Below are 57,167 nucleotides of genomic sequence, written 5' to 3' on the forward strand. Positions count from 1 at the left end.
TCGGGTTCGGACTGGAGTTGTCCGGCCGCGCCGTGGACGCGACTTCACCCCGAGCCGGTCCCGGAATTCCGGGGTCGGCGTACTACCTGGGTCCCCCGCTCCTGCCACGCGTGGGTGGGTGCGAATTCCGACCGGTGGCAGGATTCGGCGGTCCGGCCGGATTGCCGTGACCGTAAGCGAGCCGGGTCGGAGTGAACAAGCCGCCGCATTCCCGTCCGCATTCTCCGTGGTGCGGCCGCCATGGAATTCCGGTCACCCTCCGTGGATTGCGGATCATGAATTCCCGTTGTGCGCACGGAGTTTATGAACGGCATCCCGCCACGGACGGTCACGGTTATGACGCTGCTCACGTGGCCGCACCCATCTCCCTTGCTACCAGGGCACGTTATATCCAATGCCCTAATACGGACAGAAGTGCTATTTCTTGGCGAGTGCGACGAGAAGCACTAATCCTCCCCTCGGGGCCGGCACCTCCCGGATGCCACACCCGAACACGACCAGACCGGGGCAAAATACTTGAAGCAGGCATCTCGCCATGCCGGGTACCGAGCGTGACAAGGGGCAACGGATGTGCGACGTGCACGGAGATTGATCGTCCGACGTACCGATGTCGTATCGTCGGACCGCGACATCGTCGGCGGCCGACGCCGACCGCAGACACGTCAGGAGCCCCCGTGACGCAGCCGCTGCCGCAGGTCCCGTCGATCGAGCCCGAGCTGACCGGGGTGCGCAACTTCCGCGACGTCGGCGGGCTCCCGACCGTGGACGGCCGACGGGTGCAGCACGGCAGGCTCTACCGCAGCGGGCACCTGGCGCACGCGACCGGCGAGGACGCCGCCTTCCTCGCGGGGCTCGGCCTGCACACGATCTTCGACTTCCGCAACGCCGCGGACCAGAAGCTGGAAGGCCCGGACGTCGAGCTGCCCGGCGTACGGAACGTGAACATCCCGCTGTCCGACCCGGCCGACGGCGCCGAGTTCTGGACCATGGTCCGTGACGGCGACCTCGACCAGCTCCGGTCGATACTGGCCGACGGCAAGGCGGCGGCCCGGATGACGGCCTCGTACCGCGTGATCATCAAGGAGCGCACCGCCGAGCACAGCCGGGTCCTCCACGCGCTCGCCGAGGACAGCGTCCCGGCCCTGATGCACTGCGCGGCCGGCAAGGACCGGGCGGGGCTGTCCATAGCCGTGTCCCTCCTGGCCGTCGGCGTCGAGCGGGAGGCCATCGAGGAGGACTACCTCAAGTCCAACGACCCGAGCCGCCGGTACCGGGTGCACCGCAGCGACAACTCCCCGGCCGGTATGTCGCCCCAGGTCATGGAGCTCCTCAGCCCGCTCTTCGAAGCCCGCCTGGAGTACCTGTCGGCGGCCTTCTCGACGATCGAGGAGACCTGGGGCTCGACCGAGCGCTACCTGACCGAGGGGCTGAAGCTCTCCCCCGAGACCCGCGAGCGGCTGCGCGAGCGCCTCCTCGACCAGGGCTGAGCCCTCATTCCGCCCCCAGGGCGAACAGCAGGTAGAGGAACGCGGCAAAGAGGTGGCCCGCCACCAGATAGGCGAAGAGCCGGACGACGAGTCCTAGCGGGAACGTCCGTTCCTGGGACATGGCGGATCTCTCCGATCGGGTCAGCGACGGTGGGCGTCCGCGCCGAGGCACAAATCGGCCGCGGCGCTCTGCATGAGGGTGTGGACGAACAGCAGCTCCGCCCCGCCGCGCGTGGCGGCACCGATCCGGTGCGGGGTGAGCGAGTCGAAGTGGGCGCTGTCCCCGGGGTCGAGGACGTGCACGGCCTCCCCGAGGGCGAGCCGCACCCGGCCGCCGAGGACGTACAGCCACTCCTCCCCCGGATGTACGCGCACGAGGTCGCCCTGGGTGGCGTACGGGACCTGGACGCGCAGCGCCTGCATGGCGCGACCGGGGCCGCCGGCCTGGTGGTAGACCCAGCCGTCCGCCCCGGCCGGCTCGGCCCGGCCGCCCCGGACGATCGGGTCGCGCTCCGGCGGCACCTCGCCCAGCAGCTCGGAAACGGTCGTACCGTAGACGCGGGCGAGACCGAGCAGCATGGGCAGCGACGGCTGGCGGCGGCCGGTCTCCAGCCGGGACAGGTGGGCCGGCGAGAGTCCGGCGCGGCGGGCGGCGGCCTCCAGGGTCAGCCCCCGGCGCCGCCGCAGCACCCGGAGCTGGGGCGCGACGTCCGGCAGCGCGCCGGGTGCCGCGGTGCCCGACGGCGCCTCGGAGGAAGTGCTCATGCCTCCATTGCGCCAGCGTCTTCCCTCTCGGGCAAATTTCTTGCCTCAGAGGCAAAAGGCAGGGGCCGGGAGCTCAGCGGTTGGCGATCGCCTGCTTCACCAGCGTCCGGCCGAAGTCCCAGATCAGACCGCCACCACTGTGCGCCTCGTCCATGACGGCGGTGAACGCCTCCACGAACCGGTCCACCTCCCGCTCCCCGATGATCAGCGGCGGGATCAGCTTGATCACCTCCAGCCGGTCGCCCGAGACCTGGGTGAGGATGCGGTGCCGTTGCAGCAGCGGCACCACGACCATCTGGGCGAACAGACCCTTGCGGGCGGCCTGGAGCATCGTCCAGCGGCTGCGCAGCCCGAGCGAGGACGGGCGGCCGAATTCGAGCCCGATCATCAGGCCCCGGCCGCGCACCTCGTGGAGCATCTCGTAGCGGTCGACGAGCGCGGTGAGCCGGGACCTCAGCAGCTCACCGGTCCGCCGGGCGTTCGCCACGATCTCCTCGTCGTCCAGGACGGACAGGACGGCCAGCCCCGCCGCCATGGCCTGGGCGTTCGCCCCGAAGCTGGCCGAGTGGACGAGCACCCGGTCCAGTGACGAGTAGACCTTCTTGAAGATCCAGTCGGTACCGAGGGTGGCCCCGACCGGCACGTAGCCGCCGGAGAGCGCCTTGGCGACGCACACCAGGTCCGGCTCGACGCCGTCCTCGTGCTGGTAGCCGTAGAAGGTGCCGGTGCGGCCGAGGCCGGTCTGGACCTCGTCGGCGATCAGCAGCGCCTTGTGCCGGTGGAGCAGGTCCTGTGCGGCGCGCAGGAAGCCGGGCGGCGTCTCGTGGACACCCTTGCCCTGGATGGGCTCGACGATGAAGGCGGCCACGTCGCCCCGCTTCAGCTCCCGCTCCAGCGCGGCCAGGTCGCCGAGCTCGATGGCGGTGTCGGGCAGGAGCGGGTCGAAGCCGTCGCGGAAGCAGCTCTCCCCGTTGACCGAGAGGGAGCCGGCGGTCAGCCCGTGGAAGGCGTGCGCGCAGTACAGGACGCGGGGCCTGCCGGTGGCGTACCGGGCGAACTTCAGCGCGGTCTCCACCGCCTCGGTACCGCTGTTGGAGAAGAACGCGCGGTCCAGGTGCGGCGAGTACGCCAAGAGCTTCTCGGCCAGCAGCCCCGGCAGGGGCGGGCAGTCGAAGCGGGTGAGGTCGGGGAGTTCGGCGTCGAGGACGTCGTGCAGGGCCTTGCGGACGACGGGGTGGTGCCGGCCCAGGCCCATGACGCCGAAGCCGGCGAGCATGTCGAGGTAGTCGTTGCCGTCGGCGTCCCAGAAGTAGGCGCCCTCGGCACGCTCGTAGACCTTGTCGAAGCCGATCGTGTGGAGCATGCGCGGCAACGTGGGGTTGAGGTGGCGGGCGTGCAGGTCGTAGCCCTCGCCGCGGCGGTCGGCGAGCAGTGCCGCCAGATCGAACTTCTTGCTCATGCTTCGTTCTCCTTGCCTGCCGACGTGCGTGCCAGCGCCGCGCTGACGCGTCCCGCGATCTCCACCGGGGTGAGCCCGATGTCGGCCAGCACCTCGCCGCGCTTGGCGTGTGCCAGGAACTGTTCCGGGATGCCGAAGGTCCGCAGCGGTACGTCCACCCCGGCGTCCCGCAGCGCCTGTCCGATCGCCCACCCGGTGCCGCCGCTGCGGCTGTTGTCCTCGACGACGGCGACCAGCCGGTGCGCGGCGGCCAGCGGGGCGAGCTGCTCGTCGACCGGCTTGACCCAGCGCGGGTCGACGACCGTGCAGCGGACGCCGCGCTCCGCGAGCAGCCCGGCCGCGCCGAGGCAGACGGGCGCCATGACCCCGACGGCCACGAGCAGCACGTCCGGGCCGGCGTCGTCCGGTCCGGTGACCGGGCCGGTGTCCGGCCGGTGCAGGACGTCCATGCCGCCGATCCGGCCGACGGCGGGCACCGCGGGGCCCACCGGCTCCTTCGGGAAGCGCAGCACGGTGGGCGCGTCGTCCACGTCGACCGCCTCGCGGAGCTGGGCGCGCAGCTCGTCGGCGTCGCGCGGGGCGGCGATCCGCAGCCCGGGCACGACCTGGAGCACGGACAGGTCCCACACGCCGTTGTGCGAGGGGCCGTCCACGCCGGTCACACCCGCCCGGTCCAGGACGAAGGTGACGCCGCACCGGTGCAGGGCCACGTCCATCAGGAGCTGGTCGAAGGCGCGGTTGAGGAAGGTGGCGTAGACGGCGACGACCGGGTGCAGGCCGCCGGTCGCGAGCCCGGCCGCGCAGACGGCGGCGTGCTGCTCGGCGATGCCGACGTCCCACACGCGGTCGGGGAACCGTTCGGCGAACCTCGTCAGTCCGACCGGGTGCAGCATCGCGGCCGTGAGGGCCACGACGTCCGGCCGCTCGGCGCCGATCTCGGTGATGGCGTCGCCGAACACGGACGTCCAGGACGGCCCGGCGGCCGGCGCGAGCGGCGCGCAGGTCAGCGGGTCCATGGCACCGACGGCGTGGAACCGGTCGGCCTCGTCCTCCAGGGCGGGCCCGTAGCCGTGGCCCTTCTGGGTCAGGCAGTGGACGAGCACGGGGCCGTGGAAGCGTCTGGCGCGGCGCAGTGCCGTTTCCACGGCCGCGACGTCGTGCCCGTCGATGGGGCCGACGTACTTCAGGCCGAGGTCCTCGAACATGCCCTGCGGGGCGATGAAGTCCTTGAAGCCCTTCTTGGCGCCGTGCAGCGACCCGTACAGCGGCGGCCCGATGACGGGCGTGTTGCGGAGGACGTCCTTGCCCCAGGAGAGGAAGCGCTCGTAGCCGTCGGTGGTACGGAGGGTGGAGAGGTGACCGGCGAGGCCGCCGATCGTCGGGGCGTAGGAGCGCTCGTTGTCGTTGACGACGACGATCAGCGGCCGGTCCTTGGCGGCGGCGATGTTGTTGAGCGCCTCCCACGCCATGCCGCCGGTGAGCGCGCCGTCGCCGATGACGGCGACGACGTGGTCGGCGCGCCCGCGCAGGTCGCGTGCCTTGGCCAGGCCGTCGGCCCAGCCCAGCACGGTGGAGGCGTGGGAGTTCTCGATGACGTCGTGCTCGGACTCCTCGCGGGAGGGATAGCCGGACAGGCCGCCCTTCCCGCGCAGCTTGGAGAAGTCCTGCCGGCCGGTGAGCAGTTTGTGCACGTAGCTCTGGTGGCCGGTGTCCCAGAGGATGCGGTCGACGGGCGAGTCGAAGACCCGGTGCAGGGCGATGGTGAGCTCCACGACGCCCAGGTTGGGGCCGAGGTGGCCGCCGGTCCGCGCCACGGCGTGGATGAGGAACTCGCGGATCTCCTCGGCCAGTTCGTCGAGCTGTGCGCTGTCAAGCGCCTTGAGGTCGCGCGGCCCTCGGATGGTCTCGAGAATCGTCACGGCTCGGGCCCCTCTCTGCTGCGGTCGGCTCGGCTTGGCTCGGGTCGGCTCGGCTCGGCTTGGCTCGCTTCGCTTGCTTCGGCCCGGCCCGGCCCGGTGCCGGGGCGGCGGGCCGGGCGGCCCGGCGCCCGCGGGCCGGGCATCACCTCACCCCCGGCTTCCGGAGACGGTCTCGCGGGCGGCACGCAGGGATTCCTTCAGCGAGCCCATGGTGGCGAGGACGGCGGTCGGTTCGTAGCCGCAGTGCGCCATGCAGTTGGCGCAGCGCTCGTCCTTGCCGCGGCCGTACTTGTCCCAGTCGGTCTCCTCGACGAGCTGGCGGTAGGACGGGACGTAGCCGTCGGCCATCAGGTAGCAGGGCCGCTGCCAGCCGAAGAGCGAGTAGTTGGGGATCGCCCAGGCGGTGCACGGGAAGTCGGCCTTGCCCTCCAGGAAGTCCAGGAAGAGCGGCGAGTGGTTCAGCCGCCAGCGCCGCCGGTTGCCGCCCGCGAAGGCCTTGCGGAACAGCTCGCGGGTCTGTTCCACGCCCAGGAAGTGCTCCTGGTCGGGCGCCTTCTCGTAGGCGTAGGCGGGCGAGATCATCATCTCGTCGACCTTCAGGTCGTCGTTGAGGAAGTTGAGCACCTCGATGACGGTCTGCGGGGTGTCGGTGTTGAAGAAGGTGGAGTTGGTGGTGACCCGGAAGCCACGCCGCTTGGCCTCCTTGATGGCCGCCACCGCCTCGTCGAACACGCCCTCCTTGGCCACCGACTCGTCATGCCGTTCGCGCAGGCCGTCGATGTGCACGGCGAAGGCGAAGTACGGCGACGGCGTGAAGTCCTGGATCTTCTTGCGCAGCAGCAGGGCGTTGGTGCAGAGGAAGACGTACTTCCGCTTGGCCACGAGCTGGCGCACGATCTCGTCGATCTGCGGGTGCATCAGCGGCTCGCCGCCCGCGATGGACACCATCGGCGCGCCGGACTCCATGACCGCCCCGACCGCCTGCGCGACCGGCATGCGCTGCTTCAGGACTCCGGCCGGGTGCTGGATCTTCCCGCAGCCCTCGCATTTGAGGTTGCACGCGTAGAGCGGCTCCAGTTCGACGATGAGCGGGAACTTCTGCCGCTTGCGCAGCTTCTGTTCGAAGAGATAGGTCCCTACCCGGATGGTCTGGCGAAGCGGCATGGCCATCTGGCTCACCTCCTGGGGAGCAGCAAAGAACGGTGCCATTCAAAGAAAGCGGGCAATACGGAACGGAGAACACGGAAGGCCGATATTCCCCCGCGCACCGTGCCGATCCGGACGAGCTCGTGCTCCGGAGCGTCCACGACCACTCGTACGGCCGCAACCGGGCGTGACTTCAGGCCCGTGCTCAGCGCGCTGCGCAGGGTGGCGGCGGACTCCATGTCGACCGCGATCGCCCCGGTGCCCCGGAGCTGGGCCCGCTCCTGGCCGCGCACGACGTGGTCGGAGCCGGTCAGCGGGCCGGTGTGGACGGTGCGGCCGGGCACCGCCCGCGCCAGCGCCTCGACCAGCAGCTCCGTGCCCGTGCACGGGGTGGAGCCGCCCGGACCGCGGGTCTCGTCGGCGACCACCAGGTCACCCGGGTGCATGCCCGGCTCCAGCCCGGCACAGAACCCGGACGCGACGACCGCGGCGCCGCGCAGCTCCCCGCCCTCCAGCGCCCTGGTGACGGCACGCTGGGCGTTCGCCGGGCCCATGCCCGTACGCAGCACGGTCACCGGGCCGGGCGACGCGGCACCGTGCCGCCTGCGGCCGCTGCGCAGCGCGAGCTGCTCGATGCCGAGCGCGCAGGCGATCAGCATCGGCGCGGCGACCGGCACCGGCGACGGCACCGGCACCGGCGCGGTGGGGAAAGCGGAACCGGAAGGCTCCGGTTCTGCCGCCATCAGGCCCCCTTGCCGAGCCGGCCGACCACCGGTTCGCCGTTGACGTACCGGCCGAGCGCGGTCAGCGGGAAGACCTGCCGGTACAGGTGGTAGTTGATGGAAAAGTCCCAGGGGAAGCCGGTGCCGGTGAAGTACGGCTCGTCCCAGGAGCCGTCCTCCCGCTGGGTCTCGGCGAGCCACAGCACGCCCCGCTCCACGGCCTTGGACTCCCGCTCCCCGGCCGCCAGCAGGGCCATCAGCGCCCACGCCGTCTGCGAGGCGGTGGAGGCGCCGTGGCCGATCCACTCCTGCTCCCGGTAGGAGCGCAGGTCCTCGCCCCAGCCCCCGTCGTCGTTCTGGACGGACTCCAGCCAGGCGACGGCGCGCCGGATGGCGGGGTGCGACGGGGGCAGCCCGGCCGCGGTGAGGGCGGGCACCACCGAGCCGGTGCCGTAGACGTAGTTGACGCCCCAGCGCCCGAACCAGGCGCCGCTCGCCTCCTGTTCGGCCAGCAGCCAGGCGATTCCCCGGCGGGTACGGGGGTGGTGCGCCTTGCCCTCGTGGGCCAGCATCTCCACCACGTGCGCGGTGACGTCGGCGGACGGCGGGTCGATGACCTCGCCGAAGTCGCAGAACGGCAGCCGGTTGGGGAAGGGGCTGGTGTTGTCGGCGTCGAAGGCGGCCCAGGCGCCGTCGCGCGACTGCATTCCGGCCGTCCAGGTGGCACCCCGCCGTACGGCCGCCTCGACCTGCTCCGGGTGCGGGTGCTTGACGCGGCGCAGCGCGAGGATCACCTCGGCGGTGTCGTCGATATCGGGGTAGGTGTCGTTGTGGAACTCGAACGCCCAGCCGCCGGGGGTGAGTCCGGGCCGGCGGACGGCCCAGTCACCGGGGCGGACGATCTCCTCGCCCAGCATCCAGTCGGCGGCCTTCACGAGCGCCGGGTGGTCGGGGCGCAGCCCGGCGTCGGCGAGCGCGATGGTGGCCAGGCAGGTGTCCCAGACGGGCGACTGGCAGGCCTCGATCATGCGGGCGCCGTCGTCGCGCCACACGGCGAACCGGTCGAGCGACTCCAGGCCGGCGCGCATCACGGGGTGCTCCAGGTCGTAGCCGAGCAGGTGGAGCGCGATGAGGGAGTAGACGGCGGGTGGCTGGATGCCGCCCCAGCAGCCGTCGTTCTCCTGCCGCTCGATGATCCAGCGGGCGGCGGTGTTCATGGCCGCATCGCGCAGCGGGCGCGGGGCGACCTTGTGGTACGCGTGCAGCGCCTTGTCCAGCCGCTGGAAGGTGCCCTCCCAAGTCCCCACGGGTGCCAGGGGCTTGGGCGGGTTGGGGACACGGGGGTCGGTGTGCAGCTCATCGAGGGCGAAGGGCGCGGGGCGGACGGGCCGTTTGGCGGAGACGACGGTGAGCGGCACGATGGTCTGGCGGGCCCAGCAGCCGAAGTCGTAGATGTTGAGCGGGAACCACTTCGGCAGGAAGATCAGCTCGGGTGGCAGCTCGGGCAGGTCCTCCCACCGCCACCAGCCGAACAGCGCCAGCCAGATGCGGGTGAAGACGCGGGCGGCGGCGATGCCGCCCCGGTCGCGGATCCAGGCGGCGGCGCGGGCCATGTGCGGCTCGTCGGGCCGGTCGCCGGCCAGGCGCAGCGCCACGTACGCCTCGACGGTGGCGGACAGCTCGCCGGGACCGCCGTAGAAGGTGGCCCAGGTACCGTCCTCGCGCTGCCTGCCGCGGATGTGGAGGGCGGCGGCGCGGGTGGTGGCCTCGTCCTGGACGCCGAGGAACTGCCGCAGCAGGAGGTCCTCTGCGTCCATGGTGACGTTGGTCTCCAGGTCGCCCTTCCACCAGCCCTCGTCGTCCTGGCGGGCGAGGAGGTGGTCGATGGAGCGTTGGGCGGCCCGCGCGGCGACTTCCCGTACGTCGCTCGGGGCGGTCGTGGTCGTCGTGGTGGTGGCGGTGGTCGTTCCGGTGGCCGAGGGGGCGCGGGGCTCCAGGGCCCCGGTGCTTCCGTCGGTCGTCGCTGTCATGGCTTCCCCTTCGTGCAGTTGGCGTTCTGCGGCTGCGGGTGGGCCGTCGGCCGGTGCGCGGTGCTGCACCGGCCGGCGACTAGCGATTCATATGGTGCGGGGCATGCTCCCGATGGCGGTCATCGCTTGCGTACGACGACGAAGTCCGCGAGCGCGGTGAGCTGGGCGCGGACCCGTTCGGGCATGTCGACGCGGTGCAGCGCCTCGATGGCGACGGCGTGCTGCCGGCGGGCCTCCTCGGAGGTCCAGGCGCGGCCGCCCGCCTCCTCGATGAGCGCCGCGCGCATGGCGAACTCCTCCTCGGAGAAGCTGTCGAGGTCGGGGTTCTTGGCGTCGGCCGCGAGCAGTTCGCCGAGGCGCTCGGAGGCCGGTCCGCCGGCGGCGAGGGCGGCGACGACCGGGAGGGACTTCTTGCGCTGGCGCAGGTCGCTCCAGGTCTGCTTGCCCGTGGCCTCGGGGTCGCCCCAGATGCCGAGCAGGTCGTCGACAGCCTGGAAGGCGAGGCCGAGGTGGTAGCCGTACGCCTCCAGGGTGTCGGCGGTGCGGTCGTCCGCGCCGCCGAGGACGGCGCCGATGGAGCAGGCGCAGGCGAGCAGGGCGCCGGTCTTGTTGCCCTCCATCACCAGGCACTCCTCGACGGTGACCCGCTCGCGGTGCTCGTAGGAGATGTCCTGGGCCTGGCCGTCGATGAGCTTGCGGGTGGCGGTGGTGAGCCGGCGGGTGGCGCGGCCGGCCTCGACGGTGCCGAGCTCCAGCAGCAGCTCGTTGGCGAGGGCGAAGAGCGCGTCGCCGACGAGGATGGCCTGCGCCGGGCCGTGGACCTTCCACACGGTGTCGCGGTGGCGGCGCTGCTCGTCGCCGTCCATCAGGTCGTCGTGGAGCAGGGAGAAGTTGTGCACGAGCTCCACGGCGACCGCGCCGGGGATGCCGACCTCGGGCGCCACGCCCGCCGCCTCGGCGGACAGCAGGGCGAGGGCGGGGCGTACGGCCTTGCCGCTGTCGCCGTCGGCGGGCAGCCCGTGGGCGTCGATCCAGCCGAAGTGGTAGGCGGCGACGGTGTCCATGGGCGGCGCGAGCCGCTTCACCGCCTCGCGCAGGACGGGCGTGGACATGGTCCGGCCCCGCTCCAGCAGTGCGGTGACGTCCGCGGTGTCGACGGCCGGGTTCACCGGGGGCACAGTCGGCACGGTCTCTCCTCTGGTTCCAGTACTCAGGCTCATGCCGCCTCCTCGAGCGGATGTACATGGGGGCGGCCGAGGGCCGTGAGGGCGGCGCCCGCGGCGGTGAAGCCGCTGCGTACGGCGCCCTCCATGGTCGCGGGCCAGCCGGTGGCGGTCCACGCGCCGGCCAGGTGGAGGCCGGGCGCGTTGGTGCGGGCGCCGGGCCGCAGCCGTCCGACGCCGGGGGCGGGGGCGAACGTCGCTGTCCGCTCCCGGGTGACGAAGAAGTCCCGGACCTTGGCGCCGCGCGTCGCGGGCAGCAGCTTTTCCAGTTCGGGCAGGTAGCGCTCGCGGAGCACGGAGACGGGCTCGTCGATCTCGTCCTCGGCGGCCGACTGGGACAGCGCCAGGTACTGGCCGTCGGTGTATCCGGAGGCGTCGGTGCGGTCGAAGACCCACTGGACCGGGGAGCCGAGCGCGGCGAAGAACGGCCGGCGCAGCACCTTGCGGTCGTACAGGACGTGGACGTTGAGGATCGGGGCGGTGCCGATGTCCAGCAGCCTGCCCGGGTCGTCCAGGGCGCCGTGCGGCAGCAGGTCGTGCGCCTCGCGCTGCGGTACGGCGAGGACGACGGTGTCGGCCTCCAGCCGTTCGCCGGGCACGTCGACGGACCAGCGGCCGTGCGCGCTGGGGAGGACGGCGGTGACCTTGGTGCGCAGTTCGGTGCGTACGCCGGCGGCGTCGAGCGCCTTGCGGGCGAGGGTGTCGTGCAGCTCGCCGAGGGGGACGTGCGCCCAGCCGATGTCGGCGGCGCCGGGGTCGGTCAGGAGGGCGGTCTTGAAGACCATCGCGGCCAGGCCCATGGAGGAGTGCGGGGCGGTGGCGTTGAGGGTGGCGACGCCGATCAGGTCCCACAGGGCTTCGACGGTGCGGGAGGACTGGCCCTGGCGGGCGAGCCAGGTGGCGAAGTCGATGCCGTCGAGGGCGGGGTCGGCCGGGTCGAGCTTCCGCAGGGCGAGGGCGGCGCGGCCGACGCTCGCGCGCTCGGTGAGCGACAGGTGCGGGTAACCGGCGAGGCTGGCGGCGAGGTGGAGCGGTACGGGCAGGTCGGTGCGGCGCAGCCGGCCGAGGCGGGGGCCGCGCGGGTGGGCGACGTCGAGGACGGGTACGTCGAGGCGGCGCTGGAGGGGCGCGAGGTGGGCGCCGCCGACGCGGTCGAGGAACCAGCGGTAGGCGGTGCAGCAGCGGAGGTAGACGTGCTGGCCGTTGTCGACGGCGAGGTCGCCGCGCTTGAAGGAGAAGGCGAGGCCGCCGAGGCGGGGGCGGCCTTCGAGGAGCGTGACGCGCAGTCCGGACTCGGCCAGGCGCAGGGCGGCGGTGATGCCGGCGAGGCCGCCGCCGACGACCACGGCGTGCCCGGGCGTGGCGTGGCCCGGTGTCAGCTCGTCGCTCATGCGGTCTCCCGTCGGGTCTTCGCGGTCAGGGACGCGAGGCGGTGGCGGAGGGTTGCCGAGCGCCGATTGTGCCGGTTCGCCGGCCCGGTCGCGGGCATCGTGGCCATCTAGGCGCGCCTCCTGAGCTGCCGGCGGGAGACGGTACGGGCGTCCAGGCCGGACAGGCCGCGCACGGCGACGTACGCCTTCTCGCGGCCGGGCAGGGTGACGCGGCCGCGCAGGACGGCCTCGGGGTCGCGCTCGATGCGGTCGAGGAGCCGGCGGTAGATGCCGGCCATGGCGGCGACGCAGGCGCCGCTGCGCCGGTCCAGCATGGGCAGCAGCCGGTAGCCCTCGGCGAACAGGGCGCGGGCGCGCCGGACTTCGTAGTGGACGAGGCCGGTGAAGTCGGCGCCGGGGGGCGGGGTGGCGGTGCGGAAGCCGTCGGAGCAGCCGAACTTGGCGAGGTCGTCGGCAGGGAGGTAGGTGCGTCCGGTGCCGGCGTCCTCGCGAAGGTCGCGGAGGATGTTGGTGAGTTGGAGGGCGAGACCGAGGGTATCGGCGTACTCGGGGGCGCGTTCCGCGCCGCGTGCGCCGGGAGTCGTGCCGAAGATGGCGAGCGAGAGCCTGCCGATGGCCCCGGCGACGCACCGGCAGTACACCTTGAGGTCGTCCCAGGTCTCGTACGTCTCGCCGCGCACGTCCATCAGGACGCCGTCGATGAGCTCGTCGAGGCCGCCGAGCGGGAGCGGGAAGCGTCGGGCGGTGTCGGCGAGCGCGACGGCCACCGGGTCGGTGTCGTCCTCGCCGACGGCGCCCTCGCGGACGCGGTCGAGCAGTTCGCGGGTGGCTTCGAGCCGGTCCGCCTTGGCCTCGGGGGCGAGGGTGCCGTCGCCGATGTCGTCGACCCGGCGGGAGAACGCGTACAGCGCCGACATGGCCTGCCGCTTCTCGGCCGGCAGGAGGCGGATGCCGTAGGCGAAGTTCCGGGCCTGCTGTCCGGTGACGGCCTCGCAGTAGCCGTAGGCGGCCGCGACCGGCGCGGGCATCTCGGTGTGTCCCTCCACGGTGGCGCTCACCCCTCTCCACGCGCTCTGCGCAGCACGGTGCCCACCGCGCGCAGCAGGCCGGCCCTGGTGGCCCTGGGCGGCCCGGGGAGTACGTCGTGTCCGGCGGCCGTGATCGCGTCGAGGGCGGCGTGCCCGCCGCCCACGAACCCGGCGAGGAGGAGCCGGAGCCTGCCCCGGACGCTGCCCACGAGGGGGGTGCCGTCGTTGAGGAGCCGGCGGGCGCGTTCGGCCTCGTACGCGATCAGGGAGCGCACCGGGGCGCCCGCGGTGGGGCGGGCCAGGTCGGCCTCGGTGACGTGGAACCGCTTCATGTCCTCGGCCGGGAGGTAGATCCGGTCGTGGGCGAGGTCCTCGGCGACGTCCTGGAGGTGCTCGACGATCTGGAGGGCGGTGCAGACGGCGTCCGAGTGGCGTACGCGTTCGGGGCTGGTGGTGCCGGTGATGTCCAGGACGAGGCGGCCGACGGGGTTGGCGGAGAGCTCGCAGTAGGCGGCGAGGCCGTCGTACGTCTCGTAGCGCCGGACGACCTGGTCCTGGCGGTTGGCCTCGATCAGGCCGAGGAACGGCTCGGGGGTGAGCGCGTGGCGCCGCACGGTGGGCCGCAGGGCGCGCAGCAGCGGGTGGGACGGGGTGCCGTCGAAGACGCGCCGCAGGTCCGCCTCGAAGGCGTCGAGGAGAGCGAGCCGGTCCGTCTCGCCCTCGGCGCCCAGGTGGCGGGCGTCGGCGCCGCCGGGGGCCAGGTCGCCGTCGCCGATGTCGTCGACCAGCCGGGCGTAGCCGTAGACGGCCATCAGGTCGTCGCGCCAGGCGCGGGGCAGGAAGAAGGGGGCCACGGGGAAGTTCTCGCGCGCGGCCTTGTCGAGTGTGGCGCGCGTGGCGGCGTCGGGGCGCACCTGCCGGGTACCTGTCACTTCGGACTGCCCGGCGCGGGGACGGCGGGACCCTTGCGGACGCGGGGCTGGGGATTCACCGTCATTGCCGTCACGTCTCCCGTTCTACACTGCCGACCCAATACATCCTATTTCGGACACGCCGCCGGTCCGGTGGAGTGGGGCGCTGCCCCGGCACGGCGGGAGGCCCGGGCAATATCGCCCCACTTGCCGCGAATAAGACCGGTACAGCTTACGTTGTACAACGTCCGCGACCGCGTCGGGGTGTTACACGCACGGGAACAGACGTGCCCCTGGCGTCAACCACCCGGCGGGCCATGGGACTTGACCGAAACATGGCATCCCGGTCGGTTGGTACGACAGGCGCACACCCACCGTGAGGGCCCCCGCCGCGCTCCGGCAGGGGCCCTTCCCGGTCGGTTCCGTCCGGCCCGGCCGGACTACCTGCCGGTCTCCTTCTCGTACGCCCTGAGCACCTCGGCCGTGGGGCCGTCCATCAGCAGCTCGCCCTTCTCCAGCCACAGGACGCGGTCGCAGGTGTCCCTGATCGACTTGTTGCTGTGGCTGACCAGGAAGACCGTGCCGGCCTCCTTGCGCAGCTCCCGGATGCGCTCCTCGGAGCGGATCTGGAACTTCCGGTCACCGGTGGCCAGCGCCTCGTCGATCATCAGGACGTCGTGGTTCTTGGCGGCCGCGATGGCGAACCGGAGCCGGGCACCCATGCCCGAGGAGTACGTCCGCATCGGCAGGGTGATGAAGTCGCCCTTCTCGTTGATGCCGGAGAAGTCGACGATGTCCTGGTAGCGCTCCTTGATCTCCTCGCGCGACATGCCCATCGCCAGGCCGCCGAGGATCACGTTGCGCTCACCGGTCAGGTCGCCCATCAGGGCCGCGTTCACGCCCAGCAGCGACGGCTGGCCGTCGGTGTAGACCTTGCCGCGCTCGCAGGGCAGCAGGCCCGCGATGGCCCGCAGCAGGGTCGACTTGCCGGAGCCGTTGGTGCCGATGAGACCGATGGCCTCGCCCCGGTACGCGGTGAAGGACACCCCGCGCACGGCGTGCACCTTGCGCACGCCACGGGACTCGCCCTTGTCGCGGCGGATTATCCGGCTGAGCGCGGCGGTCGCGCTCCCCTTGCCCCCGCCGCCGCCGTTGACCCGGTACACGATGTGCACGTCGTCGGCGATGACGGTGGGGATCCGCGCGCCGTCGGCGGCGGTCGCGGTCACGTCGTCGGTGTGGTCAGCCACGGCCGTACCGCTCCTCTGCCTTCCAGAAGTACACGAACCCGGCGACGCCGACCAGCACCGCCCACAGCAGGCCCGCGAACCAGACGTGCGAGGGCAGGTTCTCGGAGCCGTACCCGTCGATCAGCGCGAACCGGATGAGATCCATGTAGATCGCCGCCGGGTTGTACATCAGGACCTCGGCGATCCAGGCCGGCTTGTCCTGGAGCATGATCGGGATCGAGAACATCACGCCCGAGCCGTACATCCAGGTGCGCATGACGAACGGCATGAGCTGGGCCAGGTCGGGGGTCTTGCTGCCGAGCCTGGCCATGATCAGCGACAGGCCGACGTTGAAGACGAACTGGAGCGCCAGCGCCGGGACGATCAGCAGCCAGCTCATCGACGGGTAGCTGCCGAACGCCGCCGCGATCACGAACAGCACGATCATGGAGAACATGAGCTGCTGGAGCTGCTGGAGCGCGAAGGAGATGGGCAGGGACGCGCGCGGGAAGTGCAGCGCCCGCACCAGGCCCAGGTTGCCCGAGATCGCCCGCACACCGGACATCACGGACGTCTGCGTGAACATGAAGACGAAGACGCCCGTCACCAGGAACGGGATGTAGACCTCTTTCTCCATGCCCCGCCCGGCGTTCAGGATCAGGCCGAAGATGAGGAAATAGACCGCCGCGTTCAGCAGCGGTGTCGCCACCTGCCAGAGCTGGCCGAGCTTGGCCTGGCTGTACTGGGCCGTGAGCTTCGCCTGGGAGAAGGCCAGGATGAAGTGACGGCGCCCCCAGAGCTGCCGGACGTACTCGGCCAGCCCGGGCCGGGCACCGCTGACCGACAGGCCGTACTTGGCTGCCAGCTCCGCCGGGGACAGGCCCTCGTCCGGCGATGGCGGGGCGGTCACGGCGATCGCTCCGTCATGGGTTGTCTCACTCACAGGTCCGAAACTTTCGTGTTCACGATGCGCGGCAGATGGGGTCGGGCGGCGGGTCAGGTGGCGGCCAGGCCCCGGGTGCCCCGAACTTGTCGGTGACGAGCTTGTCAGATGACGGGCGGGCGGCCCAGTCTGGTGAGGCGCCACACCGTACGCCACTTCATGGGGCGGCGCGGCCCGCACGAGGTGGTCCAGCCCTCCTTGAACCCGCCGAACCAGGCCTTGAGCGCCGCCGGCGAGGGGCGCCGGGCCAGGGTGAGCAGCAGCCAGACGCCGAGGTACAGCGGCACCAGGGGCGCGGGCAGGTTGCGGCGGGCCAGCCAGACGCGGTTGCGGGCGATCATGCGGTGGTAGACGGCGTGCCGGGACGGCGCGGTCGTCGGGTGGTGCAGGACCATGTCCGCGCGGTAGTCGATCATCCAGCCGGCGTCGAGGGCCCGCCAGGCGAGGTCGGTCTCCTCGTGCGCGTAGAAGAACTCGTCCGGCAGCCCGCCCACCTCGGCCAGCACCTTCGTACGGACGGCGTTGGCGCCTCCCAGGAAGGTCGTCACCCGCGAGGAACGCATCGGGTCGGAGGCCCGCAGCCGGGGGACGTGCCGGCGCTGGGTGACGCCGGTGTCCGGATCGGCGATCCGGAAGCTGATGATGCCCAGCTCCGGGTCCTCGGCGAACGCCCGGCGCACCAGCTCGGCGGTGTCCGTGTTCGGCAGCAGGCCGTCGTCGTCCAGGAAGAGCAGGGCGTCCACGTCGGTGCCGCCGGGGCCGAAGGCCTCGATGCCGACGTTGCGGCCGCCGGGGATGCCCAGGTTCTCCGGGAGGTCGATGGTGCGCACGCCCTCGGGGACGCCGGTGACGGGCGCGCCGTTGCCGACGACGACGACCTCGACCGGGTCGCCGTCCTGCTTGCGGACGGACTCGATCAGGGCACGGAGGTCGTCGGGGCGGTTGCCCATGGTGATGATGACGGCGCCCAGCTTCATCGGCGTACTCACAGCCACCTCACTTCAGCCTGCTCGACGCGAGGATGGAGACCAGGTGCAGCACCGTCTGGAGCAGCGCGATACCGGCCAGGACGGCGACGCCGAGGCGGGAGAAGTACAGATCGCCCCGGACCGTGTCCGCCACCGCGAGGACCACGATGAGCAGCGACGCCTCGATGCCGAGGACGAGCCGGTGGAACTTCAGCGCCGCGGCGGCCTTGCGGGCCAGCGCCATGCCGGACGAGCGCGGCTCGGCGGCCGACTCCTTGACCGGCGGCAGGCCGCCCTGGTGCCGGGCGACGCCGACCAGGTCGGTCTCGGCCTTGATCAGGATGGCGCCGAGCGCGGCGAGGGTGCCGAGGAAGGCCCACAGCCAGTCGACCCGGCCGCTGCCCCACAGGTCGGCGGCGCGCAGGCCGAAACCGACCAGCACGGCCGCGTCGCACAGGTAGGCGCCCACGCGGTCCAGGTACACCCCGCCCAGCGAGAACTGCTTCTTCCACCGGGCCACCTCGCCGTCGACGCAGTCGAGCAGCAGGTAGAGCTGGACCATGAGCGCGCCGAGGAGCGCCCCGGGGATGCCCGGGATCAGCAGCGCCGGGGCGGCGAGGACGCCCGCGAGGGTCATCACGTACGTGAGCTGGTTCGGGGTGACCTTCGTGGTGACCAGGAGGCGCGTGATGCGCAGGGAGATCTCGCGCATGTAGAGGCGGCCGCCCCAGTGCTCACCGCTTCGACGGTCCTTCACTCCAGCCGGATGGACGACCGGGCGGAGTTCAGCTACGGATGGTCTTGGCATAGTCGGCGTACGCGTCCCTGATCTGGTCGGTGGACAGGTCGAGGTGCTCAAGGATGGTGAAGCGTCCGGGGCGGGTCTGCGGTGCGTACTCCACGGCCGCGACGAACTCGTCCGGGGAGAACCCGATCTCTTCGGGCAGCACCGGAAGGCCGTGCCGGCGCAGCACATCGGCGAAGAGCCCCGACTGCTCGGGGGCGCCGCGCAGGTGCATCGCGAAGGCGGCGCCGAGTCCGACCTGCTCACCGTGGAGCGCGGAGCGCGCCGGGTAGAGCAGGTCGAAGGCGTGGGAGATCTCGTGGCAGGCGCCCGACGAGGGGCGGGAGTCGCCGCTGATCGACATGGCGATGCCGGACAGGACGAGGGCCTCGGCGAGCACGATGAGGAACTCGTCGTCGGAGACGCCGCCGGGGTGGCGGAGCACGGACTCGCCCGCCGTACGGGCCATGGCGGCGGCCAGACCGTCGACCTGCTCACCGGTGTGCCGGTGGGACAGCTCCCAGTCGGCGATCGCCGAGATGTTGGAGATCGCGTCGCCGATGCCGGAGCGGACGAACCGCGCCGGGGCCTCACGGATCACGTCGAGGTCGACGACCATGGCGATCGGCGAGGGGACGCCGTACGAACCGCGCCCGTTGTCGTTGTCGAGGATGGAGACCGGTGAGCAGATGCCGTCGTGCGAGAGGTTCGTCGCGACGGCGACCATGGGCAGGCCGACGCGCGCCGCGGCGTACTTCGTCACGTCGATGATCTTGCCGCCGCCCAAGCCGACCACGGCGTCGTACCGCTTGCCCTTTATCTCGTCGGCGAGCCGGACGGCGGAGTCGATCGTGCCGTCCGCGACCGGATACCAGTCGGCGTCCGGCAGCAGCGGCGCGAGCTTCTCGCGCAGCGCCTGGCCGGAGCCGTTGCTGATCGCCATGGCCAGTTGGCCCGAGGCGGAGATCCGCTGGTCGACCAGGAGGCCGGCCAGGTCGTCCATCGCCCCGCAACTGATGTCGACGACGACGGGTGAGGGGATGAGCCGGGTCAGTACAGGCACGCGATCTCACGGCCCTTCGCGAGGTCGTCGTGGTTGTCGATCTCGACCCACTTGACGTCGCCGATGGGCGCCACGTCGATCTGGAAGCCCCGGTTGACCAGCTCCTGGTAGCCGTCCTCGTAGTAGAGGTCCGGGTCGCGCTCGAAGGTGGCCTTCAGGGCGTCGGCGAGCTCGGCGGCGGCCTCGGGCTCGATGAGGGTGACGCCGATGTACTCGCCGGTGACGGTGGCGGGGTCCATCAGCTTGGTGATCCGCTGGACGCCCTTGCCGTCGGCGGTGATGACCTTCATCTCCTCGTCGGCGAGGTTCTTCACCGTGTCGAGGGCGAGGATGATCCGCCGGCCGTTCCCGCGGGCGGCGAGGAGGGTCTGCTCGACGGAGACCGGGTGCACGGTGTCGCCGTTGGCGAGGATGACGCCCTCCTTCAGGACGTCACGGGCGCACCACAGGGAGTAGGCGTTGTTCCACTCCTCGGCCTTGTCGTTGTCGACGAGGGTGAGCTTCAGGCCGTACGTGGCCTCCAGCTCGGCCTTGCGCGCGTACACGGCCTCCTTGCGGTAGCCGACGACGACGGCGGCCTCGGTGAGACCGACGGCGGCGAAGTTGGCGAGGGTGAGGTCGAGGACCGTCTTCTCGCCGTCCACGGGCACGAGGGCCTTCGGGAGCGTGTCGGTGTAGGGGCGCAGACGCCGTCCGGCACCGGCTGCCAGTACGAGGCCGATCATGCGGGTTCTCCTTCGTCATGTACTGCGGGTGCTCCGGAGGACACCCAGAAGCGGATGGACTCCACGAGCACGACCAGCGCGACGGCCACCGCCAGGGCGGTGAGCGCGAGGGTGAAGTGGTCGCCTGCCGTCAGGGTCGCGGCGAGGACCACCACGACGAGCGTGCGGACCTCGTGCCCGCCGATCGTCCGCACCAGCCACGCGGGCGGCGCGCCGGTGCCGCCGCGGATGCGGTACACCGTGTCGTAGTGATGGTAGGCGACGGCCGCTACCAGGCCGAATGCGGCGGGAAGCGCTCCCGGGGCCTCGGAACGGGCGGCCAGGACGAGGACCGTGACGTACTCGGCGGCCCGGAAGACGGGCGGGACGAGCCAGTCGAGGGCGCCCTTGAGGGGCTGCGAGACGGCGAGGCCCGCGAGCAGGGCGTAGACCACGGCCGCGCCCACGAGGCCCTCGGGGCTGCCCGAGACGAGGGCGCTGCCCAGCACCACGGCGGCGAGCAGGGCCGCGACGACGGGCGTGTTCGGATAGAGCCGGCCGGCGCGGCCGCGCGACTTCGCCACCAGTTCGGCGATCGGCCCGGAGTCGGCGAGGTCGGCCAGCGCCTGGGCGGCGCGGTCGGTGCGGGCGGCCTTGCGGGTCAGGGAGCGCAGGAGGCGGCCGGCGGTGGTGTAGCAGGCGGCGAAGGCGCAGCCGACGAGCAGGGCCCAGAAGACGATCCGGGGGGTGGCGACCGCCGTCAGCACGGCGATCATGGCCCATCGTTCACCGATGGGCAGGACTATCATCCGGCGCACCCAGACCGTCCAGCCCCGGGCGTCGAGCTTGTCGGAGAGCGCGGCGGTGGGGCTCGTGTTGGCGGTGGCGTCGTGGTTGGCCTCGTTGAAGGAGAAGTCCACGACGTGGCGGCAGGTCTGGAGGACCATCGCGCCGAGCGCCAGCGCCCATACGTCGTCGCCGCCGCGCGCGGCACCGAGCGCGAGGCCGGCGTAGTAGGCGTACTCCTTGGCCCGGTCGAAGGTCGCGTCGAGCCAGGCGCCCATCGTCGAGTACTGGAGCGAGTAGCGGGCGAGCTGCCCGTCGGTGCAGTCCAGGACGAAGGACAGGAGGAGCAGCAGCCCGGCCGCGACGAACCCGCCGCGCGTGCCGGTCGCCGCGCATCCCGCCGCGACGAGCGCGGTGAGGAGGGAGGCGGTGGTGACCTGGTTCGGGGTGAGGCCCCGGCGGGCGCACCAGCGGGCGATGTAGCGCGAGTACGGGCTGATGAAGAAGGTGGTGAAGAAACCGTCACGCGCCTTCACGGCGGACCGGAGCCGTACGGCCTCGTCGTCGACGGCCTCGACGGCGTCCCGCGTCTCCTTGCGGCTCTGCGGGTCCACGGGCACGGCCGCCACCAGCGACCCGAGCTCGGGCCGGTGCACGGCCACCCCGTCGGCCGCGAGCGCCTCGGCGAGGCGGTCGGGCAGGGTCCGGACCTGCGGCGGCGCGGTGTCCCGCGTCGCGGGGGCGGCTTCGGTCGCGGTCCCGGCGGCGCCCGGCGGTGTCGCGGCTTCCGCGTCCGTGGCGGTGGCGGCCGTGGCGGTGGTGGCTTCCGCGGGCGTGGCGGTGGCAGCTTCGGCACCGGTGGCGGGGCCGTCCGTCGACCGCGTCAGGGCCCGGGTGAGGGCCGCGCGGGCCTCGGGCTGGGCCGTGAGCGCACCGGGGGCCGTGGCGGCCGGGAACCGGGGGTCCGTCAGGGCGAGCCGCAGCGCGTGGACGTGGCCCACGAAGCGCGGGTCGACGACCGCGACGCGCTCGGCGGCCGGGGCGGCGGCGAGCAGCGCGGCGGTCTCCCGCTCGTCGGCGGCGACCCGGACGTCGAAGCCCAGCGACCGCAGATCGCCCTCGAGCGGCGATCCGGGTACCGGAGGACCGGTGAGGATGGCGGTCGACAGACGAACTCACTCCTTGGAGCTGAACGGGGCTGGTGCACGGCGGCTCGGCCCGGTCACGGGCGGCGGCACGTCGGCAGAGGCTATCGGATGAACGGAAGCCGAAGTTCACTGAGGTTTCCCGGCATCCGACGGCCGTCCGCCAGGACGCGATCATCATCGTCGATGGGCACCCGGCCCCACAAACCGCGGGTGGGCGACGCATAGGGTGGCCGTCATGACGTGGTTGATCACAGGCGGTACGGGATACATCGGCGCCCATGTGGCCAGGGCCATGGCGGAGGCGGGCGAGGGGGTCGTCGTCCTCGACGACATCTCGACGGGCGTCCCCGAGCGGCTGCCCACGGACATCCCGCTGGTGCGCGGCTCGCTGGGCGACCGGGAACTGGTGGACCGGACGCTCGCCGGGCACGGGGTGACCGGTGTGGTGCATCTCGCGGCGAAGAAGCAGGTCGGCGAGTCGGTCGAGCAGCCGCTGCGCTACTACCGGGAGAACGTGCACGGGCTGACCGTGCTGCTGGACGCCGTGGTCGCCGCCGGGGTGGACCGCTTCCTCTTCTCCTCCTCGGCCGCCGTCTACGGCGTACCGGACGTGGAGCTGATCGACGAGGACACCCCGGCGGTACCGATCAATCCGTACGGGGAGACCAAGCTGGCCGGAGAGTGGCTGGTCCGGGCGACCGGCCGTGCCCACGGCATGGCGACGGCCTGCCTGCGCTACTTCAACGTGGCCGGGGCCGTGCGGCCCGAGCTGGCGGACACCGGCGTGTTCAACATCATCCCGATGTTCTTCGACCGGATCACGCGCGGTGAGGCCCCGCGCATCTTCGGTGACGACTACCCGACGCCGGACGGCACCTGCATCCGCGACTACATCCATGTCGCGGACATCGCCGACGCCCACCTCGCGGTCGCCCGCCGCCTCGACGGCCGGAAGGGCGACCTGACCCTGAATATCGGGCGCGGCGAGGGCGTGTCCGTACGGGAGCTGGCCGACCTCGTGGCCGAGGTCACCGGCAGCGGCCACGAGCCGGTGATCGAGGCGCGGCGGCCGGGCGACGCGGCGAAGGCGGTGGCGTCGGTGGACCGGATCACCGGGGAACTGGGCTGGACGGCCTCCCTCGGGGTGCGCGACATGGTCGAGTCGGCGTGGGAGGGCTGGTGCCTCCGCCACCCCGAGGCCCGCGCCGGGGCCCGTACCCGCTGATCGCCCGCACGCTGATCGCCCGTACCCGCTGATGGCCCGTACCCGCTGATCGTCGCGGGGCCCTCACGCCGGTGGTCGCGCCGCCCTGACCAGGTGACATAACTGCAGGTCAGGGCATATGACAACGGTGTTCAGTACCGGGTTGCAGATACCCCCCACCCGTAGTTCACTGGCCGGTGTCGTCGATCACGGGAGGCGTTCCATGGGGGCTGGGCACGATCACGGGCACGGGCACGCGCACGGCGGCCCGCCGCCGACGGGGACCGCGGCCGCCGCGTACAAGGGGCGGCTGCGGATCGCGCTGGCGATCACGCTCGCGGTCATGGTGGCCGAGATCGTCGGCGGTGTCCTCGCCGACTCCCTCGCGCTGATCGCGGACGCCGCGCACATGGCCACCGACGCCGTCGGTCTCGCCATGGCGCTGCTGGCCATCCACTTCGCCGCCCGACCGGCCGACCAGCGGCGTACCTTCGGGTTCGCGCGGGCCGAGATCCTGGCAGCGCTGGCGAACTGTCTCCTCCTGCTCGGCGTGGGCGGCTACCTGCTGTTCGAGGCGGTGCAGCGGTTCATCACGCCGGCCGAGACGAAGGGCGGGGTGGCGATCGCGTTCGCCCTGTTCGGCCTGCTCGCCAACATGGTCTCGCTGTCCATCCTCGTACGGGGCCAGCGGGAGAGCCTGAACGTGCGCGGCGCGTACCTGGAGGTCCTCGCGGACGCGCTGGGTTCGGTGACGGTGCTGGTCTCGGCCGGGATCATCCTGGCGACCGGCTGGCAGGCGGCGGACCCGATCGCGTCCCTGGTGATCGGCCTGATGATCGTCCCGCGCACGCTGAAGCTGCTGCGCGAGACGCTCGACGTGCTGCTGGAGGCGGCCCCCAAGGGCGTGGACATGGCGGAGGTACGGGCGCACATACTGGCCTTGCCGGGTGTGCAGGACGTGCACGATCTGCACGCCTGGACCATCACGTCCGGGATGCCGGTGCTGTCGGCGCACGTGGTGGTGCATCAGGAAGCCCTCGATTCGGTGGGACACGAGAAGCTGCTGCACGAGCTCCAGGGGTGCCTGGGCGACCACTTCGACGTCGAGCACTGCACGTTCCAACTGGAGCCGAGCGGCCATGCCGCGCACGAGGCGAAGCTCTGTCACTGATAGTGTTCTTCGGTCCGTGCCTGTGAGAGGAGCTGAGGTTGATGACCGTCGCGGTGGCGTCCCGCCTGACCTTGAACCTCAGCTTCCGGGTTCTCGGCTGACCTGATCTCACCGTCGGCCGGGGCCCGCTCACACAAAGGGTTTCCCACGTTGTCCGACAACGCTCTGTACGACGCCTTCTTCGCCCTGCACCACGGCCTGCCCCGGCAGGGCCCCGGTTCCGACGACACCACCCGTCACCTGCTGTCCCTCGCGGGTCCGCTTCCCGAGCGGCCCCGCGTACTCGACCTGGGCTGCGGCCCCGGCCGGTCCGCGCTGCTGCTGGCCGCTGAGGCCGGTGCGCGCGGCGCGCAGGTGACGGCCGTCGACCTGCACGAGCCGTTCCTGGCCGAGCTGCGGCAGGCCGCCGACGCCCGCGGGCTCGCCGGTTCCGTCCGCACCGTCACGGCCGACATGGCCGAGCTGCCTTACCCCGACGGGTCGTTCGACCTCGTCTGGGCGGAGAGCTCGGCGTACTCGATCGGTTTCGACCGCGCGCTGGACTCCTGGCGCCGGCTCCTCTCCCCCGGCGGGACGCTGGTGGTCACCGAGTGCGAGTGGACGACCGACGAGCCGGGCGTGGAGGCACGGGCCTTCTGGGACCGGCACTACGCGCTGCGCACCACCCGCGCGAACACGGCGGCGGCCGTCGCGGCCGGCTACCACGTGATCGGGACGTACCACCAGCCGGAGAGCGACTGGGACGCGTACTACGGGCCGCTCGGCGCGCGGGCCGACGCGGCCGACCCCGCCGCGCCCGGCATGGCGGAGGCGCTCGCCGCGACGCGCGCGGAGATCGCCCTGCGCCGCGAGCACGGCACGGAGTACGGGTACACCGGCTACGTGCTGCGGCCGGCCGACCCGCGCTGGCGTACGCGCCCGGAGACGGACGCGGACGTCGCCGCCGTACGGGCGGTCAACGCCGCCGCGTTCGGGACGGACACGGAGGCCCGCCTCGTGGACCGGCTCCGCGAGGACCGGTCGGCCTGGCTGCCGGGCCTGTCGTACGTCGCCGAGGCTCCGGACGGCACGGTCGCCGCGTACGCGCTGGTCACCCGGTGCCGGGTGGGTGGTTCCCCGGCCGCCGCGCTGGCGCCGGTCGCGGTGGCGCCCGCGTACCAGCGGCAGGGCGCCGGGCGGGCGGTGGTCCGCGCGGTGCTGGACGCGGCGCGGCTGCGCGGGGAGCGGTTGGTGCTGGTACTCGGTCATCCGGAGTACTACCCGGCATTCGGTTTCGTGCCAGCTTCGCGGTATGGGATCAGGCCGCCCTTCGACGCGCCGGACGAGGCCATGATGGCGCTCGACCTGGACGGTTGCGGGAAGGTGCCGGTGGGCACGATCCACTATCCACCCGCCTTCGGCGTCTGATCCGACATAACGGATGCGGGCCGTCGTGTGCCGACAAGCGGCTTTTGTACGGCAGACTGAGGCGTGCCCCACAGGGCCGAGAACCGAAGCGAAGGATGGTTATGCCGACCACACCAGCCACCGCGGCGAACAGCTCGTCGAACGGAACCGCGCCGTCGATCATGCTCGAACTGGTCGACGAGAACGGCACCACCATCGGCACCGCGGAGAAGCTGGCCGCCCACCAGGCGCCCGGGCAACTGCACCGGGCGTTCTCGGTGTTCCTCTTCGACGAGGAGGGGCGGCTGCTGTTGCAGCGGCGGGCGCTGGGGAAGTACCACTCCCCTGGTGTCTGGTCGAACACGTGCTGCGGGCATCCGTACCCGGGTGAGGCGCCGTTCACGGCGGCCGCCCGGCGCGTCCACGAGGAGCTGGGGGTGTCGCCCTCGCTGATGGCCGAGGCGGGCACGGTCCGCTACAACCATCCCGACCCCGCGTCCGGGCTGGTCGAGCAGGAGTACAACCACCTCTTCGTGGGGATGGTGCAGGCTCCGCTGCGGCCGGATCCGGCGGAGGTGGAGGAGACGGCGTTCGTGACGGCGCGTGAGCTGACCGAGCGGCACGCCGCCGATCCGTTCTCCGCCTGGTTCATGACCGTGCTGGACGCGGCGCGCCCGGCGATCAAGGAGCTGACAGGGGAGACCGGGGGCTGGTGACGGCCGTCCCGTCCGGTCCCTCGGTCACCGGGGGACCGGACGGCACCGGCGGTACGCCGGGCCCCGGCGGCGGCACCGGCACGGGCCCGGCGGGCACGGTGCCCGCGGGCACAGGACCGGCAGGCACGGGCCCGGCGGGCACGGGCGCCAGGCCGGGGTCGGCGGGCACGGGCCCGGCGGGCACGGGCGCCAGGCCGGGGTCGGCGGGCACGGGACCGGCGGGTACGGGACTGCGGCTGGCGCCGGGGCCGGCGGGCACGGGAGGCGCCGAGGGTGCCGGTGGCGCCGTCGGCACGGCAGGGGTGCCCGGCGACGGAGGTACCGGAGGTGCCTGCGGAACCGACGTGGCCACCGGCGTCGGTGGGCCCGGCGGACCGGGAGGCACCCCGGGTCTCAGCGGCAGGGCGGCCCAGATGATCTTGCCGCCGCTCGCGGTGTGCTCGACGTCGCACTCCCCGCCCGCCTCGCGCGTGACCTCCCGCACGAGCAGCAGTCCGCGCCCGCCCGTCCGGCCGTAGTCGGCCTCCAGCGCCTTGGGCCGGTACGGGTGGTTGTCCTCCACCGACACCCGGATCCACTCCGCGCCGATCGCGACCTCGACCGCGAGCTCGGGCGACAGCAGCGCCGCGTGCCGCACGGCGTTGGTCACCAGCTCGGAGACGATCAGCAGCAGCGCGTGGCCGATGTCGTCGTGGACCGGCGCGCCTTGACGTTTCAGCAGATCCCGTACGGCACGCCTGGCCTGCGGTACGGAGACGTCGACCGCGGGAGCGGTGAATCGCCAGACCCCTTCGTACGAGGGGGGTCGGGCCGGGACACTCCCGCGACTCTCCACGGTCCGGTTTGCACCCTCGTGCTCCATTGTCGCCACATCATCGAGTGTTGGTACCGGATGGCCCCAGTCCGGGCCACTGACCAGAACTCAGCAGCTATCGACGGTTTCTGACCGTACGCGCACTCCGGCGTCACGTGTTCGACCGTTCCGGATTGTCTCCGGATAGCATCCGGCACATGGAGCAGCCGGAGCTGGAGCATGCCGTCACGGACGGTGTCGCCACCGTCGTCATCAGCAACCCCGCCAAGCGCAACGCCATGACGGCCGGCATGTGGCGCGCGCTGCCGGAGCTGCTCGCCGCGCTGGCGGCCGACCGGAGTGTCCGGGCACTGGTGCTGACCGGTGCGGGGGCCTCGTTCTGCGCCGGGGCCGACATCTCGGCCTTGCGTGAGCCGGACGACGAGCAGCAGTCGCTCGCGGTGCGGGCCGAGGAGGCGCTGGCCGGCTTCCCCAAGCCGACGCTCGCCGCCGTGCGCGGCTACTGCGTGGGCGGCGGCAGTCAGCTCGCGGCCGCGTGCGACCTGCGGTTCGCCGAGGAGGGCGCGCTGTTCGGCGTCACTCCGGCGAAGCTCGGCATCGTCTACCCCTCGTCCTCCACCCGGCGGCTGGTGTCGCTGGTGGGGCCGGCGACCGCCAAGTACCTGCTGTTCTCGGGCGAGCTGATCGACACGGAACGCGCGCTGCGCACCGGGCTGGTGGACGAGGTGCTGCCGGCGGGCGAACTGGACAAGCGGGTCACCGAGTTCACGCGCGTCCTCGTCTCGCGCTCACGACTGACGCAGGCGGCGGCGAAGGAGTTCGCGGCGGGCCGGACCGACCGGGACGCGTACTGGGCCGAACAGGCACGCGGCAGCGGCGAGCGGGCGGAGGGCGTCGCCGCCTTCCTGGAGCGGCGGGCCCCCCGCTTCACGTACGAGGTGTGACGACAGCCCCTATCGGCCCATGACCGGCGTCTTCCCGGCCTCGGCCCGCCAGAACGCGACGATCTCGGCGGGGGCCTTGTCCGGGGAGCCCGCGTCGTACGGGGGCTGGGGGTCGTACTCGGTCAGGAGCTGGACGGTCTGGGCGTGCCGGTCGCCCGCGATCCTGCCGACCAGGCGCAGGCCCATGTCGATGCCGGACGAGACGCCGGCCGCCGTGACGTACTTGCCGTCGAGGACGACCCGCTCCCCCGTCGGGTCGGCCCCGTGGTCCCTCAGCTCGTCCAGCGACAGCCAGTGGGTGGTGGCGCGGCGGCCCTTGAGGAGGCCGGCGGCGGCCAGGATCAGCGAGCCGGTGCACACCGAGGTGGTCCAGGTGCTGGTGGCGTCGACCGTGCGGAGCCAGGCGAGGGTCTCCTCGTCGCGCGTGACCGGTCCCCAGTCGCCGGTCCCGGGGACGAGGACGATGTCGGGGCGGGTGACCTCGGCGAGGGTGCGGTCGGCGACGAGGGTGAGGTTGCCCTGGTCGTTGCGGACGGGGCCGGTCTCCTTGGCGACGAACACGGTCTCGGCACCGGGGAGGCGGCTGATGATCTCGAAGGGGCCGACGGCGTCGAGGGTGGTGAAGCCGGGGTAGAGGAGGATGGCGATCTGCATGGGTGCTGTCCCTTCAGTGGGTGGGTACGGGCGGCGGCGCGTGGAAGCGGCGCCGGTACTCGGCGGGCGGGGTGCCGAGCGCCTTGAGGAAGGCTCGGCGCATCGCCTCGGGCGTGCCGTAGCCGGACGCGCGGGCGACCTCGTGGACGCCCCGGCCGGTGTCCTCCAGGAGGCGGCGGGCGTGTTCGAGGCGGACGCGCTCGACGTACCGGCCGGGTGTCGTGCCGGTCTCGGCCTGGAAGGCGCGGGCGAAGTGGCGCGGCGAGAGGCGGGCGCGGGCGGCCAGGGCGTCGACGGACAGGTCGGCGGACGGGTGCTCGGAGATGAACTGCTGGACCTCGCGCAGTGGTTCGCGGCGGGCGGTCTGGGCGGCGAGCTGGGCGCTGAATTGGGCCTGGTTGCCGGGGCGGCGGAGGAAGACGACCAGGTGGCGGGCGATGGTGAGCGCCGCGTCGCGGCCGTGGTCCTCCTCGACCAGGGCGAGGGCGAGGTCGATGCCGGCGGTGACCCCGGCGGAGGTGGCGAGGTTCCCGTCCCGTACGAAGATCGGGTCCGGGTCGACCCGCACCTCCGGGTGGGTGCGGGCGAGGTGGTCGCAGAACGCCCAGTGCGTGGTGACGCGCCGGCCGTCGAGCAGGCCCGCCTCGGCGAGGAGGACCGCGCCGGTGCACACCGAGACCAGGCGCTGGGCGCGCGGGGCGTGGACGCGGAGCCAGTCGATCAGGCGCGGGTCGGGTTCGCGGGTGCCGTCGCCGCCGGGGACCAGGAGGGTGTGCGGCGGCTGGGCGTCGGCGAGGGAGGTGTCGGCGGCCAGGCGCAGGCCGCTCTGGGTGCGGACGGGCGCTCCGTCGGGCGAGGCGGTGCGGATCGGGTAGGGGACGGGGGCGCCGCCGAGGTGAGCGGCCCCGGCGAACACCTCCACCGGTCCGGTGACGTCCAGGCTCTGCACGCCGTCGAAGAGGACGACGAGTACGGGTCGCTGCGTCATGCCGTTCATCCTTCGGGGTGGTCCGGGCGGCCGCAATGACGAAGAGCCCACCTTTCCTGCCATCCATGACCCGGCCCCTGGCGACGTACCAACCAGTCGGTAACCTGTGCGGCATGACGACTCTGCCGCCGCGCGCCGGACGCCGCTGCCACAACGCCATCAACCCGCTGCACTCGACGGTGTACTTCTCGCCGGACTTCGCCAAGGAGCTGTCGGCGCTCGGCGTCACAGACTCCAGTGCCGCGTACTTCGCCGGGCGCGCCGCCGCCATGGGCGCGGTCGGGCCTGGGGTCGTGTCGGCGTCGTTCTACAACTTCAACCACGAGCTCGTCGCCCGCCACCTGCCGGCCGTCTGGGACACCGCCGCGCCCGAGGCGGTGCTCGCCGCGCGGCTGCGGGCGGCCGACGCCACGCTGCGGCGCCTGCTCGGCGACGCGGCGGTCGCGTCGGAGGAGATGGCCGAGGCCGCCCGGCTCGCGCTGCGGGCCACCGAGGCGTGCACCCGGCACGCCCGCCCGCTGTACGCCGCCCACGCCGACCTGCCGGTGCCCGAGGAGCCGCACCTCGCGTACTGGCACGCGGCGACGCTGCTGCGCGAGCACCGGGGCGACGGGCACCTGGTCGCGCTGCTGTCCGCCGGGCTGGACCCGCTGGAGGCCCTGGTCAGCCACACGGCGACCGGCAAGGGCATGGCGCCCCGCTGGATCCTCGCCACGCGCGGCTGGCGGCGCGCCGACTGGGACGCGGCGGCCGAGCGGCTGCGCGGGCGCGGACTGCTGGACGCGGAGGGCGGGTTGACCGACGCGGGCGCGGCCCTGAGGTCGGACCTGGAGGACCACACGGACCGCCTGGACGCCGCCCCGTACGAGCACCTCGGCGCGGCCGGCGTCGAGCGGCTCACCGAACTGGGGCGGGGCTTCCTGGGCGCGGCGGTGGCGGCGGGCGCGTTCCCGCAGGACCTGGCGGGCAAGGGCTGAGCCCCCACCGGAACGTTTCGCCGGATACGCGGCGGCAACCCGCAAGGGGCAACCGACAGCACATGGAGGTGCCCCTTGCGTACCATCGCCGACTTCTTCCGCATGATCGGCTCGGCCGTCGCCACCGTCGTCACGCTGCCGTTCCGGCTGCTGGCGCGGCTCTTCGGCGGGGCCTCGCGCGGTGCGGGCAGGGCGCGCCGCGCCTGACGACGGGGCAGGCGGACACGTCGCACGGTGACCCGGCAGAATGCAATCTCAAGCTGGCAGGCACGAGAAGGCGAGTCGGGACACCGTGACGACGTCCATCGAAGGCAGGATCGCCGAGGAGCTCGGCGTACGGGAGCGGCAGGTGAAGGCGGCCGTCGAGCTGCTCGACGGCGGGTCGACCGTGCCGTTCATCGCGCGCTACCGCAAGGAAGCGACCGAGATGCTCGACGACGCGCAGCTCCGCACGCTCGAGGAGCGGCTGCGGTATCTGCGGGAGCTGGAGGACCGGCGGGCCGCCATCCTCGACTCCGTACGCGAGCAGGGCAAACTGACCGGGGAGCTGGAGGCGAGCATCCGGGCCGCCGAGACCAAGGCGCGCCTGGAGGACATCTACCTGCCGTTCAAGCCGAAGCGGCGCACCAAGGCGCAGATCGCCCGCGAGGCCGGGCTGGAGCCGCTGGCCGACGGGCTGCTCGGCGACCCGTCGGTGGAGCCGCTCGCCGCGGCCGCCGCGTTCGTCGACGCCGACAAGGGCGTCGCGGACCCGGCCGCCGCGCTGGAGGGCGCCCGCGCCATCCTCACCGAGCGGTTCTCCGAGGACGCCGACCTGATCGGCGAGCTGCGCGAACGGATGTGGACGCGCGGGCGGCTGGCGGCCAGGGTCCGGGAGGGCAAGGAGGAGGCGGGCGCGAAGTTCGCCGACTACTTCGACTTCGCCGAACCGTTCACCGAGCTGCCCTCGCACCGGGTGCTCGCGATGCTGCGCGGCGAGAAGGAGGAGGTCCTGGACCTCGTCCTGGAGCCGGAGGAGCCGGTCGAGGGCCCTTCGTCGTACGAGGGCATCATCGCCTCCCGGTTCGGGATCTCCCAGCAGGGCCGTCCCGGCGACAAGTGGCTCGGTGAGACCGTCCGCTGGGCGTGGCGCACCCGCGTCCTCGTCCACCTGGGCATCGACCTGCGGCTGCGGCTGCGGACGGCGGCGGAGGACGAGGCGGTACGGGTCTTCGCCGCGAACCTGCGTGACCTGCTGCTCGCGGCGCCCGCCGGGACGCGCGCGACGCTCGGCCTCGACCCCGGTTTCCGTACCGGTGTGAAGGTCGCCGTCGTGGACGCGACCGGCAAGGTCGTCGCCACCGACACGATCTATCCGCACGTCCCGGCCAACAAGTGGGACCAGTCGCTGGCCACCCTGGCGCGGCTGGCGAAGCAGCACGCGGTCGAGCTGGTCGCCATCGGCAACGGCACCGCCTCGCGCGAGACCGACAAGCTCGCCGGTGAGCTGATCGCCAAGCACCCGGAGCTGAAGCTCACCAAGGTGATGGTGTCGGAGGCGGGCGCGTCGGTGTACTCGGCGTCCGCGTTCGCCTCGCAGGAACTGCCGGACCTCGACGTCTCGCTGCGCGGCGCCGTCTCCATCGCGCGCCGGCTCCAGGACCCGCTCGCCGAACTGGTGAAGATCGACCCCAAGTCGATCGGTGTCGGCCAGTACCAGCACGACCTGTCCGAGGTGAAGCTGTCGCGCTCGCTGGACGCGGTCGTCGAGGACTGTGTGAACGGTGTCGGGGTCGACGTCAACACCGCGTCGGCGCCCCTGCTGTCGCGCGTGTCCGGCATCGGCGCGGGCCTGGCGGAGAACATCGTGGCGCACCGGGACGCCAACGGCCCCTTCCGGTCGCGCAAGGCGCTCAAGGAGGTGCCGCGCCTCGGCCCGAAGGCGTACGAGCAGTGCGCGGGCTTCCTGCGCATCCGGGGCGGCGACGACCCGCTGGACGCCTCCAGCGTGCACCCCGAGGCGTACCCGGTGGTGCGGCGGATGGTGAAGACGACGGGCGGCGAGGTCGCCTCGCTGATCGGCAACACCTCGGTGCTGCGGTCGCTGCGGCCGGACGACTTCGTGGACGACACCTTCGGTCTGCCGACCGTCACCGACATCCTGCGCGAGCTGGAGAAGCCGGGTCGTGACCCCCGTCCCGCGTTCAAGACGGCCACCTTCAAGGAGGGTGTCGAGAAGATCGGCGACCTGGAGTCCGGGATGGTGCTGGAGGGCGTCGTCACGAACGTGGCCGCCTTCGGTGCCTTCGTGGACGTCGGTGTCCACCAGGACGGGCTCGTCCACGTGTCGGCGATGTCCCGGAACTTCGTCAAGGACCCGCGCGAGGTGGTCAAGCCGGGCGACGTGGTGAAGGTGAAGGTGCTGGACGTCGACATCCCGCGCAAGCGGATCTCGCTGACGCTGCGCCTGGACGACGAGACGTCCGCCGCGGACGGGGCGTCGCCGAAGCGGGAACGGGGCGGCCGCCCGCCACAGCAGCGGCAGGCCGGCGGCGGCGGCCGTGGTGACCGGCGCGGTGGTGGCGGCGGTGGCGGCTCGCGGGGCGGCGGGCGCCCGTCACAGGCCCCCGCGCCCGCCAACAGCGCCATGGCCGACGCCCTCCGCAAGGCGGGCCTGCTGGGCGGCGGAAGCGGCGGCGGGAAGGGCCGCCGCTGAGGCGACGTGACGTGAGGGGGCCGGCCCCGGGGGTTCCCCGGGGCCGGCCCCTCAGTACTCGGTCACCTTGCCGTCGGCCACCTCGACGCGGCGCGTGGTGCGGACCGCGTCCAGCATGCGCCGGTCGTGGGTGACCAGGAGCAGGGTTCCTGTGTACGTGTCGAGGGCGGACTCGAGCTGCTCGATGGCCGGGAGGTCCAGGTGGTTGGTCGGCTCGTCCAGGACCAGGAGGTTCACGCCACGGCCCTGGAGCAGGGCGAGGGCGGCACGGGTGCGTTCGCCGGGTGAGAGGGACGTCGCGGAGCGCGTCACGTGGTGGGCCTTGAGGCCGAACTTGGCGAGCAGGGTGCGTACGTCGGCCGGCTCGGTGTCGGGTACGGCCGCGCAGAAGGCGTCCAGCAGGGATTCCTGCCCGTGGAAGAGCCGGCGGGCCTGGTCGACCTCCCCGACGACGACGCCCGAGCCGAGCGACGCGTGCCCGGCGTCCAGCGGGAGGCGGCCGAGGAGCGCGGCCAGCAGGGTCGACTTGCCCGCGCCGTTGGCGCCGGTGATGGCGACCCGGTCGGCCCAGTCGATCTGGAGTGAGGCGGGGCCGAAGCGGAAGTCGCCGCGGACGGCCTCGGCGTCGCGCAGGGTCGCCACGACGGCGCCGGAGCGCGGAGCGGCGGCGATCTCCATCCGCAGCTCCCACTCCTTGCGGGGCTCCTCGACGACGTCGAGCCGCTCGATCATGCGCTGGGTCTGCCGGGCCTTGGCGGCCTGCTTCTCGCTCGCCTCGCTGCGGAACTTGCGGCCGATCTTGTCGTTGTCGTTGCCGGCCTTGCGGCGGGCGTTCTTGACGCCCTTGTCCATCCAGGAGCGCTGCATCTGGGCGCGGCCTTCGAGGGCGGCCTTCTTGTCGGCGTACTCCTCGTACTCCTCGCGGGCGTGCCGGCGGGCGGTCTCCCGCTCGTCCAGGTACGCCTCGTAACCGCCGCCGTAGAGCCGGATCTGCTGCTGCGCCAGGTCCAGTTCGAGGACCTTCGTCACGGTTCGGGCGAGGAACTCGCGGTCGTGGCTGATGACGACCGTCCCGGCGCGCAGGCCCTGGACGAAGCGTTCCAGACGCTCCAGGCCGTCCAAGTCGAGGTCGTTGGTCGGCTCGTCGAGCAGGAACACGTCGTAGCGGGACAGGAGCAGGGAGGCGAGCCCCGCGCGGGCGGCCTGGCCGCCGGACAGGGACGTCATCGGCCGGTCGAGCCCGACGGTCAGGCCAAGCGAATCGGCCACCTCCTCGGCGCGCTCGTCGAGGTCGGCGCCGCCGAGGTTGAGCCAGCGCTCCAGGGCGGTGGCGTACGCGTCGTCGGCGCCGGGCGCGCCGTCGACCAGGCCTTGCGTGGCCTCGTCCATCGCGGCCTGGGCGGCGGCCACCCCGGTACGGCGGGCGAGGAAGCCGCGCACGGTCTCGCCCTCGCGGCGCTCCGGCTCCTGCGGGAGGTGGCCGACGGTGGCGGTGGGCGGCGAGAGGCGCAGCTCCCCGTGCTCGGGCGTGTCGAGCCCGGCGAGGAGCCGGAGCAGGGTGGACTTGCCGGCGCCGTTCACGCCGACGAGGCCGATCACGTCGCCGGGTGCGACGACGAGGTCGAGGCCGGAGAAGAGGGAGCGTTCGCCGTGGCCGGCGGCGAGGTCCTTGGCGACGAGGGTGGCAGTCATCAGGGGGCCGATCCTAGGCGGTCACCGCCGTGACGAGCACGCCGCCCATGGTGCGGGCGACCAGGTACGACCGTCCCCTGACCGTCCGGGCGCCCAGCGGTATCCGGTGCGCGCCCGGCTCCAGTAAGCCGTCGAACAGCTCCTGGGTGCGGACGCGGTGCAGGCGGTCCAGCCGGTACGCCACGACCTGGACGCGGCACGTGGAGCTGACCTCCACCGTCGCGCCGCCGCCGGTCACCGCCAGGCCGGTCAGGCGTCTGCGGTCCGGCGGCGTGCGGTCCAGGGCCTGTTCGATCTGCGCGACAAGCAGCGGGATGACGGGCGCGAGCCCCTCGACGTACGCGACGTCCGCGTCCGCCCGGTCGAACGCCTCCCTCACCGCCGTACGCCGCTCCTCCCCCACCGCCCGGCCGAACGCCACCGCCCCGTACGCCCGCAGCTCCTCGGGCGGTACGGCGACGGCGTCCTCGGCGACGTCGGCACCGATCCCGATGGTGCGCAGCGCGGCGGCGAGCCTGGCGAGGACGGCGACGCGGGCGCCGATCAGCAGGACGCGGCGGCGGGCGGGAGCGCTCGGGAGGAGCCGCTCCAGCTCGGTGCGGTACTGGTCACCACGGAAGCGGAACGGGCCTATGCCGTGGTAGCCGTTGAGCTCCAGGTCGGCGCACTCGTCCGTCTGCCAGGCGAAGTCCCGCCAGACGACGTCGTCGCCGTCCCGCTCGATCACGGCCGTGACCGCGCCGCATCCGAGGCTCTCGCACTCGGGGCAGCCGTAGATCACGTACCTGCCGTCGGGGAGGGGCGCTTCGGCGTCCAGCATCATGCGGCGCACGTGGTCCGTGAAGATGGCGGGCGGTACGTCCGAGGCGAGAGGGGACACGGCGTCGAGGTCGGAGAGCTGGTGGAGGAGTGGACGGCCGTCGACGACGAAGTCGAGGAAGTCGCGGTGCGCCTGATACACGCCCTTGGTGAGAACGCCGCCGGCCCTGATCGCGGGCGCGAGGGCGAAGGACGCGTACGCGTACGCGTGGTCGCGCGCCGGCTCGCGCACCGCGTCGCGCGCTTGGGCGCGGTGCCGCGTGGGTTGCGGCGCGGGGTCCTGGGCGGGTTCCAGCGCGGGTTCCTGGGTGGGTTCTTGGGGACGGCCCCGGGCGGGTCGCGACGCGGGGTCCGGCGCGGGGTCCGGCGCGGGGTCCTGTGTGGGTTCTTGGGCGCGGTCCTGGGTGGGTTCTTGGGCGGGTTCCAGCGCGGGGTCCTGGGTGGGCTCCTGGGCGCGGTCCTGGGCGGGGTCCTGGGCGCGGCCCGAGGCAGGGTCCTGGGCGCGTGCTCGGTCGTGCTCGTGCTCGGGAGGCATGCCGGGTGTATTCCCGCCCGGCGCCCCTCCGCTACCGTCCCGGCATGAGCGGTGACGTGATCGTGGTGGGCGGCGGGGTCATCGGGCTGACGACGGCCCTCACCCTGGCGGAGCGCGGCCTGCGCGTGCGCGTGTGGACGCGTGACGCGCCGGGCGACACCACCTCGGCGGTGGCGGGCGCGCTGTGGTGGCCGTACCGCATCGAGCCGGTGGAACGGGTCGGCGACTGGGCGCTGGCGTCGCTACGCGTGTACGAGCGGCTCGCCGGCGAACCGGAGTCGACCGGCGTACGCATGGTGGCGGGTGTCCACGCGGACACGGAGCTGAGCGCGCTCGGTACGTGGGCGGGCGAGGTGCCGGGGCTGCGGCAGCTCCCGTCGGGTGGTCTGGCCGCCCGGCTGCCGCTGATCGACATGCCGGTCCACCTGGCGTGGCTGCGGGCACGGCTGGAGGCGGCGGGCGGGGTCGTCGAGACCCGGGCGGTGTCGTCCTTCGCGGAGGCGCCGGCCCGGGCGGTGGTCAACTGCGCGGGGCTGGGCGCGCGGCACCTCGTACCGGACCCCGGTGTGCGGCCGGTGCGCGGCCAGCTCGTCCTGGTGGAGAACCCGGGCGTGGCGGAGTGGTTCGTCGCGGCGGACGCCTCGGCGAGCACCGCGACGTACTTCTTCCCGCAGCCGGGCCGGCTGGTCCTGGGCGGTACGGCGGAGGAGGACGACTGGCGTACCGAACCGGACGCGGGGACGGCCGCCGCGATCGTGGCGCGGTGCGCGCGCGTCCGCCCCGAGATCGGCCGCGCCCGTGTGCTGGGGCACCGCGCGGGGCTCCGCCCGGTGCGCCCGGCAGGCGTCCGGCTCGGTGCGGAACCCTTGCCGGGCGGCGGCGTGCTGGTCCACAACTACGGCCACGGCGGCGCGGGCGTGACCGTCGCGTGGGGCTGCGCGGAGGAGGCGGCGCGAGTGGTGGCCGAAGCCGGCGGGGGTGCGTGACGCCCCGTGGGTCACGCGGTGCCCCGGCCGGCCCGGCGCGGTGGCGTGCCGTGGGGGCCCGCGGACGCCCCCTTGCGGGCAAGGCGCGCGCGGACGCCGGCAGCGCGGTGCCTGCCGTGCGTCCGGTGTCGGCCCGGCGCGGTGGCGTGCCGTTCGGCGGCGACCGCATCGCTCCGGCCGGCTACGCCTCGCGGCGCGAAGCCGCCGCGCCCCCACGACCGCGAACGGCCCGGTTGGTCAGGAGGGTTCGTCCCTGTCGCGGTCCCGGTCCTTGTCGCGTTCCTCGTCCTGGGCCGGGCCGATGCGGATCTCGAACTCGCCCGCGTACTTCTCGTGGCCCGCGATCACGGCCTCCTCCACGGCCTCCTCGGCGAGTTCGCCACGGACGATCAGCGGGTCCTGGCGGAGGTCGCGCATGAGGGAGAGGCACATGCCGACCATCACCAGGACGAACGGCGCCGCGACGAGGATCGTCAGGTGTTGCAGGCCCGCGAGGGCGTCGCCCTTGCCCTCGCCGACGAGCAGCATCACGGCCGCCACGCCACCGGTCACCACGCCCCAGAAGATCACGACGAACCGGGCGGGTTCGAAGGTGCCCTTCTGGGAGAGGGTGCCCATCACGATGGAGGCGGCGTCGGCACCGGAGATGAAGAAGATGCCGACCAGGATCATCACGAGCAGGCTCATGACCCCGGCGATCGGGAACTCCTGGAGCACGCCGAAGAGCTGGGCCTCCGGCGTGGTCGCGCCCCCGAGGTCGCCGCGCTCCCTCAGGTGCATGGACGTACCACCGAAGATGGCGAACCAGATGAGGCTCACGGTGCTCGGTACGAGGATGACGCCGCCGACGAACTGACGGATCGTCCGGCCCCGGCTGATGCGGGCGATGAACATGCCGACGAACGGCGTCCAGGAGATCCACCACGCCCAGTAGAAGACCGTCCAGCTACTCAGCCAGTCGGCGACGTCACCGCCGCCGGTGGCCGCCTCGGTGCGGCCGGCCAACTGCCACAGCTCGTCGAAGTAGGAGGCGAGGGAGGTGGGGATCAGGTCGAGGACCAGGATGGTGGGGCCCGCGATGAAGACGAAGACGGCGAGGACGACGGCCAGCACCATGTTGGTGTTGGAGAGCCACTGGATGCCCCGCTCGACACCCGAGACGGCGGAGAAGACGAAGCACACGGTCAGCACGCCGATGATGCTGACGAGCAGTCCGGTACCGGCCCTGTCCAGCCACCCCACCTCGTGCATCCCGCTGCCGATCTGGAGCGCGCCCAGGCCCAGGGAGGTGGCGGAGCCGAAGAGCGTGGCGAAGATCGCCAGGATGTCGATCACCCGGCCGGGTACGCCGTCGGCGTGCTTCTTGCCGATCAGCGGCTCGAAGACGGCACTGATCGTCTGCCGCCTCCGGCGCCGGAAGGTGCTGTACGCGATGGCCAGGCCGACCACCGCGTAGATCGCCCAGGGGTGCAGGGTCCAGTGGAAGAGCGTGGTGGCGAGCGCCGTCTGCATGGCGTCCGCCGAGTCGGCGGGGTCCGTGCCCGGTGGTGGGGTGGTGTAGTGCGCGAGGGGTTCGCTGACGCCGTAGAACATCAGACCGATGCCCATGCCGGCGCTGAACATCATGGCGACCCAGGAGACGGTGCTGAACTCGGGCTCCTCGTGCTCCTGGCCCAGCTCGATGCGTCCGTACCGGCTGATGGCGAGCCAGAGCGCGAAGACGACGAAGCCCGAGGCGGCCAGGACGAACGCCCAGCCGCCGTTGTGCATCAGGCCGTTCAGCATGGAGTCGGAGACGCTCTCCAGCGACTTGGTGGCGGAGGCGCCCCAGATCACGAAGGCCAGGGTGAGCACCGCCGTCACGCCGAAGACCAGGCGGTCGGTGACGGGCGGCTTGTCCTCGTGCGGGTGGCGGCCGGGGAGGGCCGCCTTCACCGGCAGCCGCATCCGTTGCCCCGGTTTGCGTTGCTCCTGAGACACAGGCGGCACCTTTCGCGATCATGGCCTGATTCCGCTCTTACTACCCCCTACCACGCCAGGCACACCTGTTTCGGTATCAACAGGCGTCGACCGGTGCCCCATCTGTGAGGTGATAGGCCGCCCGTGTGTCCAGGAGCAGCGGTACGAGGGCGCGCTGCGACTGCCGCAGGGGTACGAGGGCGCCGTCGCCGTCCACGCGGGCGACCACGCCGTGCAGCGCCAGTTCGTCCTTGACGTCGTCGTACTGAGCGGGTGTCAGGCGGTAGCCGCAGGGCGGGTCCTGGAGGGTTTCGGCGGGCTCCGGCGGGTCGTTGTCGGCGCCGCCCAGGTGGACCGGGCCACGGTCGCGCAGGCCTTCGAGCCGGGCGGTGGTGGTGGCCGCCTCGATGGTGCCGCGCCGGTCGCCGACGTACCCGAACAGCCCGTCGAGGGCGGCGAGCTGGCTGTGGACGCGGCGCCGGTTGTTGAGGGCCGGGTCCTTCTTCTCCTCGTCCGTGAGGGCGTCGACGCGGGTCTCGACGAGGAGGCCCACGGAGTGCTTGACGCCCGCCGTGTTGCGGAGGATGCGTTCCTGGCCGTCGCCCGCGACCTGCTTGACCGGCTCCCCGGTGACGGGGTCGGTCCAGATGCCGTAGACGCCGCTGTCGAAACCGGCCCGTTCGGCGGCGGGGCGGACGTACGACTCGGACAGGGTGTGCGCCTCGTCGTGGACGTGCTCGTCGGTGTTGGGGTTGCGCGGCCAGAGGGCGAGGAGGTCCTTGTCGTAGTAGGGCGGGGTGGCGCCGTACTCGTGGAGGTCGTAGACGACGTCGGGCCGGTGGTCGCGGATCACGGCGGCCAGGGCGCGGCCCTCGGCGGTCCTGAGGGCGATGTGGTCGCGGTTGATGTCGACGCCGTCGGCGTTGCCCCGGGTGTCGGCTGCGCGGCCGTCGGGATTGGCGGTGGGGACGACGAGGACGGTCGTCCGGGCCAGGAAACGGAGGGTTTCGCGGTCGTCGGCGTACGCGAGGTCGCGGACGGTCGACAGGCAGGCCTCGCGGCCGGACGGTTCGTCGCCGTGCTGGCTGCAGATGAGGAGCACGGTGTTGGTGGTGGGTGCGGTGGAGACGCGGACGAGTTGGAGGGGCCGGCCCTGCCGGGTGGTGCCGATCCGGGTCGTCGACACGCGGTCGCTCGCCCGGTCGACGGCGGTGAGGAATCGTTGCTCCTCGGGCTCGCTGGTCCAGCGGGCGCCGTCGCTGGTCTCGAAGCCGGTGCGGGGCGGCGGGGCGGGCGAGGCCTGGGCGGGGGCGGTGATCAGCAGGAGGGCGAGTGCGGCGGCGGTGACGGTCACGGCGAGGGCGCGGACGCGTGCGGTATGCGGGGCGCGCGGGGCTCGTGCGGTACGCGGGATTCGTACGGCTCGTGCGGCTCGGGCGGCTCGGGCCGTGCGTCGTGCGGCGCGTGGGGTCATCGGGTGCTGCCTCCGGGGATCGGCGGGACGGGGCGCGGGGCGGTGACGCCGGCCTGCGGGGCGGTGCGCGGGGCAGCCGGGTGCACGGTACCGGTGGTGGCGCGGAGGAAGGCGGGGGCGCCGCCGACGAGCGGGAGGCCGGCGGAGGTGCGGGTGAGGTCGAGAGTGAGGGTGGGCCTCGTGCCCGGAGGGTCGATGAGGTACTGGTCGGTGCCCGCGACGATGAGGGCGAGGCGGTGGCCGGCCGGGACGACGTGGTCGGTGGCGGCGAGGTCCAGGGTGATGGTGTGGGCCTTGCCGGGGGTGAGGGGACGGCCCTGGTGCGCGTCGGCCCAGTTGCCGAGGTCGGCCCAGCCCCGGCTGAAGACGGTGAAGCCGACGTCGGTGGTCTTGGCCTTCGTCTCCTTGAAGCAGGCGCTGTCGCCGGTGGTGCTCGCGCCCCAGCAGGTTCGTTCGGTGAGGGTCGTGATGCCTTCGCCGGCGGCGCCGTAGTCGCGGATGGTGTCGGGGCCGAGGTCGACGAGGACCGCCGTCAGGTGCGCGCTGGTGGTGTTCGGGGTCGCGGTGACGGTGACCGTGGAGGAGCCCGAGAGCCGCAGGTCGCGGGTGAGGGGCCGGGAGATGAAGCCCGCCTTGGCCGGCGTGGAGGCGTCGATGTGCGCCGCCCAGTCGAGCTCGTCCAGGCTCGGGTCGTCGGTGAACGTCTCCGTCGCGCCGGGCCGGGCCGGGGCGAGACCGAGGGTGCCCACGCCGGGCGCCTTGCCCGTGCCGGGGCGGAGCGTGGTGGTGGCGGTGGCGCGCGGCGGCCAGACGCGGTCGGTGGACCACCGGTCGGGGGCGCGCTCGATGTCGGCCATCGGTTCGCGGTCGATGCCGTTGTCGTAGCCGAGCAGGTAGTGGTCGAACCAGCGGTGCAGGGTGCGCACCCAGTCGGCCCGGCGGAAGTCGAAGGGGTCGACGTGCCCGGTCTGGGAGAGCCAGATCTTGCGCTCCACACCGTGCGCGGCGAGGGCGTCCCACCACTGGCCGAAGTGCTTGGCGCGGACGTTGAGGTCCTGCTGCCCGTGGACGACGAAGACGCTGGCCTTCACCTTGTGGGCGTCCTTGACGTAGTCGCGTTCCTCCCACAGCGGCGTCCAGTCGCCGGTGCGCGGCGCGTCGTCGACGAGGCGCTGCTGGACGTGGGCGCAGCGGGCGCGGGCGTCGGGGCTGCTGACGTAGCGGCCGAGCCAGTCGGGGCCGGAGTCGTACAGGGGGGCGCCCTTGGCGAAGTAGTAGTCGTACCAGGAGGAGATGGCGCCGATCGGGACGATGGTCTTCAGGCCCTCGACGCCGGTGGCGGCGACCCCGTTGGCGACCGTGCCGTCCCAGCTCTTGCCGATCATGCCGGTGTCACCGGTGGACCAGCCGGTCGCACGGGCGCGTTCGGTGCCGGTACGGGTGGTGTAGCCGTGGCCCCGGCCGTTCAGCCAGTCGACGACGGCCTTTGCGGACTGGATGTCGGAGCGGCCGCCGACGTCGTTGCAACCGTCCGAGCGGCTGGTTCCGGCCAGATCGACGGCGACGAAGGCGTAGCCGCGCGGCACGAAGTAGTTGTCGTAGTACAGCGGGAACTGGACGGGGTTGCCGTCCGCGTCGTACGTCTTCTTCTGGCTCTCGTTGCCGCGCCCGCAGCAGGCGTAGTAGGGGCTGGCGTCCATGATCACGGGGACCTTGCGGCCGCGCTGCGCGACCTCGCGTGGCCGGACGATGTCGACGGCGACCCGGTCGGTCCGGCCGTCGCGGTCGCCGTCGAGGCCGGTGTCGACCCAGACGGACTCGCGGACGGCGTTGTCGTACGAGTAGATCGGTCGGGACTCGCGGGCGGGGGCGCTGGTCGCGCTCGCCTGCGGCACCAGAGCGGCCATCAGGGCGGCTGTGGCCGCGCCCACGAGCGCTCTGCTCGGCATGGGGGTTCTCCGCACACGTATCGGCATGGCAGCGGAAGGTACACGGGTCAACTCCCGTACGACAGAGGGCAGTACGGGGAGGAATGCGGCAACTGGGCCGACGCGGACGATGGTCGTTCATGTCGGCCAAATGGCGATCGTGTGACAGGTGGGGCCATGGACATGACTGAGGCGCGAGGGGCTGAATAGCCTTCAAGGGATCTTCCGTCCATACGACTTGGAGAGCTTGACGTGCACCGCAGACTGATCGTCCCGAGCGCACTCGCGGCCTCGCTGCTGCTGGCGATCCCGGCATCGGCGGCCGACTACGCCCCGGGCGCACCGGGCATCGGCGACCCGTACTACCCGGCCAGCGGCAACGGCGGATACGACGTGTCGCACTACGACCTGCGCCTGAAGTACCAGCCGAAGACGGACCTGCTGGAGGGCACGGCGACGCTCATCGCCACCACCACGCAGAACCTGTCCCGGTTCAACCTGGATCTCGGCCTCAAGGTCAGCGAGGTGCGGGTGAACGGCAAGAAGGCGAAGTTCACCGCCACCGGCGAGCACGAGCTGGAGGTCACCCCGGCCGCTCCACTGGAGAAGAACCGGGCGATATCGGTCGTCGTGCGCTACGCGGGCAAGCCGTCCGAGCTGAAGATCGGCGGCTGGACCGCCTGGCACCGCACCCCCGACGGCGGTGTCGCGGCGCAGGAGCCGGACTCGGCCGTGTGGTGGTTCCCGTCCAACGACCACCCGCTGGACAAGGCGACGTTCGACGTATCGGTCTCCGTGCCGGACGGGACGCAGGCCATCAGCAACGGCGTCCTGACGTCGCAGTCCTCGCGGCTGGGCTGGACGCGTTTCAACTGGCGCTCCAACAAGCCGCAGGCGACGTACCTCGCCACGCTCGCGGTCGGCAAGTTCGACATCACGACGGACAAGACCGACAAGGGCCTGCCCGTCCTCAACGCGTACAGCAAGGACCTCGGTGACAACGCGGGGGCGGCGCGGGCCAGCATCGAGCGCACGGCCGAGGTCGCGGAGTGGCTGGAGGAGGTCTTCGGGCCGTACCCCTTCAACGCGCTCGGCGGTTACGTCCCCAACGTGACCAGCGGTTACGCGCTGGAGACGCAGACGCGGCCGTTCTACAGCCCGCGCCAGTTCGCGGGCGGCGCGAACGTCTCGGTGGTCGTGCACGAGCTGGCGCACCAGTGGTACGGCGACAGCGTGTCGGTCGACGGCTGGAAGGACATCTGGATCAACGAGGGCTTCGCCCGCTACAGCCAGTGGCTGTGGTCGGAGAAGGAGGGCGAGGGCACGGCGCAGGAGCTGGCGGACTACGTGTACGCCACGCGGGCGGCCGACGACCCGTTCTGGACGGTCAAGCCGGGCGACCCGGGTCCCGACAAGCAGTTCGACATCGCCGTCTACGACCGGGGCGCACTGGCCCTCCAGGCGCTGCGCAACGAGATCGGCGACGAGGACTTCTTCGCCATCCTGAAGGGCTGGCCGACCGAGCACGCGTACGGCAACGCCAAGGTGTCCGACTTCGTGAAGTACGCCGAGCGCGTCTCGGGCAAGCCGCTCGCGGGGCTCTTCGACACCTGGCTGTACCAGCCGTCGAAGCCGGCCGCACCGACGGCGGCCGAGTCGCGGATCGCGGCGCGCTCTCGCGCGGCGGCCGGACCGGTTCAGCCGAAGTCGTGGAAGAAGATCGCCGCGACGAACACGATCCACGACCACGACGAGCACGGCGACCACGGCCACTGATCGTTGTGCCCGGGTGCCGCCGCCCCCTCGGGCCGGGGCGGCGGCGTTCCCGTAGCGACTGGAGAGAGCGCTCTCAGAAGATCCGCCGACCGGCTACCCTGCTCCTGTACACAGGTTTCGCCGCGCCGCCGAGGAGCACCCTTGTCCCCCAAGCCCGATCCGGCCCCCGGCTCCCGCCCCACCCTGGAGGCCGTCGCGGCCCGCGCCGGGGTCTCGCGGGCGACGGTCTCGCGCGTGGTGAACGGCGGCGCGGGGGTCCGCCTGCCACTGGTGGAGAAGGTGCGCCGGGCGGTCGAGGAGCTCGGCTACATCCCCAACCACGCGGCCCGCACCCTGGTGACCCGGCGCAACGGCGCGGTGGCGGTGATCATCGCGGAGCCGGAGTTCCGGGTGTTCTCCGACCCGTTCTTCGAGCAGCAGGTGCGGGGCATCAGCCGGGAACTGACCGCGCACGACTCCCAGCTCGTGCTGCTGTGGGTGGAGGGGCCCGGCGAGTACGACCGGATCGCCCGGTACCTGGGCGGCGGCCATGTCGACGGCGCGCTCGCCTTCTCGGTGCACAACGACGACGAGCTGCCCTCCATCATCCGGCGGACGCAGGTGCCGGCGGTGTTCGGCGGGCGGCCCGGCTGGCCGGGGGCGACGGCCGGCCTCTCCGTGCCGTACGTGGACTGCGACAACCGGGGCGGCGCCCGGGAGGCCGTACGGCACCTGCTGTCGCTGGGCCGTGAACGTGTCGCGCACATCGCCGGGCCGCCCGACCAGACGTCCGCCATGGACCGGATCGACGGCTACCGGGACGTCCTGCTGGACGCCGGCCCCGGGCTGATCGCGCAGGGCGACTTCACGGAGGAGAGCGGGGCCCGCGCGATGGCGGAGCTGCTGGACCAGCGGCCCGACCTGGACGCCGTGTTCGCCGCCAACGACCTGATGGCGTCCGGCGCGCTGCGCGTGCTGCGCGAGCGCGGACTGCGGGTGCCCGAGGACGTGGCGCTGGTGGGCTTCGACGACATGACGTCCATCGCGGAGGCCACCGACCCGCCGCTGACCACGGTCCGCCAGGACATCGAGGGCATGGGCCGGCTGATGGTCCGGCTGCTGATGCGCGTGCTGAACGCGCAGGAGACCGAGCCCGGAGCGGGCAGCGCCCCGGGCTCGGTGATCACGCCTACGGAACTGGTGCGACGGGCGTCCGCCTAGTCGTACGGGACGACCAGCACGGACCGGTCGGTTCCGGTCTGCAGCCCGGCCGTGCCGTTGCCGATGGCGTGCCACACCTCCAGGCGTACGGTGCCGCCCTTGAGGTCGCCCAGCGCGCCGGTCGCCGACTTCAGCCCGCGCGCCTGGGTGTACTCCTCCCAGCCGGCCACCGGGTCGGTGGCGAAGTAGTGGTACGTCTCCGTCCGCTCGAACGTCCCGTCGCCGGTGAGGTCGTAGCTGACGCGGGCCTGCTGTCCGAGCCCGACCGTGGTCCCGGCGTCGACCTGGAGCCGGAAGGCGGTGGCGCCGCCCGCCCTCAGCGTGCCGTTGACGCCCCTGGCCTCGTACACCAGCGGCTGGTGCGGGGTGCCGTCGTGGTTGGCGCCGCCCGCCGAGGCGATGGTGTCGCTGCCCGCCGCCGCGCCGGTCGCCGTGGTGAGCGTGCCGCCGGTGCGGAGCTGGAAGGTGTCGCCGGTCCCGGGGACCGGATCGGGATCGCCGCCCCCGCTGCCCGTTCCCGTGGCGGTCGAACGCGCCGGGACGGTGAGCTTCGCACCGTCCGAGAAGGTCACGGTCCGGGCGGTGGAGCCGTGGTTGTGGGCCGCGTACGTCCGTACCGTGCCCCTGGTGAAGACGGCCGAGGTGGGGATGTCACCGGTGACGGTCGCGTCCGGCGCCCCGAGGGCGTCCAGCGTGCCGATCCAGTGGTAGGTGTGCGCCTTGGACTCGCCCGCCTCCGGGGTGTACGCGGCGTGGCCCGCGTCCCACTTCGCCTTGGCGGCGCCGGGGTCGGCCAGCGACTGGAACTCCCACAGGATGTCGCGCCATTCGACGGCCGGGCCGCCGTTCTCCCGCTCCATCTCGGCGATGTTGCGGCGGATGGCGGCCTTCTCTCCGCCCAGGTGCAGCGAACCACCGGTCACCGGGAGGACGTTGATGCCGTGGATCTCCTCGGGGTTGGCGGTCCACCAGGTGGCGTAGGCGGCGCCGCTCCCCCACACCATGCCGGCCGTGTCGTGCCCGAAGGAGGACGGGAAGACCTGCTGGTCGGCGTCGAACCAGTACTGCGCGATCGCCTCCGACTCGGTCGTCAGCAGGTATACGCCCAGGTCACGCAGTGCGGTGTCGCCCGTCGCGGATCCCCACAGCACGAGCCCCGCGCTGAGGTTGGTGGACTCGGACGACGACTCCTGGTTGTTGCCGGCCGCGAAGCCCTGGTGGCCGGAGGCCCAGCTATGACCGGCGTACACGTCGAAGCCGCGCAGGAAGGGGAAGGCGGTGTCGGTGCGGCTGGGGTTGGCGGCGTCGCGGACGAGGGTCTTGACCATGCCGCCCCACGCGGAGTCGGCGGCCCAGGCCGGGTCGTACTGGGCGACGATCGCGGCCGCGTAGACGTAGTACGAGTAGTGGAAGTGGTGGTCGTTGAGCTCGGTGTCGCTGCCGTACGAGGCGGGGTAGCCGGTCAGCGTCTTCCAGGCCCTGTCGTACGAGAACTCGTTCGCGCCGCCCGCCGTGAACCAGTCCTGGAGCCGTCCCTTCATCAGGCCGAGGAGCTTGTCACGGGTCGCGGTCTCGCCGATCTGGTCGGCCACGGGCACGAGCTGGGCGAGGCGGCCGAGGGCCTTGCCGGTCCAGTACGTGTCGGTGGCGCCGGAGAAGGGGTCGGTTGCGTTCGCGGCCTCGTTCAGGTAGCCGCGCAGCCGGGCCGGGTCGACTCCGGAGGACTTCGGCAGCCCGGGCAGCACGGCGGCGGCCCGCTGGCTGGTGGTGAACGTGGCGGACTCGCGGACCTTCATGGTGCCGCGCGGCGAGACGTACGTGTACGGGGTGAGCGGGTCCGTGGTGTTGAGCCACTGGTGACGGTAGAGCGCCTGGAGGGTGCCGGTCTGGGTGCCTTCCTGCGGCTGGGTGGTGACGGTGTAGGTGGCCCTGACCGTACCTCCGGTGGAGCTCCAGGCGACCTTGGAGCCGGTGACGAAGCTGTAGGCGTACTTCCGGTACGTGGCCAGCGCGTCCGGCGAGGGCAGGACGGCGAGCGAGAAGTAGTCCTTGCCGCCGAGCCCGGCCGTGAGGGTGGAGCCGGAGACGGTCCAGTCGGTGCCGGTGGGGGCGAAGAGGGCGTAGTGGTGGCCCGCGACGGTGATGCCGAGGACGTTGCCCTGGTCGGCGAAGACGGTGGGGGCGCTCGCCGTGGTGATCCGGGCGTCGCCGCCGGTGCCCTTGGCGTATACGAACGGTGAGCCGTGGCCGATGGTCGTGCGCAGCGTGCGGGCGCCGTCCGACCAGTAGGGGGTGACGGTCCAGTCGGACCATGCGTCGGCCTTGGTGTCCGGGGAGTTGAGGCCGGTGAGCCCCAGGGTGAGGTCGCGCCTGTGGGCGTACTCGTACTGTCTTCCCTCGCCGACGATCGCGGGGGTGGTCGGGTAGCCGATGTCGAGGCCCGCGGCGGTGGCCTGGTAGGTGAGCGGGTGGCCGTACATGGGGGTGGACCAGGGGTTGTCGCCGTACCGCTGGAAGGCGAGCGAGGACCACCAGTCGTTGGTGGGCACCGGCTTGCCCTGGGCGGCGGGAGTGAGCTTGGGGCTGACGGGGGTGCCGGTGTTGGTGGTGGGGCCGGAGGTTCCGGGGGGACGGGTGTCGGAGTAGCTGCCGGCCCCGACGGGGACGGTGGCGGCCACGGCGGGGGCGGTGGTGGTCGCGGCGAGGCCGAGGGCGGCCAGGGCGGTGACGAGGAACAGGGCGGCTGGTCGGGTGCGGGGGGTTGGCATGTCGGCACCTCGAAGTGATGGCGGGAGAGCGCCGCGAGAGCGCTCTCAGGTGCCCAGGAACGTAAAACTCCTGAAACATGGCTGTCAATACGGGTGACACGTCCGGCAGTTGCCCGGGCGGGCGGCCGTTACGCGTTCGAGTCTTGACGGGGAGAGGGCGCTCGGGGCACGCTCCAGACGCATGTTCTGAGAGCGCTCTCAGCACGCTCTCGCCCCCGTGCTCCCCCGCCGAAGCCAAGGAGGCTTCCCATGCCCATCGCCCGAGCCGCCAGAAGGGCCGCCGTCCGATTCGGTGCGGTCGCGCTCACCGGGGCCCTGCTCGCCGCCTGCGGATCCGGTGCCTCGGACGAGGCGTCGGACGGCACGGTGACGCTCACCGTCGACCTCTTCGGCTCCTTCGGCTACAAGGAGGCCGGGCTCTACGCCGAGTACGAGAAGCTGCACCCCGGGGTCAAGATCAAGCAGACGGACACCGAGGACGAACAGGACTACTGGAAGTCCCTCCAGACCCGGCTCGCCGGCGGTGGCGGGCTCGCCGACGTCCAGGCCATCGAGGTGGGCCGCATCGCCTCGGTCACCCAGCAGCAGGCGGACAAGTTCGAGGACCTCACCAGGTACGGCGCCGACAAGCTGAAGAACGAGTTCGCCGAGGCCAAGTGGTCGGCGGCCACGACGAAGGACGGCCGGGTGCTCGGCCTCGGCACGGACGTCGGGCCCGAGGCCATGTGCTACCGCACCGACCTGTTCAAGCAGGCCGGGCTGCCCACCGACCGGGCCGAGCTGGCGAAGAAGTGGGCCACCTGGGACGGCTACCTGGAGCTCGGCAAGCAGTACAAGGCCAAGGCCCCCGCCAAGAGCGCCTGGCTGGACAGCGTGGGCAGCCTCTTCACGATCATGATCGGCCAGGAGGAGGAGCGGTACTACGACGCCTCCGGCAAGCTCATCTACGACTCGAACCCGGCCGTCAAGACCGCCTGGGACACCGCCACGCGGGCCGCGGAGGACGGCCTGAGCGCCAAGCTCGACCAGTGGTCCCCGCAGTGGAACCAGGCGTTCGCCGCCGGGTCGTTCGCCACGATCCCCTGCCCGGCCTGGATGCTCGGGTACATCAAGGGCCAGGCCGGTGAGGCCGGCAAGGGCAAGTGGGACATCGCCCAATTGCCGGGCGGAGCGGGCAACTGGGGCGGCTCGTACCTGAGCGTCCCGCGCGCGGCCAAGCACAAGAAGGAGGCCTACGAGCTGATCAAGTGGCTGACGGCACCGGAGCAGCAGGCCAGGCTCTTCGAGAAGCAGGGCAACTTCCCCTCCTCCACGGGCGCCATCGCCAAGGTCGCCGACGCCAAGGACCCGTACTTCTCCGGCGCCCCCATCGGCCGGATCTTCGGCGACGCCGCCAAGGCCGCCCCGGTCCAGGTGCTGGGCGTCCACGACAAGAACGTCGCCGACCAGATCACCAACGCCCTCAGCGAAGTCGAGCGAAAAGGCACGTCCCCGGAGAAGGCGTGGTCCAACGCCAGGAAGGGCGTCGACAACGTCACGGGCTGACGCCGGCCCTTGGTGGTCGCCTGTACCGGGCGGCGGCGCCCTTCGGGGGAGCCCGCCCGGACGGGGCGTTCGGCGGGGGCCGGCCGGACCCCGGCACCCGCCACCGCACCACCGCACCACCGCACCACCGCACCACCGCGCCACCCGACCCATCTGTCTCCAACCCACCCCGAAGGGCCGCACAGTGACCCTCACCGCTCCGGAAGGAACGGCAGCCGCACGGCGGCCAAGCCCACCGGCGGGCCCCGCACACGGCACGAGCCGGGTGCGCCGCGCGTGGCGGGCCTTCTCGCCGTACGCGTACCTCGCCCCGTTCTTCACGCTCTTCGCCGCCTTCGGCCTCTTCCCGCTGCTCTACACGGCGTTCGTGTCGCTCTACCGCGTGGAGCTCCAGACGCCCGGCGACATGGAGTGGCGCGGGCTCGGCAACTACGCCGCGCTCTTCACCGACGAGTTCTTCTGGATCTCGCTGCGCAACACGTTCACCATCGGGGTCATCTCCACGGTCCCCCAGCTCGTGATGGCGCTGGGCCTGGCCCACCTGCTCAACTACAAACTGCGCGGGCGGACGTTCTTCCGTACGGCGATGCTGCTCCCGTACGCCACCTCGGTCGCCGCCGCGACGCTGGTCTTCGCCCAGCTCTTCGGCCGGGACTTCGGGCTGGTCAACTACGTGCTGGGGCTGGTCGGCGTCGGGCCGGTGGACTGGCAGACGGACACGGTCGCCTCCCAGATCGCCGTGTCGACGATCGTCATCTGGCGCTGGACCGGCTACAACGCGCTGATCTACCTCGCGGGCATGCAGTCCATCCCGAGCGAGCTGTACGAGGCGGCGGAGATGGACGGGGCGTCGCGCCGGCGGCAGTTCTTCCACGTCACGCTGCCCGGCCTGCGTCCGACGATCGTGTTCACCACCGTCGTGTCGACGATCGGCGCCACCCAGCTCTTCGGTGAGCCGCTGCTGTTCGAGGGGTCGGTGTCGGGCGGCATCTCGCACCAGTACCAGACGCTCGGGCTCTACATGTACGAGCAGGGCTGGGGCTTCTTCCACCTGGGCCGGGCCGCCGCCATCGCCTGGGTGATGTTCCTGTTGATCCTGGTGCTGGTCGGGGTCAACGCCCTGATCGCGCGCCGCCGTTCCCGCAAGGAGGCCGGCCGATGAGCGCGCGCCGCGCCGGGCGCACCCTGCACGGCGGCAGGGTGGCGTACGCGATCCTCGTCCTCGCCGTCCTGGTGTCGGCCTTCCCGTTCTACTGGACGATCGTCGCCGCCAGCCGTTCCAACGCCGACCTGGCGAAGGTGCCCCCGTCCCTCCTCCCCGGCCCGAACCTGATGCGGAACTTCGAGGCGGTGATGGAGGAGGCGGACATCGGCACGGCCCTGCTCAACTCCCTGATCGTGTCGGGTTCCATCACCGTGGGCACGGTGCTGTGCTGCACCCTCGCCGGGTTCGCCTTCGCCAAGCTGCGCTTCCGTGGCCGGGGCGCGCTGCTCGCGGTCACGGTGGGGACGATGATGATCCCGCCGCAGCTCGGTGTGATCCCGCTGTTCATGCTGATCGCGGAGCTGGAGTGGGTGAACCAGCTCCAGTCGGTCATCCTGCCCGGTCTGGTGTCGGCGTTCGGCGTGTTCTTCATGCGGCAGTTCCTGGTGCAGGCGCTGCCGGACGAGCTGATCGAGGCGGCGCGGGTGGATGGCGCGTCGAGCGCGCGGATCTTCTGGTCGATCGTCGTGCCGATCGCCCGGCCCGGGATGGCGGTGCTGGGGCTGCTGACGTTCATGGCGGCCTGGAACGACTTCTTCTGGCCGATCGTCGCGCTGTCCTCGCAGAACCCGACCGTGCAGGTCGCGCTGCGCCAGCTCGGCGGCGGTTACGTCCACGACCAGTCCGTGATCATGGCGGGCACGCTGCTGGGCACGCTCCCCGTGCTGCTGGTCTTCGGCCTGCTGGGCCGGCAGATCGTCGGCGGCATCATGCAGGGCGCCGTCAAGGGCTGACGCCCCGCTCCCCCCCTTCCTTCCACCCTCCTTCGTTGGGAGTCTCATGACCGAGCTCGCCTTTCCGGCCGCGTTCCGCTGGGGCACGGCCACGGCCGCGTACCAGATCGAGGGCGCCGCCGACGAGGACGGCCGCACGCCGTCCATCTGGGACACCTTCAGCCGTACGCCGGGCAGGGTCCGCAACGGCGACACCGGTGACATCGCCGCGGACCACTACCACCGGATGGCCGAGGACGTCGCCCTGATGAAGGACCTGGGCGTGACGGACTACCGGTTCTCGGTCGCGTGGCCGCGCGTGCAGCCGACGGGGCGGGGGCCGGTGGTCCAGAAGGGCCTGGACTTCTACCGCCGGCTCGTCGACGAGCTGCGGGCTGCCGACATCCGGCCGGTCGCCACCCTCTACCACTGGGACCTGCCCCAAGAGCTCGAAGACGCCGGTGGCTGGCCGCAGCGGGAGACGGCCGAGCGGTTCGCCGAGTACGCCGGGCTCGTCGCGGGCGCCCTGGGCGACCGGGTGGCGACGTGGACGACGCTGAACGAGCCGTGGTGCGCGGCGTTCCTCGGGTACGCCTCGGGGGAGCACGCCCCGGGCCGTACGGACCCGGTCGCCGCGCTGCGTGCCGCGCACCACCTGAACCTGGCGCACGGGCGGGCCGTTCAGGTGCTGCGGGCGGCCCTGCCGCCGTCGGCGGAGGTCTCGCTGACGCTGAACCTGCACGCGGTGCGCGCCGTTTCGGGCTCTGAGGAGGACCGGGACGCGGCGCGGCGCGTGGACGCGCTCGGCAATCGGATCTTCCTGGACCCCGTCTTCCACGGCCGTCTCCCGGCGGACCTGGTTCAGGACACGGCCGCGTTGACGGACTGGTCGTTCGTGCGGGACGGCGATCTGGAGGTGATCGCCACGCCGGTCGACTCGCTCGGCATCAACTACTACTCCCCCACGGTTGTCGCGGCGGGTACGTCCCGGGCGCCGTCCCCGTGGCCGGGCGCCGAGCCGCACGTTCGTTTCGTACCGGCGCCGGGTCCGCGGACGGCGATGGACTGGCCGGTGGACGCGGACGGGCTGTACGAGCTGCTGACCCAGCTGCGGGACGAGCTGCCCGAGGTGCCGCTGATGGTGACGGAGAACGGCGCGGCGTACGACGACTACGCCGACCCGTCGGGCGAGGTCCACGACCCGGAGCGGGTCGCCTACCTGCACGCGCATCTGGCGGCGGTGCACCGGGCGCTCGCGGACGGGGTGGACGTGCGCGGCTACTTCCTGTGGTCGCTGCTGGACAACTTCGAGTGGGCGTACGGCTACGGCAAGCGGTTCGGCATCGTGCACGTGGACTTCGCGTCGCAGCGGCGTACGCCGAAGGACAGCGCCCGCTGGTACGCGGACGTCATCGCACGGGGCGGGCTGCGCGTGCCCCCCGGCCCGCGCGGCTGAGCCGGGACTGCTCGCGGTACCGCTTGCGCGCCTCGCGGGCGAGCGGGAGGTAGCGGAGCCGCTCGGGGAGTACGGGAACGACGGCCCGGACGACCCGCCCGAAGCGGCGCAGCGCCCGCTCCTGCTCGTCCGTCCACTCCAGGCCGATCGCCTCGCGTGCGTCCGGCGGCATCAGCCCGATGGTGACGAAGCGGCGGAACCGGGCGAGCGGCGGGAGCAGCACCGGCCACAGGAGCCGGAGCAGGAGCCGCAGCGGCAGCGGGCCCCGGTCGGGCGGGGGGACGGGGCTGTCGGTGGCGACGAGCTCGCGTGCGACGACGGTGGCCTCGATCTCCTCGGCGAGGATCTTGCGGTAGTAGGGCCAGAACTCCTCGACGGTCTGGGGCATGTCGCGGTCGTGGATGCCGAGGACGCGGCCGACCTGGAGCCATTCGGCGTACAGCTTGCGCTCCTGGGCCTCGGTCAGTGGCCGGATCAGGTAGCGGGCGGCGTGCTGGTAGACGGGGAAGCCGGTGGCGTGGACCCAGGCGTAGTTCGCGGGGGTGAGCGCGTGGTAGCGGCGGCCGCGTGTGTCGGTGCCCTGGATCGTGGCGTGGAGCTTGCGCAGCCGGCGCCCTTCCCGGGCGGCGTCCTCGCCGCCGTACACCCAGAGCTGGAGGGAGCGCAGGGAGCGCTCGCCGCGGCCCCAGGGGTCGGTGCGGAAGACGGAGTGCTCGTCGACGCCCGCGCCGACGGCGGGGTGGGCGACCTGGAGGGTGAGGGCGGCGGGCAGCATGAGCAGGCCCCGGACGTCGCCCGCGAGGCTCCAGAGCACTCCGCCGGGCGGGGGCGGTGCGGGATCGTGCGCGGTGGCCGAGGTGCTCATGATCCCAGTATCCGCCGTGGAGAAGTTGGTGTGGTGGTCCGGGGTCCGCAAGATTCCCGGCACACGATGGCTACCGGAAAGTAACCGGGGCTGATTTGATGTGCCGCGCGATGTCCAACCCCCCACTTCCGTCTGGAGTTTCCGTGCCGCGATCCGCGAAGCGCACCGCTCTGTCCGCCGCCCTGTCCACCGTGCTCGCCGCCGTGGCCGTGGCGGCGACGGCCCCGTCCGCCTCGGCGGCCCCCGAGGCGGCGGGGACGCCCGCGCTGAAGGTGCTCTCGTACAACGCGTTCCTCTTCAGCAAGACCCTCTACCCGAACTGGGGGCAGGACCACCGGGCGAAGGAGATACCGGCCGCGCCGTTCTTCCGGGGCCAGGACGTGGTGGTACTCCAGGAGGCGTTCGACAACGGGGCCTCCGACGCGCTCATGCGCAACGCCGCCTCCCAGTACCCGTACCAGACACCGGTGATGGGGCGCGGCAAGGACGGGTGGGACGCCACCAGCGGCGCGTACTCGGCCACGACGCCGGAGGACGGTGGTGTCACGGTGCTCAGCAAGTGGCCGATCGTCCGCAAGGAGCAGTACGTCTACAAGGACGCCTGCGGCGCCGACTGGTACTCCAACAAGGGCTTCGTCTACGCCGTGCTCGATGTGAACGGCTCCCGCGTCCACGTGGTGGGCACGCACGCCCAGTCGACCGACCCGGGCTGTGGCAGCGGCGAGGCGGCCCAGATGCGCAGCCGCCAGTTCAAGGCGATGGACGCCTTCCTGGACGCCAAGAACATCCCGGCGTCGGAGCAGGTGCTGGTGGCGGGTGACTTCAACGTGGACTCGCACAGCGCCGAGTACGCCACGATGCTCTCCGACGCGGGCCTGGCCGGTGCGGACGCGCGCACGGGCCACCCGTACTCCTTCGACACCCGGGACAACTCGATCGCCGCCGAGCGCTACCCGAACGATCCGCGCGAGGACCTCGACTACGTCCTCCACCGGGCCGGTCACGTGAAGCCGGCGGGCTGGACGAACGAGGTGATCAAGGAGCAGAGCGCCCCGTGGACGGTGTCGAGCTGGGGCAAGCAGTACACGTACACCAACCTCTCCGATCACTATCCGGTCGTCGCCGCAGGCCGCTAGGCCGGCCTGGGCGGGCCCGCTTCCGGTGGCTGCTCAGGGCTCGTAGACGTACGGGGTCGTCGTGGAGAGCCGGGTGAACCCGAGGCGCCGGAGGAGCGGGCGGCTCAGGTCGGAGGCGTCGACCTGGACGTAGCGGTAGCCGCGCCCGGCCGCGAGGCGGGCGCGGTGCCCGACCAGGGCCCGGTAGATGCCCCTGCCGCGCCACTCCGGCACCGTGCCGCCGCCCCACAGGCCGGCGAACGCGGTCCCGGGCGGCAGCTCCAGGCGCGCCGAGCTCACCGGCCGGCCGCCGGCCAGGGCGACGACGGCGGCCACGGTGTCCGGCCGCGCGGCGAGCTGGTCGAGCAGGCGGCGCCGCAGCGGCGCGGCGTCCATGCCGAACGCCCGCTCGTGGACCTCCGTGACCAGCTCGATCCCCGCCCGGTCCGTGACCGCCCGGATCTCGACGCCCTCGGGCGGCTCGGTGCCGATGCCGTCGAGTCCGGCGGTCTCGGCGACCATCAGAGCCTCCCCCGGCTCGGCCACGAAGCCGGCCGCCCGCAGCCGCTCGCCGAGGTCGGCCGGGCGATCGTGCGCGTAGAGCTTCCACTCGAAGGCCCGGCCGAGCGAGGTGAAGTGGCGCACCTGCCCCGCGATCGCCTCGTCCGCCCGCGTGGCGTCGAGGTCCGACCACAGCACCCCGTTCCACCCGTGCGGCGGGCCGGTCTGCCGCACCACGTCCCCCACCCGTTCGACGGTGGAGTCCGGCCCGTCGGGCCCCGCGTCCCGCCGCATCTGCCGGTCGAACAGCGCCAGTACCGTCTCGTAATCCATACGGGTACCCCAGCAGGGCGGCGGCGGCGCGGCAACCGTGTTTCCGGGGTGTCCCCCGGCCTCATCCGGCCCGGCCGGCCGAGCGGGTCAGTCGCCGTGGTCGTACACCGTCACCGGTATGCCCCGGGCGAGCAGCCGTGCGGCTATGAGCGGCTCCACGCGGGACCACTTCCCGCCCGACAGCCCGCAGCCGATGCGCGGCATGTGGACGGAGGCGCCCAGCTCGGCGGCCTTGTCGGCGAGCGAGGCCAGGGCGGTGTCGATCGCCTCGTACCGCACGGGCACCCCCTTGCTGCCCGTCCGTATCCCCCGTTGGCCCACCATGTTGGCCACCCACAGATACGGACCCACCTGGACGCACTGCACGGCGCCCAGCCCGAAGTCGTTCCCGGCGCGCTCGCGGTGCCAGCGGCGGTACGCGGCCTCGGGCTCCGGCCAGCGGCGGGAGAGGGCCAGCACGAATCCCTTGCCCCAGCCGCCCAGGTCGTTGCAGACATGCGCGATGATCTTGACGCCTCTGCCGGCCGGCGTGGTGGCGTCCCCCCGTACGTACACGATCCCCGTCATGCGAACTACGGTACGGGCGACCACTGACAATCACCCACGACTTTCACAGCGATGGTGAGACAGCAATACTGTTGTACTGAGACAGCGCACCAGCCGGAAGTGAGGCCCCACGCATGGCGACCGAGGCGACCGAGCCCCAGGAGCAGCAGCCGACGCTGACCGTCGACGAGCTGGCCGCCCGGGCGGGCGTCACCGTGCGGACCATCCGGTTCTACAGCACCCGTGGCCTGCTGCCGCCGCCCGTGATCGGGCCGCGCCGGGTCGGGCACTACGGGCCGGAGCACCTGTCCCGGCTGGCGCTCATCGAGGAGCTCCAGCACCAGGGCATGACGCTCGCCGCGATCGAACGGTACCTGGAGCAGTTGCCGCCCGACCTGAGCGCCGACGACCTGGCCATCCACCGGGCCCTGGTGGCG

General features: G+C 72.4%; 47 protein-coding genes, 1 pseudogene and 1 riboswitch (2 of these 49 only partly in view). Of the genes and pseudogenes, 18 read left to right on the forward strand and 30 right to left on the reverse strand.

The window, feature by feature from the left end:
• Window positions 1-127, reverse strand: a riboswitch (cyclic di-AMP (ydaO/yuaA leader); it reaches 31 nt to the left of the window's first position.
• 547 nt (window positions 128-674) lie between these two features.
• Entirely contained in the window at window positions 675-1,487 is an 813-nt protein-coding gene (locus ACZ46W_RS01920; RefSeq protein ID WP_468329764.1) for a tyrosine-protein phosphatase, read from the forward strand.
• 4 nt (window positions 1,488-1,491) lie between these two features.
• Here the strand turns inward: ACZ46W_RS01920 and ACZ46W_RS01925 are convergent, their stop codons facing one another.
• The 18 genes from ACZ46W_RS01925 to ACZ46W_RS02010 form a co-directional block, all read right to left on the reverse strand.
• Window positions 1,492-1,608, reverse strand: a complete 117-nt coding sequence (locus tag ACZ46W_RS01925) for a DUF6126 family protein (protein ID WP_468329767.1) — start codon at window positions 1,606-1,608, stop codon at window positions 1,492-1,494.
• A 20-nt stretch (window positions 1,609-1,628) separates the two neighbouring features.
• A complete protein-coding gene (locus ACZ46W_RS01930; protein ID WP_468329770.1) occupies window positions 1,629-2,252 on the reverse strand; it encodes a helix-turn-helix domain-containing protein in 624 nt (207 codons plus the stop codon).
• A gap of 73 nt (window positions 2,253-2,325) precedes the next feature.
• Window positions 2,326-3,711 carry an aspartate aminotransferase family protein gene (locus tag ACZ46W_RS01935; RefSeq protein WP_468329773.1) on the reverse strand — a complete coding sequence of 462 codons (1,386 nt, stop codon included), beginning with the start codon at window positions 3,709-3,711 and terminating at the stop codon, window positions 2,326-2,328.
• Window positions 3,708-5,630, reverse strand: coding sequence for a 1-deoxy-D-xylulose-5-phosphate synthase (gene dxs, locus ACZ46W_RS01940; RefSeq protein WP_468329776.1), 1,923 nt, complete (start codon window positions 5,628-5,630; stop codon window positions 3,708-3,710). Before dxs ends, ACZ46W_RS01935 begins: the two co-directional genes overlap by 4 nt.
• Window positions 5,631-5,777: 147 nt before the next feature.
• The gene (gene hpnH / locus ACZ46W_RS01945; protein WP_468329779.1) at window positions 5,778-6,800 is read right to left on the reverse strand and encodes an adenosyl-hopene transferase HpnH; all 1,023 of its coding nucleotides are present in this window, start codon (window positions 6,798-6,800) and stop codon (window positions 5,778-5,780) included.
• A gap of 5 nt (window positions 6,801-6,805) precedes the next feature.
• Window positions 6,806-7,435 carry a phosphorylase family protein gene (locus ACZ46W_RS01950; RefSeq protein ID WP_468332365.1) on the reverse strand — a complete coding sequence of 210 codons (630 nt, stop codon included), beginning with the start codon at window positions 7,433-7,435 and terminating at the stop codon, window positions 6,806-6,808.
• Window positions 7,436-7,518: 83 nt separating this feature from the next.
• Window positions 7,519-9,528, reverse strand: a complete 2,010-nt coding sequence (gene shc / locus ACZ46W_RS01955) for a squalene--hopene cyclase (protein ID WP_468329782.1) — start codon at window positions 9,526-9,528, stop codon at window positions 7,519-7,521.
• Window positions 9,529-9,647: 119 nt separating this feature from the next.
• Window positions 9,648-10,748 carry a polyprenyl synthetase family protein gene (locus tag ACZ46W_RS01960; RefSeq protein WP_468329785.1) on the reverse strand — a complete coding sequence of 367 codons (1,101 nt, stop codon included), beginning with the start codon at window positions 10,746-10,748 and terminating at the stop codon, window positions 9,648-9,650.
• The gene (gene hpnE, locus ACZ46W_RS01965; protein WP_468329788.1) at window positions 10,745-12,142 is read right to left on the reverse strand and encodes a hydroxysqualene dehydroxylase HpnE; all 1,398 of its coding nucleotides are present in this window, start codon (window positions 12,140-12,142) and stop codon (window positions 10,745-10,747) included. The genes ACZ46W_RS01960 and hpnE overlap by 4 nt, the downstream gene beginning before the upstream one ends.
• A gap of 107 nt (window positions 12,143-12,249) precedes the next feature.
• Window positions 12,250-13,200 carry a presqualene diphosphate synthase HpnD gene (hpnD, locus tag ACZ46W_RS01970; protein ID WP_468329791.1) on the reverse strand — a complete coding sequence of 317 codons (951 nt, stop codon included), beginning with the start codon at window positions 13,198-13,200 and terminating at the stop codon, window positions 12,250-12,252.
• A complete protein-coding gene (gene hpnC / locus ACZ46W_RS01975) occupies window positions 13,197-14,102 on the reverse strand; it encodes a squalene synthase HpnC (RefSeq protein WP_468329794.1) in 906 nt (301 codons plus the stop codon). The genes hpnD and hpnC overlap by 4 nt, the downstream gene beginning before the upstream one ends.
• A gap of 419 nt (window positions 14,103-14,521) precedes the next feature.
• Window positions 14,522-15,331, reverse strand: coding sequence for an ABC transporter ATP-binding protein (locus ACZ46W_RS01980; protein WP_468329797.1), 810 nt, complete (start codon window positions 15,329-15,331; stop codon window positions 14,522-14,524).
• Window positions 15,324-16,253 (reverse strand): ABC transporter permease, encoded by a 930-nt coding sequence (locus tag ACZ46W_RS01985; protein ID WP_468329800.1) that lies wholly within the window; start codon window positions 16,251-16,253, stop codon window positions 15,324-15,326. Before ACZ46W_RS01985 ends, ACZ46W_RS01980 begins: the two co-directional genes overlap by 8 nt.
• 104 nt (window positions 16,254-16,357) lie before the next feature.
• Entirely contained in the window at window positions 16,358-17,230 is an 873-nt protein-coding gene (locus tag ACZ46W_RS01990) for a glycosyltransferase family 2 protein (protein WP_468332368.1), read from the reverse strand.
• A 19-nt stretch (window positions 17,231-17,249) separates the two neighbouring features.
• On the reverse strand, window positions 17,250-18,029 hold the full coding sequence (locus ACZ46W_RS01995; RefSeq protein WP_468329803.1) for a CDP-alcohol phosphatidyltransferase family protein: 780 nt from the start codon (window positions 18,027-18,029) through the stop codon (window positions 17,250-17,252).
• Complete coding sequence (locus ACZ46W_RS02000) at window positions 18,007-19,068, reverse strand: iron-containing alcohol dehydrogenase family protein (protein ID WP_468329806.1); 1,062 nt, start codon at window positions 19,066-19,068, stop codon at window positions 18,007-18,009. Before ACZ46W_RS02000 ends, ACZ46W_RS01995 begins: the two co-directional genes overlap by 23 nt.
• A complete protein-coding gene (locus ACZ46W_RS02005; protein WP_468329809.1) occupies window positions 19,056-19,793 on the reverse strand; it encodes a phosphocholine cytidylyltransferase family protein in 738 nt (245 codons plus the stop codon). The genes ACZ46W_RS02000 and ACZ46W_RS02005 overlap by 13 nt, the downstream gene beginning before the upstream one ends.
• Complete coding sequence (locus ACZ46W_RS02010) at window positions 19,790-21,727, reverse strand: DUF5941 domain-containing protein (protein WP_468332371.1); 1,938 nt, start codon at window positions 21,725-21,727, stop codon at window positions 19,790-19,792. The genes ACZ46W_RS02005 and ACZ46W_RS02010 overlap by 4 nt, the downstream gene beginning before the upstream one ends.
• 214 nt (window positions 21,728-21,941) lie before the next feature.
• On the opposite strand from ACZ46W_RS02010, the gene galE reads away from it, so the two are divergent.
• From galE to idi, 4 genes are all read left to right on the forward strand, one after another.
• Window positions 21,942-22,931 (forward strand): UDP-glucose 4-epimerase GalE, encoded by a 990-nt coding sequence (gene galE / locus ACZ46W_RS02015; protein WP_468329812.1) that lies wholly within the window; start codon window positions 21,942-21,944, stop codon window positions 22,929-22,931.
• A 202-nt stretch (window positions 22,932-23,133) separates the two neighbouring features.
• Window positions 23,134-24,081, forward strand: a complete 948-nt coding sequence (locus tag ACZ46W_RS02020) for a cation diffusion facilitator family transporter (protein WP_468329815.1) — start codon at window positions 23,134-23,136, stop codon at window positions 24,079-24,081.
• A gap of 150 nt (window positions 24,082-24,231) precedes the next feature.
• On the forward strand, window positions 24,232-25,488 hold the full coding sequence (locus tag ACZ46W_RS02025; protein ID WP_468329818.1) for a GNAT family N-acetyltransferase: 1,257 nt from the start codon (window positions 24,232-24,234) through the stop codon (window positions 25,486-25,488).
• A gap of 101 nt (window positions 25,489-25,589) precedes the next feature.
• A complete protein-coding gene (idi, locus tag ACZ46W_RS02030; protein ID WP_468329821.1) occupies window positions 25,590-26,183 on the forward strand; it encodes an isopentenyl-diphosphate Delta-isomerase in 594 nt (197 codons plus the stop codon).
• 388 nt (window positions 26,184-26,571) lie between these two features.
• Here the strand turns inward: idi and ACZ46W_RS02035 are convergent.
• Window positions 26,572-27,018, reverse strand: a pseudogene (locus tag ACZ46W_RS02035) (ATP-binding protein); the annotation flags it as partial.
• 176 nt (window positions 27,019-27,194) lie between these two features.
• Between ACZ46W_RS02035 and ACZ46W_RS02040 the strand changes: the two are divergent.
• Entirely contained in the window at window positions 27,195-27,941 is a 747-nt protein-coding gene (locus tag ACZ46W_RS02040; RefSeq protein ID WP_468329824.1) for an enoyl-CoA hydratase/isomerase family protein, read from the forward strand.
• Between the two features lie 9 nt (window positions 27,942-27,950).
• Here ACZ46W_RS02040 and ACZ46W_RS02045 read toward each other — a convergent pair whose 3' ends face one another.
• A complete protein-coding gene (locus tag ACZ46W_RS02045) occupies window positions 27,951-28,595 on the reverse strand; it encodes a DJ-1/PfpI family protein (protein WP_468329827.1) in 645 nt (214 codons plus the stop codon).
• Between the two features lie 13 nt (window positions 28,596-28,608).
• Window positions 28,609-29,583, reverse strand: a complete 975-nt coding sequence (locus tag ACZ46W_RS02050) for a GlxA family transcriptional regulator (protein WP_468329830.1) — start codon at window positions 29,581-29,583, stop codon at window positions 28,609-28,611.
• Window positions 29,584-29,696: 113 nt separating this feature from the next.
• On the opposite strand from ACZ46W_RS02050, the gene ACZ46W_RS02055 reads away from it, so the two are divergent.
• From ACZ46W_RS02055 to ACZ46W_RS02065, 3 genes are all read left to right on the forward strand, one after another.
• Window positions 29,697-30,560: an SCO6745 family protein gene (locus tag ACZ46W_RS02055; protein WP_468329833.1), complete on the forward strand. Its 864-nt coding sequence runs from the start codon at window positions 29,697-29,699 to the stop codon at window positions 30,558-30,560.
• Window positions 30,561-30,635: 75 nt separating this feature from the next.
• Window positions 30,636-30,767: an LPFR motif small protein gene (locus ACZ46W_RS02060; protein ID WP_468329836.1), complete on the forward strand. Its 132-nt coding sequence runs from the start codon at window positions 30,636-30,638 to the stop codon at window positions 30,765-30,767.
• Window positions 30,768-30,852: 85 nt separating this feature from the next.
• Entirely contained in the window at window positions 30,853-33,255 is a 2,403-nt protein-coding gene (locus ACZ46W_RS02065; RefSeq protein WP_468329839.1) for a Tex family protein, read from the forward strand.
• A 51-nt stretch (window positions 33,256-33,306) separates the two neighbouring features.
• On the opposite strand, the gene ACZ46W_RS02070 is transcribed toward ACZ46W_RS02065, so the two are convergent.
• A complete protein-coding gene (locus ACZ46W_RS02070) occupies window positions 33,307-34,947 on the reverse strand; it encodes an ABC-F family ATP-binding cassette domain-containing protein (RefSeq protein WP_468329842.1) in 1,641 nt (546 codons plus the stop codon).
• Window positions 34,948-34,960: 13 nt separating this feature from the next.
• Window positions 34,961-35,998, reverse strand: coding sequence for an oxidoreductase (locus ACZ46W_RS02075; RefSeq protein WP_468332374.1), 1,038 nt, complete (start codon window positions 35,996-35,998; stop codon window positions 34,961-34,963).
• 347 nt (window positions 35,999-36,345) lie between these two features.
• Between ACZ46W_RS02075 and ACZ46W_RS02080 the strand changes: the two genes are divergently transcribed.
• On the forward strand, window positions 36,346-37,287 hold the full coding sequence (locus ACZ46W_RS02080) for an FAD-dependent oxidoreductase (protein WP_468329845.1): 942 nt from the start codon (window positions 36,346-36,348) through the stop codon (window positions 37,285-37,287).
• A gap of 237 nt (window positions 37,288-37,524) precedes the next feature.
• Here the strand turns inward: ACZ46W_RS02080 and ACZ46W_RS02085 are convergent, their stop codons facing one another.
• The 3 genes from ACZ46W_RS02085 to ACZ46W_RS02095 all read right to left on the reverse strand — a co-directional run bounded on the left by ACZ46W_RS02085 (window position 37,525) and on the right by ACZ46W_RS02095 (window position 42,696).
• Window positions 37,525-39,234, reverse strand: coding sequence for a BCCT family transporter (locus tag ACZ46W_RS02085; protein WP_468332377.1), 1,710 nt, complete (start codon window positions 39,232-39,234; stop codon window positions 37,525-37,527).
• 109 nt (window positions 39,235-39,343) lie between these two features.
• Window positions 39,344-40,720, reverse strand: coding sequence for a M14 family metallopeptidase (locus tag ACZ46W_RS02090; protein WP_468329848.1), 1,377 nt, complete (start codon window positions 40,718-40,720; stop codon window positions 39,344-39,346).
• Window positions 40,717-42,696 (reverse strand): Xaa-Pro dipeptidyl-peptidase, encoded by a 1,980-nt coding sequence (locus ACZ46W_RS02095; RefSeq protein ID WP_468329851.1) that lies wholly within the window; start codon window positions 42,694-42,696, stop codon window positions 40,717-40,719. Before ACZ46W_RS02095 ends, ACZ46W_RS02090 begins: the two co-directional genes overlap by 4 nt.
• A gap of 204 nt (window positions 42,697-42,900) precedes the next feature.
• Here ACZ46W_RS02095 and ACZ46W_RS02100 point away from each other — a divergent pair, with 204 nt between their 5' ends.
• Both ACZ46W_RS02100 and ACZ46W_RS02105 read left to right on the forward strand, forming a co-directional pair.
• Window positions 42,901-44,424: a M1 family metallopeptidase gene (locus tag ACZ46W_RS02100; protein ID WP_468329854.1), complete on the forward strand. Its 1,524-nt coding sequence runs from the start codon at window positions 42,901-42,903 to the stop codon at window positions 44,422-44,424.
• Window positions 44,425-44,565: 141 nt separating this feature from the next.
• Complete coding sequence (locus ACZ46W_RS02105) at window positions 44,566-45,624, forward strand: LacI family DNA-binding transcriptional regulator (protein ID WP_468329857.1); 1,059 nt, start codon at window positions 44,566-44,568, stop codon at window positions 45,622-45,624.
• On the opposite strand, the gene ACZ46W_RS02110 is transcribed toward ACZ46W_RS02105, so the two are convergent.
• Window positions 45,621-48,392 carry a glycosyl hydrolase gene (locus tag ACZ46W_RS02110; RefSeq protein ID WP_468329860.1) on the reverse strand — a complete coding sequence of 924 codons (2,772 nt, stop codon included), beginning with the start codon at window positions 48,390-48,392 and terminating at the stop codon, window positions 45,621-45,623. The genes ACZ46W_RS02105 and ACZ46W_RS02110 overlap by 4 nt on opposite strands.
• A 249-nt stretch (window positions 48,393-48,641) precedes the next feature.
• Between ACZ46W_RS02110 and ACZ46W_RS02115 the strand changes: the two genes are divergently transcribed.
• The 4 genes from ACZ46W_RS02115 (at window position 48,642) to ACZ46W_RS02130 (ending at window position 53,370) form a co-directional block, all read left to right on the forward strand.
• The gene (locus ACZ46W_RS02115; RefSeq protein ID WP_468329863.1) at window positions 48,642-49,937 is read left to right on the forward strand and encodes an ABC transporter substrate-binding protein; all 1,296 of its coding nucleotides are present in this window, start codon (window positions 48,642-48,644) and stop codon (window positions 49,935-49,937) included.
• A 184-nt stretch (window positions 49,938-50,121) separates the two neighbouring features.
• Window positions 50,122-51,099, forward strand: coding sequence for a carbohydrate ABC transporter permease (locus ACZ46W_RS02120; RefSeq protein ID WP_468329866.1), 978 nt, complete (start codon window positions 50,122-50,124; stop codon window positions 51,097-51,099).
• Window positions 51,096-51,935 (forward strand): carbohydrate ABC transporter permease, encoded by an 840-nt coding sequence (locus ACZ46W_RS02125; RefSeq protein WP_366126197.1) that lies wholly within the window; start codon window positions 51,096-51,098, stop codon window positions 51,933-51,935. Before ACZ46W_RS02120 ends, ACZ46W_RS02125 begins: the two co-directional genes overlap by 4 nt.
• Window positions 51,936-51,981: 46 nt before the next feature.
• Window positions 51,982-53,370: a GH1 family beta-glucosidase gene (locus ACZ46W_RS02130; protein ID WP_468329870.1), complete on the forward strand. Its 1,389-nt coding sequence runs from the start codon at window positions 51,982-51,984 to the stop codon at window positions 53,368-53,370.
• Here ACZ46W_RS02130 and ACZ46W_RS02135 read toward each other — a convergent pair.
• Window positions 53,324-54,235 (reverse strand): oxygenase MpaB family protein, encoded by a 912-nt coding sequence (locus ACZ46W_RS02135; protein ID WP_468329873.1) that lies wholly within the window; start codon window positions 54,233-54,235, stop codon window positions 53,324-53,326. The genes ACZ46W_RS02130 and ACZ46W_RS02135 overlap by 47 nt on opposite strands.
• A gap of 143 nt (window positions 54,236-54,378) precedes the next feature.
• On the opposite strand from ACZ46W_RS02135, the gene sph reads away from it, so the two are divergent.
• Window positions 54,379-55,371 (forward strand): sphingomyelin phosphodiesterase, encoded by a 993-nt coding sequence (sph, locus tag ACZ46W_RS02140; protein ID WP_468329876.1) that lies wholly within the window; start codon window positions 54,379-54,381, stop codon window positions 55,369-55,371.
• A gap of 33 nt (window positions 55,372-55,404) precedes the next feature.
• Here sph and ACZ46W_RS02145 read toward each other — a convergent pair whose 3' ends face one another.
• Together ACZ46W_RS02145 and ACZ46W_RS02150 are read right to left on the reverse strand one after the other, a co-directional pair.
• A complete protein-coding gene (locus ACZ46W_RS02145) occupies window positions 55,405-56,184 on the reverse strand; it encodes a GNAT family N-acetyltransferase (protein WP_468329879.1) in 780 nt (259 codons plus the stop codon).
• An 87-nt stretch (window positions 56,185-56,271) separates the two neighbouring features.
• On the reverse strand, window positions 56,272-56,751 hold the full coding sequence (locus ACZ46W_RS02150; RefSeq protein WP_468329882.1) for a macro domain-containing protein: 480 nt from the start codon (window positions 56,749-56,751) through the stop codon (window positions 56,272-56,274).
• Between the two features lie 113 nt (window positions 56,752-56,864).
• On the opposite strand from ACZ46W_RS02150, the gene ACZ46W_RS02155 reads away from it, so the two are divergent.
• Window positions 56,865-57,167, forward strand: partial view of a MerR family transcriptional regulator gene (locus ACZ46W_RS02155; RefSeq protein WP_468329885.1) — the 5' portion only. 441 nt of this gene lie beyond the right edge of the window; the window shows 303 of its 744 coding nt (coding positions 1-303); the start codon lies at window positions 56,865-56,867; the stop codon falls past the right edge of the window.

Source organism: Streptomyces sp. NPDC031064 (genome assembly GCF_055570965.1).

Coding starts and splice junctions, on each gene's coding strand:
- ACZ46W_RS02090 (WP_468329848.1), bottom strand. CDS start 40,720: ATGACCCCACGCGCCGCACGACGCACGGCCCGAGCCGCCCGAGCCGCA.
- ACZ46W_RS02110 (WP_468329860.1), bottom strand. CDS start 48,392: ATGCCAACCCCCCGCACCCGACCAGCCGCCCTGTTCCTCGTCACCGCC.
- hpnE (WP_468329788.1), bottom strand. CDS start 12,142: ATGAGCGACGAGCTGACACCGGGCCACGCCACGCCCGGGCACGCCGTG.
- ACZ46W_RS01930 (WP_468329770.1), bottom strand. CDS start 2,252: ATGAGCACTTCCTCCGAGGCGCCGTCGGGCACCGCGGCACCCGGCGCG.
- ACZ46W_RS01995 (WP_468329803.1), bottom strand. CDS start 18,029: ATGCCAAGACCATCCGTAGCTGAACTCCGCCCGGTCGTCCATCCGGCT.
- ACZ46W_RS01935 (WP_468329773.1), bottom strand. CDS start 3,711: ATGAGCAAGAAGTTCGATCTGGCGGCACTGCTCGCCGACCGCCGCGGC.
- ACZ46W_RS02070 (WP_468329842.1), bottom strand. CDS start 34,947: ATGACTGCCACCCTCGTCGCCAAGGACCTCGCCGCCGGCCACGGCGAA.
- ACZ46W_RS02150 (WP_468329882.1), bottom strand. CDS start 56,751: ATGACGGGGATCGTGTACGTACGGGGGGACGCCACCACGCCGGCCGGC.
- ACZ46W_RS02115 (WP_468329863.1), top strand. CDS start 48,642: ATGCCCATCGCCCGAGCCGCCAGAAGGGCCGCCGTCCGATTCGGTGCG.
- ACZ46W_RS02125 (WP_366126197.1), top strand. CDS start 51,096: ATGAGCGCGCGCCGCGCCGGGCGCACCCTGCACGGCGGCAGGGTGGCG.
- hpnH (WP_468329779.1), bottom strand. CDS start 6,800: ATGGCCATGCCGCTTCGCCAGACCATCCGGGTAGGGACCTATCTCTTC.
- ACZ46W_RS02045 (WP_468329827.1), bottom strand. CDS start 28,595: ATGCAGATCGCCATCCTCCTCTACCCCGGCTTCACCACCCTCGACGCC.
- ACZ46W_RS02050 (WP_468329830.1), bottom strand. CDS start 29,583: ATGACGCAGCGACCCGTACTCGTCGTCCTCTTCGACGGCGTGCAGAGC.
- idi (WP_468329821.1), top strand. CDS start 25,590: ATGCCGACCACACCAGCCACCGCGGCGAACAGCTCGTCGAACGGAACC.
- ACZ46W_RS02145 (WP_468329879.1), bottom strand. CDS start 56,184: ATGGATTACGAGACGGTACTGGCGCTGTTCGACCGGCAGATGCGGCGG.
- ACZ46W_RS02040 (WP_468329824.1), top strand. CDS start 27,195: ATGGAGCAGCCGGAGCTGGAGCATGCCGTCACGGACGGTGTCGCCACC.
- ACZ46W_RS01990 (WP_468332368.1), bottom strand. CDS start 17,230: ATGAAGCTGGGCGCCGTCATCATCACCATGGGCAACCGCCCCGACGAC.
- ACZ46W_RS02055 (WP_468329833.1), top strand. CDS start 29,697: ATGACGACTCTGCCGCCGCGCGCCGGACGCCGCTGCCACAACGCCATC.
- ACZ46W_RS02095 (WP_468329851.1), bottom strand. CDS start 42,696: ATGCCGATACGTGTGCGGAGAACCCCCATGCCGAGCAGAGCGCTCGTG.
- ACZ46W_RS01950 (WP_468332365.1), bottom strand. CDS start 7,435: ATGCTGATCGCCTGCGCGCTCGGCATCGAGCAGCTCGCGCTGCGCAGC.
- ACZ46W_RS02020 (WP_468329815.1), top strand. CDS start 23,134: ATGGGGGCTGGGCACGATCACGGGCACGGGCACGCGCACGGCGGCCCG.
- ACZ46W_RS02005 (WP_468329809.1), bottom strand. CDS start 19,793: ATGATCGGCCTCGTACTGGCAGCCGGTGCCGGACGGCGTCTGCGCCCC.
- ACZ46W_RS02130 (WP_468329870.1), top strand. CDS start 51,982: ATGACCGAGCTCGCCTTTCCGGCCGCGTTCCGCTGGGGCACGGCCACG.
- ACZ46W_RS01960 (WP_468329785.1), bottom strand. CDS start 10,748: ATGAGCCTGAGTACTGGAACCAGAGGAGAGACCGTGCCGACTGTGCCC.
- ACZ46W_RS02080 (WP_468329845.1), top strand. CDS start 36,346: ATGAGCGGTGACGTGATCGTGGTGGGCGGCGGGGTCATCGGGCTGACG.
- ACZ46W_RS02085 (WP_468332377.1), bottom strand. CDS start 39,234: ATGCGGCTGCCGGTGAAGGCGGCCCTCCCCGGCCGCCACCCGCACGAG.
- galE (WP_468329812.1), top strand. CDS start 21,942: ATGACGTGGTTGATCACAGGCGGTACGGGATACATCGGCGCCCATGTG.
- ACZ46W_RS01925 (WP_468329767.1), bottom strand. CDS start 1,608: ATGTCCCAGGAACGGACGTTCCCGCTAGGACTCGTCGTCCGGCTCTTC.
- shc (WP_468329782.1), bottom strand. CDS start 9,528: ATGACAGCGACGACCGACGGAAGCACCGGGGCCCTGGAGCCCCGCGCC.
- ACZ46W_RS02135 (WP_468329873.1), bottom strand. CDS start 54,235: ATGAGCACCTCGGCCACCGCGCACGATCCCGCACCGCCCCCGCCCGGC.